The organism is Cupriavidus pauculus, assembly GCF_022179805.1.
GTDB classification, from domain to species: Bacteria; Pseudomonadota; Gammaproteobacteria; order Burkholderiales; family Burkholderiaceae; genus Cupriavidus; species Cupriavidus pauculus_E.
In genome coordinates, this window is sequence record NZ_BPUO01000003.1 from 226245 (window position 1) to 282262 (window position 56018).

A 56018-nucleotide genomic window follows, 5' to 3' on the forward strand; every position below is an offset into this window, starting at 1 on the left:
GCCACAAAGTCGGCGCCGCTGGTAAAGGTATCGACCGTGATGCCGGCGGCACGCAGCAGTCTCGTCGTGGATCGCGCCACCGAGGCATCATCGTCGACCACCACCACGAATTTTCCGGTAGCACCCATTTGCAGGAACGCGCAGCCAAATCGTAAGCAGGTATGTGCTTAGGCTACGAGACGCACGGGGCCGGCGATATTGGCCCATGGTCCATCCGGACGCCGGGGTGCGACGGCGCCGATGCGCGCGGCGGCTCAGGCGGCCGGGTCCGCCACCATACCCATGCGGTCCGCGATGCGGACCAGCGCCGGCAGGGAGTCCACTTCCAGCTTCTGCATCACGTGGGCGCGATGTACCTTGATGGTCTTTTCCACGGTGCCCAGCCGGTTGGCCACCTGCTTGTTGCGGCAGCCCGTGACGATCCAGCCCAGCACCTCGCGCTCGCGCGGTGTCAGCCGGTCTACCTTCTTCTGCAGGTCGCGCAGCTCGCGCGCCTCCGCATGCTGGCGCTGCGCGCTTTCGCATGCCTTGTCCACCGCGCCCAGCAGTTGCACATCGGACACCGGCTTTTGCAGGAAGTCGCTCGCGCCCGCCTGCATCGTCTGCACTGCGCTGGCGACGTCGGCATGGCCGGTCAGGATGATGACTGGAATTCGGCTGCACAGCGCCTGCTGCAGGTCGATGCCGCTCAGGTCCGGCAACTGCAGGTCCAGCAGCATGCAGCATGGCGCGCTGTCGAGGTCGGCATGTTCCAGGAACTCGCCAGCGGAAGGAAAGCCCGTGGACGCGTAGCCGTGCGCACCCAGCACGCGGCCCAGCGCGCGGCGCACGCTGTCGTCGTCGTCGACGATATATACGATGGACCTGGTCGCAGGCATGGCTACCTCCGGGAGGATGCGGTGCGAAGCCGGGCCGCCAGCGCGACCGGCGCGGGGTGGTGCGCGCTGGCCGTGGCCGTGTCTTCGATGCGCAGCAGGCATTCGAACGTCATGCCTTGGTCGCTGTTGTGAATGGCGCGCAGGCGTCCGCCATTGCGTTCCATGAGCGCGCGGCTGAACGACAGACCCAGGCCCATGCCTTTCGGCTTTGACGAATAGAACGGCCGGAAGATCTTGTCGACATCGGCCTCCGCCACGCCGCAGCCGTTGTCGCGCACGCACAGCCGCAGCATGCCGTCGCGCGCGAACACCGATACCAGCACGTCGCGCGGATGATCCGGCGGCAGGCTCTCCATGGCGTCCAGCGCATTGACCAGCAGGTTGAGCAGCACGAGCTGGATTTCCATCGGGTCGCCCATGGCACGTGGCAGGCTGCGATCCGCGGCGCCTTGCACGGTCACGCCTCGCGCGCGCGCCTCATTGTGCACCAGTTCCAGCGCCCGCGCGATGACGTCGCCCATGTGGAATGGCACTAGGCGTGGTGCCTCGCCACGGATCAGCGCCCGCACGCCCCTGACGATGTCGCTCGCGCGCGAGGCATCGCTGACGATGTCATCGAGGATTTCGCGGATCTCCTCCTGCGCCGATGCCCCCGACATCAGGTATTCGCGCGCCGCCTGTGCATTGCTGGTAATGGCGGTAAGCGGCTGGTTCAGTTCGTGCGCCAGCGATCCGGCCAGTTCGACCATGCCAGGGCGGCTGGCGATATCGGATAGCGGACTGCCGTCCACGACGCGCAGCGCGTCGCTGTGGCGCGCACGCAACGCGCGCCGCACGGGCAGCGCACCCAGCGCCAGGGCGACGGACGCGCCCACGAGCAACAACGGGACCCATCTCATGGTGGCAAGTGCAAGCGGTCAGATATCGAGCTTGCTGACTTTCGTACCTTCCAGCGACAGGTTGGCCATCAGACCCGCGTTGGTCAGCACGAAGCCGATGATCGGCGCGCGCGCCGTGTTGGTGTCGACCTGGCCGTTGGCACCGATTGTGGCCAGCGCCACCGATCCGTCCACGCCGGCCGTCCAGCCCTTGCTGGCCTGGAATTTCTGCAGCGCGGCGTCGGTCATGAACATCATGATCAGCGCCTTGGACTGCGCGCCTGCCAGCAGGCCGAACGACGCCGACGTGGTGCGGTAGTAGCCCACCGAGGCATTGTTCACGCGCAGCGCGCCCTCGCCGTACTCGGCGCCCACGATAAAGCCGCCCGCGAGGATCTTGGGAAACACCAAAATGCCTTTGGCCTGCTGCGCCAGGCCTCGCGCGGAGCTGGCCGAGGCAAACAGCTTGGTCATGGTGCCGTCCACGCCGGCATCGATTTCGCGGCGTTTGGCCGCCGCGTCGCTGCCCGACATGTTGGTGGTGCATCCAAACAATGCTGGCGCCAGTGCCAATGAAGGCAGGCTCACGAACAGCCGTCGATTCATAGTGATCTCCCTCTGGAAACGGGAGGACGCCAGGGGCGAACGGACGACCGCGCGCAAGGCAGGAAGGCCGCCGCCGCGCCTGATACTTGCTGCATCCCTGTACGACCTACCCCTTGGCAATGCCGTCGAGCGCTATCGCTTTTTCTGGTTTGGATGAATGTGCCATATCAAGTTAGGTCGGCGACTTACCTATTGCAATCTTTACTTGGGCAGCGCGTGAATATTTAATAATTACTGAAGAAAATTCTCATTCACATTGATGGCTGTCTTATTGGATTACTTAATTGGCCAAGCGCACCGGGCGTTACTTGCGCACGGTGAATCGATTGCCTGTACAAGGGAAACTAGCGGGTCCCGGCGGTCATCGGCTGCAGTAATTCCGGTGCAACCTTGCTCCATCCGGAGCCCGGATCGAAGGTATCGATCGTAGCGGCGCGCCTGGCCGTATCGCGTCCCAGGTCGCGTTCGTAGACCTGGCCGTCGTGGCTGACCAGGAAGCTCTTGATGCCGGTATCGCCATAGCGTGCGGGCCATGCCAGCACGGCAAAGCCGCCGAACAGCTTGCCATTGACCAGATACGTATATTTTCCGCCGGGCGCGCTGGCGCCCTGCCCGTTCAGCAGCTTGTAGCGATAGCCGTTATATCCGTTCTCGGCGCTGTGATGGCTCGCCACGGCGTCGATGAACGCCGGCCCCAGCGGGCTTTCCGGCTGGCCGGGTGTGGTGGGCCAGTAGAGCCCGTCCTGCCTGCCAGGCGAACTGACCAGCTTGCGCGCATACACCAGCAGGCCATTGCCCTCGTGGTTGCCCATCGCGTAGTCGTGCTGCGCATCGTAGATGGCCAGCATGGTCTGGATGGTCGACAACTCGTTACGGCCGATGCGCCGCAGCCTGATTTCGTCGATGCCTTGCCGCGTGTCGAATTGCCAGCGGCCATTGCGCTGCACCAGCGGTATCGGCAGCGTCCAGCCATCGTTGCCAACGGCCACGCGCGCCAGGCCGTCGGCGCCGCCGACAATGCGATGCGACTGGTTCCATGCCGCCAGGAAGCGGTACCTGAGGTCGGCGCCCACGGGCGGGATCATGCGCCGCTGCTCGGCACCAAGCAGCGTCGTCAAGGCCGCGTCGTCACTGGTGGCCACCGCGTTGCCGAACGCATTCATGGCGGCCTCGGGCGTGTCGAACGCCTTCTGTGCCTGCGCGGCCGTCATCAAACCCAGCGCCATGCCCAGCGCCAGGACTCTGCCAATGATGTGCACGATGCGCGCGCTCCAGGTAGTCATCGTCCTCTCCCGCTAGCGGCGTCCGCCACGCCCACCGCCCCCGCCGAAGCCTCCACCGCCACGGCCGCCACCCCCCGAGAAGCCACCGCCGCCGCGTCCGCCTCCGCCCCCCTGGAATCCGCCGCCGCCACCGCCACCGCCACGATGGGCGGCCGACTGTCCGCCGCCAAAGCCACCGCCCGCGCTGGCATGGCCACGGTCGAAATCGCGCTGCGACGCCGCGCCGCCACCGCCCACGCCCTGGAACGCGTTGTCGCGCCCGCCGCCGCCCATGCCCGTGTGCTCGGCCCGGCCACCGCCGCGGTCGCTCATGCCACCCCGGTCACCGGCCCGGTCCCCCGCGCGGTCGCCAGCTCTGTCACCAGTCCGATCCCCAGCCCGGTCGCCGCTCCGATCGCCCATGCGGTCGCCCGCGCGGTCGGTGCCGCGATTTCCAGCGCGGTCACCTCCCCGGTCTCCTGCTCCCTCACGCCCCCTGAAGTCGTTGCGGCGATCCGCGCCGCCCACGTTGTTGCCGAATTTCTCGCGCGTGGCGTTGTCACGATAGGCCACCCCCTTGCGATGGCTGGCATCGTGCTTCCACTTGCCGCCGCCCTCCACCTTCGTGCGGTCGAAGTTGCGGTCGATATTGGTAGCCCGGTTCACGTTGATGTTCACGTCGCCGCCTCCCCAGTTGCAGTTGCCGAAGATGGCGCCCGCCGCCGCCAGGCCTACGCCCCACGCAAAGCCGGTGGCCAGCGCGGCGCCCGGATAGTAGGCCGGATACGGCGGCCAGTAGTACGGCGGATAGGCCGGATAGCCCCAACTGCCATACACCACCGTCGGGTTGTACGCGGGCACGTAGATGGTCTGTGGATTGGCCGGCTCGATGATGATGGTCTGCTGCGTGGTCGCGCCTTGCGGCGCCGGCTGGACCGTCACGTTCTGCTGCTCGTTGGACTTCAGGTTGCCGGATTGCTGCGCCTTGGCGCGCAGCCGCTGCACCGCCGCCAGCACGTCCTTTTCCTGGGCCAGGAACGCATCGCCCAGCTTCTGCGTCCAGTCGAGCTTGTCGTTCATCGGCTCCAGCGCCTGCGGAAACGCCACCAGCGACTTCACGCTGACATCCCACGGCTGGTCCTGCACCGCCTTGATCGCGGCGTCGCCCTTGACGTTTGGATTGGCCTTGACCCAGCGTGCCGCCTGCACGACTTCCAGCGGATAGGTGGACGCCATCAGCACCTGCGACAGCACCGAATCCGGATACAGCGCGATGGGCGCCACCAGCGCCTCGATCTCCTCGGGCTTGAATGTAGGCTTCTGCGCCGGCTCGGACTGCGCCATGGCGTGGCCCATGAACGCCAGCAGGCATCCCAGCAGCCAGAGCCCGATGCCGCGCATCCGGCACGTTTGTCGCACCTGTCGCATGCTGCCGCCCCCTTCCGTCGAAATGTGCTGGCCCGCACCCGTTCCACCTTTCAGCAGAACATATAGATGGCGGGCGCACGCTCGGCAATGTGACCTTGGTCCAATGCGGCCCGGCGCAGTACGGCTTTGGTCCAATTCGCATCCGCCCCGCGCTCACGTAGGCTTGCCAGCATTGCCGAACGCCGCCGGGCCATCCCGGCCGACCGCATGGGCCGCATGACGTTTCCAGGATCCGGGTTCGTCCGCCGGGGGTGCCTGGCCGTGCTGCTGCCATCGCTGCTGTGGTGGGGCGGCACGGCGCCGGCCCGCGCGCAGCAAACCCCCGACCTCAAGCTGTTCGGCCCGGCGGTGCAGCGCCAGGCCAACGCCGTGCTGACGCTGATGAGCTTTTCGGTGGTGCCCGACCTGGCGTCGAGTTCACTGTCGATCACCGACGCGCAGACCGCCAATCCGGGCGTGATCATGTCGCAACTGGGCGGCGGCTTCACCCTGAGCAAGTCGGTGCCCATCTATATGGAAGGGTCCATCGCCTACAGCCGCTACGACCCCACTTTCGTGGCATCGGACGGCATCGAGTCGCGCGAACTGCCCACGCGCTGGAACACTGTCGCCGGCACCGTCGGCATCGGCTGGGACTTTCCGCTGACGGAGGACCGCGAACTGGTGTTCCGCCCCATCCTCAACGCGTCTCTGGGCAATGTGTCCAGCGACCTGCGGCTGGCGCAGGGGTTCGTGAACCGCAAAACCGACCGCGACATCAACTTTCTCGACGGCGGATCGCTGAACGCCTACGGGCTGGGCGGGTCGGTGATGCTGGACTGGGAACACTACCGGCCCGAACACGACATCGACCTGGAACTGCGCTACACCCACATCGAACTGCAGAGCTTCGGCGGCTCGTCGTCCGCGGTGCAGGGCCACGCCACGGCGCAGACTGCCAGCCTGTACGCGCGATGGCGCGCGCCCACCGGCTATTTCGCGCTGGACCGCCCGGTCCGCTACGTGCTGGAGCTGTCGCACTCGCACTACTTCGGCGCGCAGGCCGGCGCGCTCGGGTTCAACTACCTGACCACGCTGGGATTGGGGCTGGAGCTGGACACCAGCGCTCACGACGTGTTTGTCACCCGCGTGCGCGCCGTGGTGCGCTATGTGTTCGGCAACAACGTGTCGGGCATCTCGCTGGGGCTCGCCGCCAGCTTCTGATTCTGACGCCGCGCAGCGTGGTACGTTGCATCCGCGCCGCATTTTACGCGCGAGGATTTCGCAGTTTTCTGAATTCTCTGGCGCGCGCCTGTCTTCAATTGACCGGCCATGGCGAATGCCTTTACGGTTGCCCGGTTGTTGATGAGATCATTGCGCGTGGGACAGGCCTCGTATCCGCACCCGTCCCGCAGCCAGCCACCGCGCTTCCGCGCGCCAGCAAGCCCTCCGCGGCACCCCTACTCCGCCCCCCTTCGACCGCACCCGCGCGTCTGTCCTGTGACAGGCGCAACGGATGTTCGCATCCGTTCCGATAGTTGTCGTCAGAAAGCTGGAGTTCAGTTGTGCAGCAGAAAATCCTTTCGTCATCGATCCGTGTATTGGTGTCCGGCGCGGCAGGCACCGGTACGATCCTCACGATCTCGGCGCTTCCTTTTGTCGCCCACGCACAGCCCGTCAAGGTGCTGCCTGCGGTCACCGTCACCGACAAGGGGTTCGAGAACACCAACGCCGCGCCCACCGGCATCGCGCGCCTGCCCGATACCGTGAAGGAAACGCCGAAGACCATCTTCGTCATTCCACGCGAGTTTCTCGACGCCCGGCGTGACGCACGTGCTGACGCTGCTGCAGGCCGAACTCGAAGCAGCCATGGCGCTGCTGGGGTGTCCCACGCTTGCGGCGCTGGACAGCACCACGATCTACCGGCCGTAGCGGCGGCGGTGCACTCGGCCGCGCGTCGTCAGGCGCCGTCGGGAGCGCGCAGGGGCAGCGTCACGGTCACCGTGGTCTGCCCGTCGCCCGAGGTGGCCGCGATGGTGCCGCCATGCAACTCGACAATCGACCGGCAGATGGCCAGCCCGATACCCATGCCGTCGTCCTTGGTGCTGAAGAACGGCTCGAAGATCCGGGCAAGCTGGTCTGGCGCAATGCCGCGCCCGTTGTCGATGACATCGATGATGGCCGTATCGTCGGCGCCACGCCGCGTGCGCAGCACCACTTCGGCGCTGCCGGGGGGGCCCTCGCTCCGGGCTTCGACGGCGTTGAGCAGCAGGTTGAGCATGACCTGCTGGATCTGCACGTGATCTCCGTACACCGGCGACAGCGTGGCATCGAGATCGAGTTGCAGGTTCACGCTGGCGACGTTGACCTTGCAGTCGGCCAGGGGCAGCACCTCTTGCAAGGCCTGATCGAGCGCGAACGGCTGCGGCGGCAGCGGCTCGCGGCGCATCATCGCGCGCAAGCTGGCGATCACGCGCTCGGCGCGCTCGGACTGCTCCTGGATACGGCGGAGGCCTTCGGTGACTTCGTCGGCGACGGGCGAGTCGCGGTTCATCCAGCGCGAGATGGCGCCCGCCTCGATCCGGATGGCGGTCAGCGGCTGGCGGATTTCGTGGGCAATGGATGCAGCAAGCGTGCCCAGCGTGGCCACGCGCGCCAGATGCACCATCTGTTCCTGCAGGCACTGGGCGATGGTCGTGGCGGTGCGGCAGGGGCCAGCATCGGGACCGGCGCCGCTCAGGTTTTCCTCGATGCGCCGCTCGATGGCCAGCGCAACGTCCCGCACCATCCGGATAGCGTCCTGCTGGAATGGCGCGTCCGAGGGCGGATCGGTTTGCGATGTCACGGGGGGACGTCTCCGGGAGGTGATCGAGAAACACCGAAAGCGGCGATGCACCAGAAGCTGTTGGCTTCCATGGCACGCCGTACGGCAGTCAGGGCCAATCTACGCGATGCCAGCGCCGTTGCCTTGTCGATTTGTGCCGCGCCTGGCAGGCCTGTGCGCAAACTTGCCGCACTATGTGTACCCGGCAACGCTTCAGGCTACGCAGCGCCGGCGCCAAGCGCCAGGGGCCACGCCCATATGCCGCGAGAACGCCCGCGTGAAATGGCTCTGGTCGGCAAACCCGCAGGCCACGGCCACCTCAGCCAGGGGCATGGCGGCATTGGTCAGCAGCACGCAGGCGCGTTCCAGCCGTTGTGCCAGCAGCCACTGGTAGGGTGTCTGTCCGGTGGTGTCGCGGAATGCACGCGTGAAATGACTGCGCGACAGCGCGCAGGCATCGGCCACCTCGGTAATCGACACATTGCCGTCGATGCGCGCGGCCAGCAGTTCCTTGGCCCTGGCCACACAGCGCGGGGACAGCAACCGGTTGATCTTGGTCGACTGCACCGCCTCGTCACCATATTGGCCTACCAGATGCGTGCCGATGGTCATGGCGAGCTGGTCGACGAACAGCCGGCAGGCCTGCTCGGGACGGCATAGCGCCGGCACCAGTGCCTGGGCCAGCAGCGCCAGCACCGGATCTGCCTGGCCTGCGGTCTCGCGCAACCCCCGCAGGCGGATCCGCCCCATCTCGGCGCTGGTGCGCTCGATGAAGCTGCGCGGCAACTCCATCAGGATGAAATCGAAACGGGTCTGGTAGTCGGCCTTGTAGTCCTCGGCCAAGCTGCGGACGTAGAGGTCGCCAGCCGCGAAGTCATGCGTGCCAGCACGCTGGCCGCGAATGATGCGGCGCCGGTGGCCGGCTTCCAGCGCAATGCCGGCCACGAAGCCACGCTCGGCCGCCGGCATGGAAATCTGGCCCGACTGGTGGCGTGAACTCTTGCGATGGAAATGAATGTCAGCGCCCACCAGCGCCTGGTCGGCGTGCAACTTGTCCGAGGAACAGCCGAACGTATCGACCAGACCTTTCGGTACCTTCGGGGCGGAGGTGGCTGGGGTTGTCGACATGGTGAAAGTCCGCGAAGCATCGCGAGGATTCACGATGATGCTGCATGATTCTTACCAGATCCTTGCAGAAGCGGGCGGGCGCAGCATAGCATGCCCAATGTGGCCGAAGCATCGCGGCGGCGTCGGCAATCGCACACAACCTCAGGCCAGCCCTTCATGAAACCGTACGTGCAAGTCGAGGATCGCCATGCGTTCGATGCCATCGTCGACGCGCGCTCTCCCGCCGAGTTCGAGATTGACCATATTCCGGGCGCCATCAACTGCCCGGTGCTCGACAACGAGGAACGGCGCATCGTCGGCACGCTGTACAAGCAAGCTGGCGCCTTCGAGGCCCGCCGCTTGGGCGGCGCCATGGTGGCCGCCAACCTTGCGCGCCATCTGCGCGGGGCGTTCGCCGAGCATCCGCAGGGCTGGCGGCCGCTGATCTATTGCTGGCGCGGCGGGCTGCGCAGTGGTGCCATGACCACCTGGATGCGGATGGTGGGCTGGGACGCCCAGCAGCTTGCCGGCGGCTACAAGTCGTGGCGCCGCCATGTCATCGCCACGCTCGAATCCCGCTCCCCCCAACTGCCCCTGGTGGTGATCTGCGGTGCCACCGGCAGCGGCAAGACGCGCGTGCTCCACGCCCTGGCCGCGCACGGCGAGCAGGTGCTGGATATCGAGGGCCTAGCCCGGCACAAGGGTTCGCTGCTGGGCGCGCTGCCCGGTATTGCGCAGCCATCGCAGACCGGCCTGGAGACGGCGCTGGCCGATGTGATCGATCACATCGACCCGTCGCGCCCGTTGTTCGTGGAAGGCGAAAGCGCGCGCATCGGGCAACTGAACCTGCCGGTGCCGCTGGTCGCGCGCATGCGCGACAGCCTGTGTGTGGAAATCGAGGTACCGATGCCGGCGCGGCTGGCCTTCCTGCTGCGCGACTACGCGTACCTGGGCGACCGTCCCGAATGGCTGGCCGACCAGCTTGGCCGGCTCAAGGAATTACACGGCAAGACGACCATCGACGCCTGGCAAGCCATGGCCAGGACGCGCGACCTGCCGGCGCTGTTCGCCGAACTGGCGGGGCGCCATTACGACCCGTCCTATGCGCGTTCCCAGCGCAAGCATTTCCATCGGTGGGAAGACCGGATGATCGTGCCCGCCAACTGCCTGTCGACCGAATCCATCGACGCGCTGGCCGTCGAGATCGCCGGGCAGGTCAAGGCACGCTCGCCGGGATAGCCTGCTGCGCCGCCCAATTCGTCACCTCATGGGCCGACCCAGAGAACGCCGAAGCTTGTAGACCCTACAAGCATTCGGAAAATCCTACGGGGGCAACCCTCGGGTCGCCCGCCCCGGCTCGTTATGAGCCCGGCAACCCCATTGGCAGGAAACTTGCGGAGCGCCGTGCATGTGAAACGCGCACACCTCCCTCCATGGCTCCGGACGACACCCTCGCAGCGCTGATTGGCCGCCATGCCAGCGATGGCGGCGGCATCCCGTTGCCCGGTCACGGCCACACACTGGCGCGCTGGCGGCTGTTCGCCAGGATCGCCGCCAGGCACGGTGCCGTGGCCATCAAGCTGTTCGAGGCGCATGCGGACGCACTGGCCATCCTGGCCGAAGTCAGCCAGGCTCGGCCGGCGTCCGATACCCAGTGGGCCGTGTGGGCCGCCGAGCCGCCGGATGCCCGTGTGCACGTTCGCCCCACTTCTGGCGCCGCCACACTTGCCCACACCCGTGCGCTGGCCGTACGCACCGGCATCGCCAACGGGCGCCCGGCACGGCTCAATGGCCGCAAGGCATGGTGTTCGGGTGCGCTACAGGTGTCCCACGCGCTAGTGACCTGCCACGACGACGACAGCGGCACGCTGATGGCGGCCATCGACTTGCGCGGCCACGGTGCCACCGTGACAACCGAAGGCTGGCACGCCGTGGGCATGGGCCAGACCTGTAGCGGCGATGTATTGCTGGAGGATTGTCCCGCGCTGCTGATCGGCGGCGATCGCGCCTACCTGGACCGGCCGGGCTTCTGGCACGGCGGCGCCGGCATTGCCGCGTGCTGGTATGGCGCCGTGCTGCCATTCGAACAGGCGGTGCGCCAGGCTGTGCGCCGCCACGGCGACGCCCACGCGGCGGCCCACCTCGGCGCCATCGACGGCGACCTGCGCGGCGCACTGGCCCTGTTGCGCGAGACTGCCGCCTGGATCGACGCCCGGCCCGACGCCGATGCCTACGTGCCGGCCATGCGCCTGCGCGGCGCCGTCGAGGCTGCCGTGCTGCGCGTGATGCAGCGCGCCGGCAATGTGCTGGGCGCCGGGCCGCTTTGCCGCAATGCCCGGCTGGCAGCGCTGTTTGCCGACCTGCCGGTGTTCCTGCGTCAAAGCCATGCCGAGTGCGACCTCGCGAAGCTGGGCAGCGTGCTGAGCCAGGACGAGGACGCGGCCGACAGCGGATACCAGCCATGAGCCGCCCCGACTTCACCGAGGTATTCACGGAAATATTCGATCAGGACGACCCGTGGGGCTTGGAGTCGCTCTGGTACGAGGCCCGCAAGCGCGACCTGCTGGTCGCGGCGCTGCCTGAAGCTCGCTATGCAAGGGCCCTGGAAGCGGGCTGCGCCACCGGCATGCTGACCGAGCGGCTTGCCGCGCGCTGCGATGCCCTGCTGGCGGTCGACGTCATGCCGCGCGCCATCGAGCGCACGCGCGCCCGGCTGCAGGGCACGGCGAACGTGCAGGCCAGCGTGGCGCAGCTGCCCGCGGACTGGCCCGCCGGTCGCTTTGACCTGATCGTCCTGAGCGAGCTTGGCTACTACTTTGACCCGGCCGACTGGCAGCGCACCGCCGAACTGGCGGCCGCCGCGCTGACACCGACGGGCACCCTGGTCGCCTGCCACTATCAGCGCCAGTTTGCCGATCGCCGGATGTGCACCGAGGACGTGCACGCCGCCGTGGCAGGCCAGCCGGGACTGCATCACCACGTCCATCACCTGGAGCCCGACTTCCTGCTGGAGGTCTGGTCGCGCAATCCGCAACCGCTGCGCCTGCGGGAGCCCATCCTGTGATCGGCGTCGTCGTACCCGTCCATAACGAGGAGGCTTGCCTGGAAGCCTGCCTGCTGGCGCTGCGCACCGCCGCGCTGCATCCCGGCCTGAACCGCGAGCCCGTGATGTTGGTGGTGGTGCTGGATGACTGCAGCGACCACTCGCTGGCGATTGCCAGCCGCCACGGGCCAACCCACGTCACGTGTCTGACCATCGCGGCGCGCAACGTCGGCATGGCCCGGCATACCGGGGCCGAGCACCTGCTGGCACGCGATGCGCGCTGGCTGGCGTTCACCGATGCCGACAGCCGCGTGGCGCCGGACTGGCTGGTGGCGCAGCTTGCGCTGTGCGCCGACGCGGTCTGCGGGCTCGTCGATGTCGACGACTGGAGCGGCCACCCCGCGCACGTGGCCGCGCACTTCGCCGCGCAGTATCGCCACGTGGAGGATCATCGCCACATCCACGGCGCCAACCTCGGCGTCTGCTCGCGCGCCTATCGCCGGGCCGGCGGCTTTCCGCCGGACGCCAGCTGCGAAGACGTGGCGCTCGTGCAACGCCTGATCGCGCTCAATGCCGAGATTGCCTGGAGCACGCTGCCCCGGGTGGTCACCAGCGCGCGCACCCGCGGCCGCGCACCGGCCGGATTTGCCGACCATCTGGCCGCACTGGCGGCGCTGGCCACCCTAGAGACTGTTTGCGGCGGCCCCGACCGCCCCATTTCCGTTGATATCGATGCCACTCCTGCAGATTCCAGAACCGCTGACCGTTATCTCGCCGCATCTTGACGACGCCGTCTTCAGTTGCGGCGCGCTGCTCGCCGCCGCGCAGGGCGCGGTGGTGCTGACGGTACTTGCCGGCATACCGGATGCCGCCTTGCCGCTACCGGACTGGGACCGCGCAGCCGGCTTCACCAGCACCTCGCAGGCCGTGGTGATGCGGCGCCGGGAAGACGCGCGCAGCCTGGGACGACTCGGTGCGCGGCCGGAATGGCTCGGTTTCCTGGACGGGCAATATCGCACGCCGCATGCGGCCGAGGACATCATGAGGGGGCTGGCGGCGTCGCCCGCGCTGCAACGCGGCGGCACCGTGGTGGCACCGATGGGCCTGTTCCACAGCGACCATGAGCTGGTCGCCCGGGCCTGCCTGCTACTGCGCGGCACCATCGGCGCCATGCGGACCGCGCAAGCCGTACAGGCCACACACGCGGCGGACGACGGCATGCCGACACCGCCCGTGCAGTGGCTGTTCTATGAAGACGCGATACACCGCCGCATGGCGGGCGTGGTGCAGGACCGCTTGATGGAATGGTGGCAAGCGGGCCTGATCGCGACACCGGTGCACGTTCCGCTCGCGCGCTGGCAAGGCATCAAGATGGAAGCCGTGGAAGCCTACGAGAGCCAGCTTCCGCTGTTCAGTGCCGGGCAACTGGCCGACATCGGCGCGCCGGAACGATACTGGTCGGTCGATATGGCGCCAGCGAACGCGCCGGCACCGGCTGCCTGACAGGACGCTCCGCAAGCGGGGCGCGTTGGCACTGCCCGCGCCGATCACTATGCTGTAAGGGAGTCGCAGCCAGATTCACGAATGACACCGGCGACCGCGTCCCCCGCGACGTGCTCGGCAACGGCAGACGGTGAGGGCAGCCGCTCAAACCGATACGGTGATTGTGATGGAAGCTGCGCGCGCATGGCTCCGGCCCGTTCTCTCTGGCGTTGCGCTCTGGGTTGCGAGCGCGTTTTCCGTAGCCGCCCCGCCTAATCCATCGCCACCTCCCACTCCCGCCGCCAAGACTGCGCCGGCCTCCGCAGCGCGGCAGCTCGACCTTACGAACAAGCCATGGCGCGGCGACTTCGACGCCATGGTGGATCGGCGCGTGATTCGTGTGCTCGTGCCCTATAGCCGCACGCTGTACTTCAACGATCGCGGCCACGAACGCGGGCTGACCTCCGACTTCGTGCGCGACTTCGAACGCTTCATCAACAAGACCTACGCCAGCCGCCTGGGCAAGCGTCCGCTGACGGTGATCATGATTCCCACGCCGCGCGACCGGCTTCTGCCGGCGCTGTCCGACGGACTCGGCGACATTGCCGCCGGCAACCTGACCGTGACCGACGACCGGCTGAAGCAGGCCGACTTCGTCGTCGCGACCGCGCTCAAGCCGATCCGCGAACTCGTGCTGACCGGCCCGAAATCACCGGCACTGTCCGTGCTGGACGACCTGAGCGGCAAGACGGTCCATGTGCGGCGCCACAGCAGCTACTTCGAAAGCCTCAACGGCCTCAACGCCCGCTTCCGCCAGGCCGGCAAGCCGCCCATGCAGCTCGTAACGCTGCCCGAGGCGCTTGAGGATGAGGATGCGATGGAAATGCTCAATGTCGGCCTGCTGCAGATCCTGGTGGTCGACGACTGGAAGGCCCGCATGTGGGCCCAGATCCTGCCGCAGCTAAAGGTCCACGAAGGCATCGCGGTACGCGAAGGCGGCAAGGTCGGTTGGGCCATCCGCAAGCAGAGCCCGCAGTTGCAGGCGGCGGTGGAAAATTTCTACGACAACTTCATCCGCAAGCAGAGCATTGCCGAGATTCGCCTAAAGCAGTACATGGCCAGCATCAAGCAGATCCACAACAATGCCGAGAGCGACGAACTGAAGCGATTCAAGCTGACCGTGAGCATTTTCGAGACCTACGGCAAGCAATACAACTTCGATCCGCTGATGCTGGCGGCGCAGGGGTTCCAGGAGTCGCAGCTCAGGCAGGATGCCAAGAGCCGCGTGGGTGCCATCGGCATCATGCAGTTAATGCCCGCCACCGGAAAGGAACTCGGCGTTGGCGACATCAAGGTCACGCCGTCGAACATCCATGCCGGCGCGAAGTACCTGGACCAGTTGATGACGCGATACTTCCAGGACGCGAAATTCTCGGAGATGAACCGGCCGCTGTTCGCGTTCGCCAGCTACAACGCCGGCCCCGGCAAGATCGCGAAGATGCGCACGCTGGCCGCGGAGCGCGGTCTCAACCCCGACGTCTGGTTCAACAACGTCGAGGTGGTGGTGGCCGAGAACGTGGGCATCGAAACCACCACCTATGTCCGCAATATCTACAAGTACTACGCGTCGTACCGGCTGCTGAAGGACGCCGAGGAACAACGGACCCGCGCCGTCCAGCAGATGGGACGCTGACCGGCTACCCGCGATCGCGCAACACCGTGCGGAAGCCGATGTGCGAAGCCGGCAGATCCGCTTCCTGCTGCTCGCGCGACGACGCGCGGTAGCGCACGCAATAGTCTGACGAACACAGGAACGAGCCACCCTTGATGACCATCGGCGTATTGCCGGCCGCACCGTGCGGCCGGCTGGCGGGCGCGATGGCGGCGGTGTCGCCGTTCGAATGCCCCTGGTGCTCGCCGGTGTACACGTCGCGCGTCCATTCCCATGCGTTGCCGATCATGTCGAACAGCCGGTAGTCACTGGCGGCATAGCACCCGACCGGCGACCGCCCCACATGGCCGTCCTCGCGGGTGTTCATCAGCGGGAACGCGCCCTGCCAGTAGTTGGCGGAAGGCTTGCCCGCCGTATCGCGCGGCGCGGTATCGAGCGATGCGTCCTCGTGGCCGGCCTTGCCCGCGTATTCCCACTCGGCCTCGGTCGGCAGGTCGCGCCCGAGCCACTGCGCGTAGGCCAGCGCATCGCGCTGGGTGACCAGCGTCACCGGGTGATTGTCGCGGCCACGCAGGTCGCTGGCCGGGCCGTCCGGATGGCGCCATGATGCGTCCTTGACCCACGTCCACCACGCCAGCGGCCGAGCACCAAGTTCGGCCTGGGTCGGCGAATGGAATACCGCAGCGCCGTGCTGGCGTTCGGCATCGGTGACATAGCCGGTGGCTTTCACGAACGCGTCAAATTGCGCATTGGTGACTTCAGTCTGGTCGATCCAGAAGCCGGCCACCTGCGTGCGGCCCGATCCGGCGGGGCGTTCGTCCTGATAGCCATGGCGGCTGCCCAACAGGAAGTCGCCGCCGCTCAGGTGCACCATGCCGGCCCTGGCGTCGCTGCCCCAGCCTTGCGGCAGGCCGCTGTAGCGCTCGCACTGCCGCTCCGTGCCCAGCGCGGCGAATGCCCTGCCGGCGTTGACTCCATCGAGGCCACCGGGGCGCGTGATGGCTTGTGCGTTGTACAGCGTGGCCAACGCCGCGCCACAGGCCACCGCGATCACGACGACCTTGGCTGCCTTTGCGAGCGGGCGCTTCGTGGCAAGAATCGACATGATGCGCATCGCCAATCAGTAGTAGCCCTTGGGACGCGCCGGCTCCACGCCGCCCACGCTGCTCATGTATGCCTTCCACTGCGCGACGAGGTCATCGAGTACGGTGACGTTGCTGGCCGACACATCGTGGTTCTCGCTGCGGTCGGTGGCCAGGTCGAACAGCTCCCAGTGGCCATCGGCGGGGCCGAACTGCGCGGGCTCGGTCCACAGCGCCTTCCATCGGCCATCGGCGCTGCGGATCTGCGCACGGCCATACGATTCCTCGCCGAACGCCGTAGCGCGCACCTCGCCCGTCGCCTCGCCGCGCAGCACCGGCAGCAGCGAATTCCCGGTGATGGGCCACACATTGCGGCCGTTGTAGACCACCTTGCCCTTGTTCCGGTCCACGCCCGTCGCGCCGTCGACATTGGCGGGCGCCGCCGTGGACGGCAGCGCCACGCCGGCCACCGCCAGGAACGTCGCGGTGTTGTCGGTCACGTGCGTGAATGCACGCAGCGTGGCTTGCTGGGCGGTCTGGCCGGGCAGCTTCACGATGGCCGGCGTGGAGATGCCGCCTTCGCCCATGAAGCCCTTGGTCTGGCGGAACGGCGTGGCGCTCACTTCGGCCCAGCGCAGCCCGTACTGCAGCCGTCGAGCAGCCTGCAGGCCGTTGTCAGTGCCCAGCGTCGAATAGACCGGGTCGGTTGCGTTGGCGGTGTCGGTGACCAGCGGATCGGCCGTGGTGATCGGCCACGCCTCGGCGCCGTTGTCCGACTGGAACATGATGAACGTGTTGTCGTATTCGCCGATGTCCTTCAGGTGCTGCACCAGCAGGCCGATGTTGTAGTCGAGGTTCTCGACCATGCCCGCATAGATTTCCATATAGCGCGCCTGTGCCTTGCGCTCGTCGGCAGTCAGGCTGGCCCACGTCTTGTCGACCAGGCCCGGACCATAGTCGGTATAGCCCTGCGCGGGACCGTTCAACGCGTTGATGTATTTGGCGCCCGCCGTGCCATTGTTGGCTGTGCCGGCCGGCGCGGCCAGCGCTTCGGGCAGCCCGGCATACGGATTGAAGTCGGCCGGGATGATGCCCAGCGTCTTCTGGCGCGCGATACGTGCGTTGCGGATGGCGTCATAGCCCGCGTCATAGCGGCCCTTGTACTTGCTCAGCCAGGGCTCCGGCACCTGCAGCGGCCAGTGCGGCGACGTGTAGGCCGCGTAGGCAAAGAACGGCTTGCCGTCGGCCTTGTTGGCGTCGATGTACTCGATCAGCTTCTGCGTGTAGAAATTGGTCGAATAGAACACGGCCGGCGAACCGCCCGTGCCGCCTGGCTGACCCGGCTGGCCCGGCTGCACGTACTGGCCGTTCTCGGTGTAGTTCTTCGAGCCGGCGGCCTCGTGCGCGAAATGGTTCGATGCCGCGCCGCCCAGCAGCGCGTAGCTGCGCTCGAAGCCCCACTGGTCCGGCGTCTTGCCGCTGGTGGCGGCGCCGCCGACGATGCTCGATCCCAGATGCCATTTACCGGCCATGTACGTGTGATACCCGGCGTCCTGCAGCAACTGGGCCACCGACAGCGCGCTGTCGTTCAAGTATCCCTCGTAGCCCGGCAGGCCCCTGCGTTCGTCATTGGGCGCACCCATCGTGCCTTCACCCACCAGATGGTGGTCGGTGCCGGAAATCAGCATCGAGCGCGTAATGGCGCAGACCGTGCCAGTGTGATGGTTCGTCAGGATGCGGCCCGATGCAACCAGCGCATCCAGGTTGGGCGTATCGATTTCGCCGCCGAACGCCTTGATATCCGAATAGCCGAGGTCGTCGGCCATGATGTACAGGATGTTGGGCCGCTTCTGCGCCGGCACGGTACCGGGCGAGATCACTCCGCCGCCATTGGACGCCACCGGCGCGCTGCCATCCGAGCCGCAGGCGACCAGGGACACGACGGCGGCGGCCGAGGCTGCTGCCAGCAAGCCCAGGCGCAGGCCGCGAGCGGTACTGTTGCGAGAGGGGTGGGACGGAGCAGCGTGATGGTTCTTCATTGTTATAGGTCGCGACCGTGGAAAAGAGGGCCATGCTAGGGGCCCGTGCGACTTATGCGAAACAATGAATCCGCATGCGCTTCTGCGGAAAAATTCGTTGCAAAAACGGTGGAACGGCCAGATGGACATCGGTAGGGGCGCTCGCAATGTACAGATGTCGACGCCAAACACCGCGCATTCCCCAGCTTGGTCGTCGTCATACCCCTGCATAGAATCGACGGGCCGTTCCTTCCGGCGCGGCGCGACCATAACCGATGCGGGGAGACACTGCGATGCAAAAACAGGTAGGGGATGCCACGGCCGAAGCGGCCGTCAGCGCGGGACGACGACAGGTGCTGGCCTGTGCGCTGGGCCTGGCCGCCGGGCTGCCCACCATGGCCGGCGCGGCGGAACCTGCCGCCGGGGGCGCCCGGACCGCCGTGCCCGATGCAACCCGTGGGCGCATCGATGTTCACGCTCACTACATCCCCGACCGGTACCGCACCGCGCTGGAGGCCGCCGGCCAAAGCAAGCCGTCCGGCATGCCTGCCATTCCGAAATGGAGCGCTGCACAGCACGTCGGCATGATGGATCACCTGGGCATTGCCACGGCGATGCTGTCGATCTCCGCCCCTGGCCTGCATTTCGGCGATGATGCCGCCGCGCGCAAGCTCGCGCGCTATTGCAACGAAGAAGGCGCCCGCGCCGTGGCCAGTCATACGGGACGCTTCGGCCTGTTTGCCGCGCTGCCGCTGCCCGATGTGCCGGGCACGCTGGCCGAACTGCGGTACGCGTTCGATACGCTGCACGCCGACGGCGTGGTGATGGAATCCAACTACCACGGCATCTATCTTGGCGACCCTCGCTTCGATCCCGTCATGGCGGAGCTGAACCGGCGCCGCGCGGTGATCTTCATCCATCCTACCGATCCGCACTGCGCCTGCTGCCAGGGGACGGATGCCGCCTCGCTGCCGCCGCTCGGTTATCCGTATCCGATGATCGAGTTCATCTTCGACACTACGCGCGCGGTCTTCAACCTGATCCTTTCGGGCACGCTGGCACGGTATCCCGACATCCGCATCATCGTGCCCCATGCTGGCGCCGCCGTGCCGGTACTGGCCGCGCGCGTGGCCGCCATCAGCGGCATGCTGAAACTGAGCCGCGAACGCGTCGACATGGATGCCGCGCTCCAGAAGCTCTACTACGACCTGGCTGGCGTACCCGAACCCATTGCGCTGGGTGCGCTGCTCCAGGCAGCCGACCCGGTGCGCATTCTCTACGGCAGCGACTATCCATTCACGCCCGAACCGGTGGCCGCCGAACTAGCCGCCGTGCTCGACCGCTCGGCGCAGATCCCGCCCGCCATGCGCCGTGCCTTCATGCGCGACAACGCGCTGGCGCTGTTCCCCCGCCTCTTGCAAGCCTGACGTAGCACAGCCATGAATGAAAACGGACGCCACCAGGGCGTCCGTTCTTGTTTGTAGTTCGGCGTCCGGGCCGTTCAGAACGCCACCTGCTCCTTGCCCTTTAGCCCCAGCATAGCGCGCGCCTCGTCGGGCGTGGCCACTGCATAGCCAAGCTGCTCGATGGTCGTGCGGATGCCGGCCACCTGCTCGGCATTGCTCGTCGCCAGCTTGCCGCGCGACAGCCAGAGGTTGTCTTCCAGGCCCACCCGCACGTTACCGCCCATAAGCAGCCCTTGCGTCACCACGCGTGACTGCTGCGCGCCCGCACCCAGGACCGACCACACATAGTCCTTGCCGAACAGGCGGTCGGCCGTACGCTTCATATGGGCGATGTCCTCCGGATGCGCGCCGATGCCGCCCCGGATGCCGAACACGGACTGGATGAACAGCGGCGCCTTCAGCAGGCCCCTGTCCAGAAAATGCGCGGCCGTGTACAGGTGCCCAATGTCATAGCACTCGATCTCGAAGCGCGTGCCATTGGCATTGCACGCTTCCAGGATATGGGCGATATCGCGGAACGTGTTGCGGAAAATCCGGTCCTCGCTCGCGGCCAGGTACGGTTGCTCCCAGTCGTGCCGGAATTCCTTGTAGCGTCCGAGCATCTCGTACAGGCCGAAATTCATCGAGCCCATGTTCAGCGACGCCACTTCGGGCTTGAAGCGCGCCACGGGCGCCAGGCGTTCCTCGATGGACATGGTGGGCGCGCCGCCGGTGGTCAGGTTCACTACCACGTCCGAGGCATCGGCAATCGCGCCAAGGAATTCGCCGAACAGCGCGGCGTCCTGGCTTGGGATGCCGGTCTGCGGATCGCGGGCGTGCAGGTGGACGATGGCCGCGCCGGCCTGGGCCGCACCAATCGCGGACGCGGCGATCTGCGATGGCGTGACTGGCAGGTAGGGCGACATCGACGGCGTGTGAATGGACCCGGTGATGGCGCAGGTAATGATGACCTTGCTGGAAGATGTCGACATGGTTCGTATATGGGTGGATCGCGGGATGGGATGGGCAGACGCTCAGGCCTCGGTGTTCTGCACGAACCACTGCGGCACTTCCGGGCCCCACTGGTGCATCGAGTTCTCGGGCGCGTGATCGCCCGCCGGCCACGTGGTGCCTGCCGAGATGAAATCCATGTCGCACGAGAACTCGCAAAACGATCCCCATGGGTCGCGCACATAGTGGAAGTAGTTCGAGCCCAGCACATGGCGGCCGGTGCCCCAGCCCTGCGTGAAGCCAGCAGCGGCCATCTGCGCGGCGCCCTGCCCCACTTCGTCAACACTACCGACGTCCCACGACGCGTGGTGCCAGCCCTTTGCCGCACTGGCCGCGAACGCCACCAGATGATGGTCGCTGCCATGCGGCGCATGCGTGAACGCCACCAGGTCACCGGATCGATCCGACAGGCGCAGGCCCAGTGCTCGGCCATAGAAGTCGAGTGCTCGCGACACGTCGGGCGTGAACAGCGCCACATGCGACAGCCTGCGCGGCCGCACCTGCTGCACCTCGTCGCGGAACAGCGCCCCGCGCGCATCGGCGCCTATGTGCACATGCGTCACGTCCGGCTTGGTGGACGGGCTGGTCTTGGGGCCGATCCGCACCTGGATCAGGTTTCCATCGGGATCGTGGTACCACAGCCCATGACCCGACGCATATGGCGCGTTCTCCGCAGGCACGGCGCCAGCGGCGTCGAGCTGCGCGCGGATCGTCTCGAAATCCTGCTCGTAGCAATGAAAGCTCAGGTAAGCCAGGTGCCGATGCTCTCCTGGCAAGATGCGCGCCCAGACCTGCTCGTCGGACGTCATGACATCGAGGCGGTCGCCGTGGTCCACCACGTTCAGGCCGAACGCCAGGTGGAAGTGGCGCGCGTCCTCAAGGCTGGGCACGACAAGTGCATAGTGGCCGATGGAATGGACGGCGGCGCGTGGATTGGTATCGCTCATGATGGTCTCCGCTGGATCGGCTGTGGTTACCGTTGGCTCTCGTCCGCAATCGGATTGCGCAACGTGGCGAAGCCCGTCAGGCTGACTTCGCAGACGTCGCCCGCCCGCATCACCAGCTTCGGTTCGCGCGCCCAGCCCACCCCGCTCGGCGTGCCCGTTACGATCACGTCCCCCGCTTCGAGCGTGATGGCCTCGCTGAGCGTGGAAATCAGCGTCGCCACGTCGAAGATCAGCGTATCGGTACTGGCCGATTGCACAACCTCGCCGTTCAGACGCGTTTCCAGCGTCAGCCCCCGGGCGCCAGCCGGCACCTCGCTGGCCGTGACCAGTTCCGGGCCGAACGCACCGGTCTGATCGAAGTTCTTGCCCATCGTCCACTGCGGGGCAACGAACTGGTATTCACGCACAGAGCCGTCGTTGAACAGCGCATAGCCGGCCACATGGTCCAGCGCCTTGTCCTTGGCGATATGGCGGCCGCCCGATTTCAGGATCACCGCGAACTCGCCCTCGAAATCGAGCGAATCCGAAACGCGCGGGCGCACGATGGGCCGGCCGTGGCCGGTCAGGCTGGTGTCGTAGCGCGGGAAGACGGTCGGGTATTTCGGCTGTTCGAGCTTGCTTTCGCGCGTGTGATCAGCGTAGTTCAGGCCGATGCATAGCAGCTTGGGCGGCTGCTGCAGCACAGGCAGGAACGTGACGTCGGCATCGGTGACCATTACGCCGCCGTCGACAGTGCCAGCCCAGGCCTCCAGGTCATTGCCGTTGGCCAGCAACGTTTCGAGCGGCATGTCGCCCAGCACACGAATCCGGTCGCCTTCGCGCACGCCGGTCTGGGTCTTGCCATCGAGAATGAATCGCAGGTATCGCATGAAGTGTCTCGCTTGATAGATTGTTGTGGGGTCAGCCGGCGCCAGCCAGCCAGGCATCGTCGCTGTCGAGCAGCGGCTGTACGGTTTCGGGCCGGTCGGTGCCGGGCAGGTCCAGGCGGGGTTGCTGTCCGATCTCGGCCAGCAGGTAGGACAGGAATCGGTAAGTCGCGCGGAAGTCGGCAAGCCGCGCGACATCGAGCGCCACGCGCTCGGACGGATTGACCACGACAAGCCCGTCGCGCAGATAGACGATGCCCATGCGGGCGATGCGCCAGGCGCCGGCGCGGCGCACCATGCGCTCGTGCAGCCGGGCATGCGTGGTCACTTCCACCTCCACGCCCTGCAGACGCGTGCGCGCTACCACCGCACAAGGCGTGTGGGCCAGCGCGCGGTCGCCGTTCAGCGTCACCAGCGTGGGCCCCATCTGGTGGGCCGAATGGTGGCCGGCCTCATACATGCGGCGCGATGCGGCCACGAAATCGGGTCCGCTGCCCTGGAACCACGACACGCCCACCTCGGCATCGAGGTGATACGTATTGAACATACGCGCCCATTGCGCCTGGTCGCGTGCCGCGCGCTCCGTCTGGACGATCTCGGCAATCTCGGCCTTGTCGAGCATTTCGAGCATGGCCTGCAGTCTTTCTTGCATGGTGTCTCCATTCATTAACGCGCTTCGCTGGGCGCTGCCACAGCCTGGGCGTGCGGTTGCGCCACGCCCAGGTACATACGCATCCGGCGCACCCGGAATGCCAACCACGCGGTGACCAGGCCCGTTGCCAGGACCAGGTACATTGCCGAATCGGGGCCGTAGGCGCGCACCATCCAGGCCAGCGCCAGCGGTGTCAGCCCCGCGAACAGTGCGGCCCCGATGTTGTAGGGCACGGCATAGCCGCTCTGCCGCACATGCGTGGGGAATAGCGCAGACAGCAGGCCGGGGACCAACGCGATGACCGAACCGAGCGCCACGCCGGGCAGCATGAACAGCAGCGCCAGCGACCCCTGCTCTGCCAGCACATCGGGCAGCCACCGGAAGAAGCACACCGATGCGACCAGCATGGCGATGGCGCCGATGCCCAGCGAACGTGCCCAACCCATCGCATCGCTGAGGCAGCCCCAGAACGGCATCGACACGCACAAGGCGAACGATCCCCACATGTTCGCTTGCAGCGCCGCCTGGCGTGGCACGCCGTAGTGCGTGGCCAGCAGCGTCGGCATGTACTGGAAGAACACCGTCGTGCCGATGGCCATCGTGAAACCCAGCCCCAGGCCAAAGACGCAGGCGTCCGCGTGATTGCGCAGCACGATCCGCAGCGGCGTCTCGCTCGCAAGCTGGCGCGACTGCTGGATACCCGCGTACAGCGGCGACTCCTCAAGCTGGCGCCGCAGCCATGCAGCGGTCAGGCCGAATGCACCGCCGACCAGGAATGGCAGGCGCCACGCCAGCGACGGCATGCCGGTACGGCTGGCGATGTACGCCGACAATGCCGCCGCGCCGGTGCCCAGCAGCAGGCCGGCCAGCACGATGCCGTGCATCGTCCCGCTGGTCGTCCCCAGCCGCGAAGGCGGTGCATGCTCGGACACGAACACCGCAGCGCCCGGAAACTCGCCGCCCACCGCGCAGCCCTGCAGCGCACGTAGCACCAGCAGCGCGATCGGCGCGAGGATGCCGGCCTGCTCGTATGTGGGCAGCACGCCGATCAGGAACGTTGGCACCGCCATCAGCACCAGCAGGAAGATGAACATCTTCTTGCGGCCCAGCATGTCCGCAAAATGCGCCAGCACGATGCCGGCGATGGGCCGCACGAGGTAGCCGATGGCAAAGATGCCAAGCGTCTGCATCTGGCTGACCCACGGCGAAACGCCGGGCGGGAAGAATGCTTCGCTGATCGCCGCCGCGACGAATAGGAAGATCACGAAGTCGTAGTACTCGAGCATGGCACCCAGCGCGGCCAGGCCGAGCGTGCGTGCCGCCTTTCGATTGAGCATGCTTGTCTCCTCGATATGTCGTTGTGTTGCCTGCGCCACCGTCTGGCGCGGTGGTCGGTCGCAGGACTCAGGCGTGGCAGGAAGGCGGTGCGGCAAGGCGCCCGTAGCGGCCGCCGTAGAACAGCAGCGGCGCCACGGCGTCGCGCTCCTCCAGCGCCAGCACCTGCGCGACATACAGCTTGTGGTCGCCGGCCGGATGGATATCCACGGTTCGGACGATCAGATGCGCCAGGCTTTCCGGCAGGAACGGCGTGCCGGAGCCATGCGTGTGCATGGCGCCAAGTCCCTCGCAGGTCTTGCCCCCAAAGTGGGCACTCAGGTCTTCCTGGTGATCGCACAGGAAGTTGATGGCGAAGCCATCGCCGATGCCGACCGATGCACTGAAGCGCGACGCGTTGCGCGCCGACACCAGCACCAGTTGCGGTTCCAGCGAAACGGACATGAACGCGTTGGCCGTCATGCCGGCCGGCGCGCCGTCGCGCAGCCAGGTGACGACCGTCACACCAGTGGCGAACTTGCCCATGATCCGGCGAAAGCGTGCCGGGTCGGTCAGTGGAGTGGTGGTCATGATCGATGCCTCCCGCTTACACCAGCGGCGTGTTCGGCGCCTGGCCGCACAGCATGCGGCCGTACAGCTCGAGGTTGGTCGCGGTGCAGACGATGCCGTGCAGGTTGGCCACGCGTGCGTCGCGCCATACGCGGTTGAACGGATTGCGGGCACCGGCCAGTGATCCTCCCGACGCGCTGGCCAGCAGGTCCACAGCTTCCCAGATGGTCTTGCTCGCATAGCCCGTGTCGCGGCGGATGCGCGCGCGGGTCAGGGCATCGGGCATGGTGCCGGCCTTTGCGTACGCGTCGATCTCATCGACACAACGCTCGACGACCAGCCGGGCCGCGTCGATCATCGCCGACGCCTCGCCGACTTGCAGGTGGGTAATCGCCGCCTCCGACTGCTTTTCGTACCACGTGTACTGGATGCCCCGACCGGGCAGCTTGTCCAGGAACATCTCCTGCGCGGCACGCGCGATGCCCAATGCCGGGAACACCAGGATGATGGCGGCCACCGGCATGAACGCCATGCGGTACAGCGACTCGTCGTCGCTAAAGTGGGACATGTAGTCGCCAGCCAGGATCGACGACAGCGCGGCCACACGCGAGTCCGGCACGAACTTGTTGCGTACGCGCACCGTGGTGCTGCCGCTGCCGCGCAGCGCAATCGTGTCCCAGTCATCGAGGAATTCGAGATCGGACGTCGGGATCAGTGCCATGCCCTGGTCCACCGCCGCGCCGGACTCATCCACCAGCGGAATGCCCAGTAGGTCCCATTGCGCGTGATACACGCCGCTGTTGAAACCCCACATGCCTTCTTCGATCAGGTAGCCACCTTCCACGCGCTTGACCACGGCCTTGCGCGGCGACAGCACGCCTGCGGTGCGCACCTTGGCACGGCCCGAGAAGACCTCGTCACGCGCCGGTTGCGGCAGGCAGCTTGCCGCCATCCAGTTGCAGACGTTGATCAGCGCGCACGCCCATGCGGCGGAGCCATCGCCCCGGCCAATCTCGCTGACCACTTCCATGTAGGTGCGAAGAGACACCTGCATTCCGCCGGCCGACTTCGGCACCATCATGTCCAGGATGCCGGCGCCATCGAGTTCGGCCACCGTGGACTCCGGCAGACGCGCCAGCGCATCCACCTCCGCGGTGCGGGCACGCAGCGCCGGCACCATCGCCGTTGCCCGGCGCAGCAGTTCCGCATGCACTGTGTCATCGGTATCGTTGATACGAATGTTGGTAACGGATGCCAGCGTCATAAGGGTCTCCTGTTTTTTCAGTTCGATGCGCCGGGATGGCTGCAAGAATGACGTTTTCGTTATTGTAAGAACGGCATCGAATCAGGCAAGATAGGGTTTTCGGCCGACTCGGCATGAACATCCGTCACTGCAACGCGCATCGAGACTGACCATGGCCCCGCTCACATTCGTCCCCACCGAACGCGAAGACCACCGCACCGTTGCCGCGCGAAAGAAGCGCGAGCTGATGCGCACGCGCATCCTGCGCGCGATCATGGAGCTGTACTCCGATCGTTCGAAGATCTCCACGTCGATCGAGGACGTGGCACGCGCGGCGGAGATTTCACGCGGCACGTTCTACAAGCACTTCACGTCGCTGGACGAGGCGCTGATTGCCGTGGCACGCGAGGTGACCGACCAGATGACGATCGACATGCTGCCGATCTACGACGCGGTGCAGGACCCCGTGCATCGCGTCAGCACCGGGTTGCGGCTGTTCCTGACGCGCGCGCTGACCGACCATCGCTGGGCCGCCTTTGTGCTGCGCGCTGAGCTGATGGCGCAGGAGTCGACGCTGATGACCTACATGATGAGAGACCTGCGCGCCGGCGCACTCGACGGCGTGATGGAATTCGACAACCTGCAGGCCGCCGCCGACTCCGTGATGGGCGCGACGATCGAGGGCATCCGCACGCTATTGCTAAAGCGTACGAAAGATCCGAAGCAGTACATCGACAGCGCCATCCGCATCACATTGCGCAGTCTTGCCGTGGAAAAGCGACGCGCGCAGAAGGCCACCGACACCTCGCGCGAGCTTGTCGACGCGCTGCCAGAAAGCGTGCGCAAGACGTGGCGCGCACAGGGCTGAACGCCAAAATTCGGCGCATTGCGCGCCGTTTCATTCTAGGAATCGCGCAGGTTTTCACCAGGTAGGGAATGTTCGCGGCTCAGCGTACACAGATGTCACCGTGACGATTGTGTACGCTCAACGCGGCGCATTCCCTATCTTGCCGATGGCCCCTCGTCTCACAAGAATGGACACGCAATCGGTTCCCGCCAGACAGCGACGGGAACGCGACAGAGGGCTGCCCGCAGAGCAGCTCCGCAAGGCGTGAACCAGAAACGAGGAGACAAGCATGAGAAGAACCATCGCCGTGGCCACCCTGTCGCTGGCCGGCAGCGGCGCGGCCTGCGCGCAATCGAACGTGATCCTGTACGGCGTGGCGGACATGGGCATCGAGTACGTGACCAACGTCGGCAACGTGCCAACCGCCGCCAACGGCTTCAACCCCGGACCCGCGCATGACGTGGCGCGGCTCACGTCCGGCCATCGCGCCGGATCGCGCTGGGGCCTACGCGGCAACGAAGACCTGGGCGCGGGCTGGAGTTCGGTGTTCACGTTGGAGAGCGGCTTCAACCTGGACACCGGTACGCAGCAGCAGGCACGACTATTCGGCCGGCAGGCCTACGTCGGGTTGAAGAACGCGGCCTATGGGCAGTTCACGTTCGGCCGGCAGTACACCTCGATCTTCGAGGGGCTAGCCAACTTCTCGCCCACCGCGTACGGCGGCTACGAGCCCGCCGTGCTGCAGTCCGGCGCGGCTTTCCGCGAGGACAACATGATCAAGTACACCGGACGCTTCGGCGCGATGACCGCATTGGCGCACTACTCGTTCGGCACCGGCATGGCGCTGCCGCAGGTGGTCGGCGCCGGCGTGGCCGTGGGCGGCAACGGCGAAGTGCCCGGCAGCGCGCGGCGCGACAGCGCATACGGCGCGGCGCTGAGCTACAACGGCGGCACGCTGGGCCTGGTAGCGGCATACGACCAGGTCAATCCGACAATCGGCAGCAGCAGCGGCACGTTCCGCAAGGCGGCGGTGGGCGGCAGCGTCACGCAGGGACCATTCATGCTGATGGGCGGGTACCGCTGGGGCCAGAGCAAGGGTCCGGCCGGCAACACGATCCAGCGTGACGACTACTACTGGATCGGCGCGAACTACCAGTTCCAGCGCGCGTTCTCGGTGACGCTGGAGTACACCTACGACAACCTCAGGAACGTGTTCGGCAATACCAGCGTGCCGAATCCGTGGCAGGTCATGCTGCTGGCCAGCTACAACCTGTCCAAGCGTACAGAGCTGTACCTGTCGACGGCCTACTCGAAGAACGCCGGCCTGATGATGGACTCGGGACTGACCACCTATGCCAACACGCTGGCGCTGGGCAACAGCCTCGTGCTCGGCAATGGCAAGAACTCGATGGTCGGCACGACCATCGGCATGCGGCATATCTTCTGAGCAAGAAGAAGGCGCCTGGGGCATCGCCACGATACCCCAGGCACGCTGCCCTGCTTCAGCGCGCGCTCCGGCGCAGGCTCTGTCCCGGCCGCGTGCCCGTGGCCGCGCCGTCTTGCCAGACCACCTGTCCGTTCACGAAGACATGCCCGATGCCGGCCGACGGTTGCTGCGGGTCCAGGTAGGTCGCCACATCCTTGACGGTCTTCGGATCGAACACGGTGATATCGGCGGCATAGCCCTCGCGGATTTCGCCACGCCCGGCCAACCCGAACGCGTTGGCCGTCATGCCCGTCATCTTGTGGACCGTTTCCTCCAGCGTCAGCAGGCCCAGGTCGCGGCTGTAATGCCCGAGCAACCGCGTGAACGTGCCCCAAAGGCGCGGATGCGGATAGTCGTCGGACGGAATGCCGTCCGAGCCGATCATCGTGTCGCGATAGGCCAGCACCCGCTGCACGTCCCCTTCGTCCATGAAGAAGTACATGCCCATGCCCGGCATCACGCGGTCCAGTGCTTCGGCGCGCGAGCACTGCCATTCCTGCGCCAGGTCCGACAGCTTGCGGCCCGCGCTCTTTGGCTCGGAACGCGAATAGGTGATCAGGATCTCGTCGCTGATGGCCAGCCGTTCCTTGCGCAGCAGCGACGACGACGCCGTGTACGGATAGCAGTCCAGGCAGATCTTCTGGGCGCGACCCAGTGCGTCAATGCGTGCCAGCGTCTCGCGTGTGCGTCCGAAGTTGGGCTTGCCGATGACCTTGTGGTGCGAGATCACAAGCCTGACGTCGAGCGCGCGCGCAATCTGCGCCGATTCCTCGATGGCGTCGAGCACGCCATCGCCCTCGGTACGCATATGCGTGGCGTAGACGCCGCCGTACTGCTTCAGGTCGCGGCCCACGCCGATGATTTCCTCGATCGGCGCGGAGGCGGCGGGCGGGTAGAACGTGCCCGTGGACATACCGATCGCGCCCTGTTCCAGCGCGGCGTTGACGGCCTGGCGCATCGCCTCCACTTCATCCGGCGTGGCGGGACGGTCAAGGTCGGCCTGGTGCACGGCGCGCAGCGCGGTATGGCCAACCAGCGATGCCACGTTGACTGCGGCGGGCGTGGCGTCGAGCGCATCGAGGTACTGGCCGAACGCCGCGAAGCGCAATTGCGGATCCACGGTGCGCAACGGCAACGGCGGGTCGCCACCGCTCTGCCGGTACGGCGCCAGGCTGATGCCGCAGTTGCCGTTGACCACAGTGGTCACACCCTGCGAAATCTTCGGCGTCATGCCGGGCGTCTGCAGCACGGCGCGGTCATCGTGGGCGTGGCTGTCGATAAAGCCGGGCGCCACAACCTTGCCGGTGACATCCAGCTCTTGATGGGCACGCTGGCCCGTGGCATCGCCAATGAACGCGATCTGGCCGCCCTGTATCGCTACATCGACGCGGTAGCGTGCCGCACCGGTGCCGTCGATCACATCGCCGCCCCGCAGAATCACATCGAACATGGTGGAGTTCCTTTCAATCAAGCTTGATATCGGCCTTGCGGATCAGGTCGCCCCACTTGCGGCTTTCCTTGGCAATCATCTGGCCGAATGCCTCGGGCGAGCCGCCCACCACCACCGATCCGTTCTGCTCTGCATCCTTGCGCGTGGCGGGCAACTGCAGGTAGGCATTGATCTCGCGGTTCAGCCGCTCCACCACGGGCCGTGGTGTGCCGGCGGGCGCAACGATGCCGCCCCAGGCGTTGACCTCAAACCCGGGCACGCCCGATTCCTCCATCGTCGGCACGTTCGGCAGCACCGGCACCCGCGCCTTGCTGGTCACAGCGATGGCGCGCAGCTTGTTGCCCTGTACGGCGGCGATGATTGACGGCACGTTGTCGAACATGAAATCGACCTGGCCGCTGATGACGTCGATCTGCGCCTGCGGCGCGCCCCGGTACGGGATATGGCGGAATTCGATATGCGCCTGGTCCTTGAGCATCTCGCCGCTCAGGTGGCTGGTGGTGCCATTGCCGCCCGAGCCCATCGTCAGCTTGGCCGGATTCTTCTGCGCGTAGCCCACCAGTTCGTTGAGCGTGTGCACCGGCAATTTCGGGTTCACGGCCAGGATGTTCGGCACGGTCGTGGTGGCGCAGACCGGCACGAGGTCCTTGTCGGGATCGTAGCCGGGGCGCGCCAGCAGGCTGCGGTTGATCGCCATGGTCACGATATTGCCGAAGCCGATCGTGTAGCCATCCGGCCGGCTGCGCACCAGCATCTGCATGGCGATACTGCCGGCGGCGCCCGGGCGGTTGTCCACCACCACCGACGTCCCCAGCTTGTCGCCCAGGTATTGCGCCAGCTTGCGGCTCGACTGGTCGGGCGTGCTCCCCGCTGCGGCAGGCACGATCAGTGTGATGGGCTTGCCGGCGGGCCAGTCCGCGGCCTGCGCGGTGGCGGCGGCGCCAGTCGCCAGCATCAGCGCCGCGAGGGCTCCGGCTTTAAGAATTTCAATGGCTTTGCGTCTCGTGGGTATCGTCATCGGTAACCTCGCGGTGGGCGTGCAATCTTTGTGGGAACGCGCTATGTTGCCCCCATGGGCACGCTGGTGTATATCGAAGTTTCGGCAAGCCTCCATTCCTTTTTTTGATGACATGAAGCATCCGGCCAAGCGTCACATTCCGTCCGTGGTGAACCTCAATACGTTCGAAACCATCGCGCGGCGCGGCAGCGTCACGGCGGCGGCCGACGAACTGGGCCTGAGCCAGGGCGCGGTCAGCAAGCAGCTTCTGGATCTGGAGAGCTTTCTGGGCACGACGCTGTTCGAGCGCAACAACGCGCGGCTGGCATTGAGCGACGAGGGCGCTGCCTACCTGGCGCGCATCCGGCCGCTGCTCGATCAGCTGGAAGCCGCGACCGTGGCGACCTCGGGCGCCGCACAGCGCATGCGTGAAGTGCGTTTCTCGGTGCCCAACACGTTTGGCCTGCTGTGGGTCATGCCCCGCCTGTCCGGCTTTGCGGCAGCGCATCCCCAGATTCGCATCCATATGGCCAATCACATTGGAATCATCTCGCTACGCGACGCGGGGCTGGACGCGGCCGTGGTGTTTGCGGAGGACGGTCTCGACGACGACAGCGCGGAATTGCTGCACAGCGTGCGCACCCTGCCCGTGGCGTCGCGCGACCTTGTGCCTGGACGGCTGCCGCTGTCGGCCGCGCGCATCGCGGCCCTGCCCTTGCTGCATCACACCACCGCACCGACCTCCTGGGCCAGCTACCTGCGCGACCTCGACGCCAGAATTGAACTGCCGCTGCCGGGCGGCACGCAGTACAACCTCGTCACCTTTGCGCTCAAGGCCGCCGAGGCAGGGCTGGGCGCGGCGCTGGTGCCCGACTATGCCTGCGCCGACAGCCTGCGAGACGGCCGCGTGGTGCAACTGAATCGGCCGTCGCTGCCGTCGCGACGCGGCTACTACCTGATATGCCGGCGCGAGCGCATCGATGCCCCGGCTGTGCGCGCGTTGTGCGACTGGCTGAGGGCGCGCCGCACGGAACCGGCCGATGCCAGCGTGCCCGCCTGATGCGCCAGCGTTGGAGTATCGTCCTGGCAGGAAGCCAAATCTGAGGGGCGCATATGGGTGTACAGCTCAACCACACCATCGTCTGGTGCCGCGACAAGCAGAAGTCGGCGAGCTTTCTCGTGGAGATCCTGGGACTTTCACCACCCATTCCCTTCGGGCAGATGCTGGTCGTGCCGCTCGACAACGCCGCCTCGCTGGATTTCTATGAAAGCGAGGGCGCGATCTCCATGCAGCACTACGCCTTCCTGGTCAGCGAGCCGGAATTCGACAGCGCTTTCGCACGGGTTCGCGAGCGCGGGCTGCAGTTCTGGGCGGACCCCAGCAAGCAGCGCGCCGGGGAAACCTACGAGCACAACGGCGGCCGGGGATTCTATTTCGATGATCCCGATGGACATTTTCTGGAAATCATGACGCGGCCGTACAAGATCGACGGCTGATCGGTCGAAGTCCGCATCAGCCAGCGTCGCGCACCGGGGCCGGCCATCGGCACACGTCCAACCGGTCCACGGCCATCGCCTGTCGCGGCCCCAGGCGCAGGTCGCCCAGCGAAATAAGCTGGAGCCCGCCGGCCGACGCCGGAAACGCCACGCCATCCTGCTCCACCAGCAGCAGCGCACCCTGCCCGCCCGGCGTGTTGTAGAGCTCGTGCCAGGTGAACAGGCACGTATAGGCATCGCGCGCGCCAACCGCAAGCACCATCTGCTTGCATTGCGAGCGCGGCAGTGCCCCGAGCCCGGACGCTTCAAGCAGGGCCGTCAACGGCACGCCGCGCGCGTGGCCCACTTCGCGAATGTGACGGCCCGAATAGCAGGCGATCGACAGCGCATCTGCCACCACGCCCGCCATCTGCTCCAGTTCGGCCCGCGCAAACACGCGCGGCGCCGGACCGAGGCCGCGCAACGTGACGCTGTCCGAGTAATGTCGCGGACCGACGGACAGGTTGGCGGCATCAGGCAAGTCAGTAGCAGGCATGGGGGACATCTCGATTTCCTTTTGTTGTGGCGCGGTGGCGGTACCAGGTGTCCGTCTTGCCTTTTGCGCCTCGAACTGGCATCGTTAACCGTTATATACAACGTAATATAACGCTTTGGGATTGCCATGGCTGTGGCGTGATAACCGGTATGCGGTTGCACCTGCGGCCGGCGGGCGCCACCCCGGGCGCACAGGAGAAGGGAGCCGGTTTATGCAATGGCATCTGAAATGGCGCCGCGCCGCCGCGCGCACGTGCTGGTTGGCACTGCTGCCCCTGGCAGTCAGTTGCGGCGGCGGTGACGACGAGGCACAGGCGGCCACCACCCCACCCGCCACCCAACCTCCCGCCGCCACGGCCACATTGGCGCTTGCCGGCGACGTCACCACGCCGTCGACGCTGACGCTGGCGCAACTCCAGGCGCTGCCAGCCACCACGCAGACGGTGGCATTCGGCAGCGGCAGCGGCCCCCAGACACACACCTATACCGGCACCAGTGCGTGGACCTTGCTGAACCAGGCAGGCATCACGGTCAATGCGGCGGTGCACAACGACCTGCTCGGCAAGTACGTCGTGGCCACCGGCAGCGACGGCTATCGCGCGGTCTTCGCGATGGGCGAGCTTGCGCCCGACTTCGGCAACCGTGGCAACCAGGTGGTCTATGCCGAAACGGTCAACGGCACCAGCGCGGCACTGCCCACCGACGGCCCGCTGCGCATCACCGCGCCGGGTGACGTCAAGGGCGGCCGTTATGTGTCGGGCCTGGTCCGGCTCGAAGTGCGCGCAGCGGCGGCCACGGCCACCGGTACGGGCGGTGGTGTCAGCACAAGCTTCCGCTTGTCCGGCGCAGTCGCGCGGCCGGCTACCTTCGACCTGACGGCGTTGCAGGCACTGCCGGCGGTCAGCCGGACGGTTGGCGCCAATACCTACACGGGCGTGAGCCTCTGGGATCTGGTCAATGCGGCCGGCATCCAGACCAATACGGCGGTGAAGAACGACCTGCTCGGCTTCTATCTGGTGGCCACGGGCAGCGACGGTTACCGCGTCGTGATATCGCTGGCCGAGATCTCGCCCGACTTCGGCAACCAGCCCGACATGGTCGCGTTTGCCATGAACGGCAGCCCCCTGACTACCACCGGCTTTGCCCGGCTCGTCGTGCCCGGCGACACCAAGGCCGGCAGGTATGTGTCGAACCTCGTGGCGCTGGAGGTGGTGTCGGCCGCCCGGTAGTTCAGCGCCCCCTGATGGCTGGTATCAGGCGCCCCGGCTTGCCAGTGTCACGCAAAGGCGGCAGACTCCCCCCATAGCCAACGCTTTGGAAAGAGGAGAACAATATGCAAACCAGCGCACGCAACCAGTTTTCGGGTGTGGTGGCCCAGGCCACGGCCGGTGCCGTCAACGACGAAATCGTGATCAATATCGATGGCGGCCAGCAGATCGTGGCCACCGTCACGCATGACAGCGCGGCACGCCTCGGCCTGAAGGCCGGCACCAAGGCCACCGCGCTGGTCAAGGCCACCTCGGTCATCGTGATGGTTGACGCCGATGCCAGCAAGGTGTCGGCGCGCAATTTCGTGCAGGGCAAGGTCACCGAGCTGACCAAGGGCGCCGTGAACGCCGACCTGACGATCACGGGCGACAACGGCGTGGCCGTCTCGGCCATCATCACCAACACCAGCGTTGACCGCCTGGGTCTGGCAGTGGGCAAGCCGGCCGCCGCAATGTTCAAGGCATCGAGCGTAATCGTCGGCGTCTGAACACCAGCCGCCTCGCCGCTACCAGGGCAACGCTTCCTGCAGCGGCATCGGCCTGAGCGCGGTTTCCGGCCAATATCCGGGAATCGCGCCGATCTGCCGCGCGACCGCGCGCGACTTGAGCAGTTCGAGCAATGTTTCCACCCATGGCGCGCCCATGTCGCTGCTGCGCAGCGCTAGGTAATACGCCTCGCGCGTCAGCGGCACAAAATGCAGGCCGAGTGCGTCGGCCGTCGATCTGAGACCAAATCCCACGTCAGCCTGCCCTTGCCGGATGGCCTCGCCCACGAGCCGGTTGCCGATGGCGTAGCGGTCATATCCCGTGATGCGCTCGGCATGAACGCCTTCGGCGGCCACCACCTGATCAAACAGGGCACGCGTGGCCGACCCTCTTTCCCGATTGATAAACCGGATTGCCGGTGACGCCAGATCCGCCACGCCGTGGATGGTATCGGCCATGCCCGGCGCCATCATCAGGCCCTGGTCGCGCCACGCCACGCGAATCAGCCGCACATCGGCCGGCTTCAGCAGCGGCTTGAACGCGGCATGCAGGCGCGTGCCGGGCTGATGCACGGGCGAGACATGAAAGCCCGCCAGCTCGGCCTGCCGCTCGTGCAGGCAGATCAGGCCATCGACCGCGCCGCAGAACACGGCATCGAGCGATAGCTCCGGATTCTCACGCGCCAACGACTGTTTCATGACGTCGATGGCGGCATCAGGCCGCCCCGAGAATCGCACCTGCACGCGCGACGTCAGCGTTTCGCCCAGATAGCGGTGGAATTCCGTGGCGGCGGACTCCAGCACCGGCTCCACCGCCTCGCGCACCCGGCTTTCGGCCACCAGCAGGCTCTGGCCGAACCGCGTCAGCTCGGCACCCTTGCCGCGCTGCATCGTGACGATGCTGCGGTCGAACATCTTCTCCCAATGGCGGATCGTGCCCCATGCGTACCGATAGGACAGGCCCACGCGCAAGGCGGCCTGCTGCAATGACCCGCTGTCGCGGATCGCACAAAGCAGGCCGAACACATTGCCGGCCGGCTGCGGGGTATCGCCGATGTCGATGGACGGTGACAGATCGAAGCGGAACTTCATGGCCGGCGGAGAAAAAGGGGACAGTTTCCGAAATATACCACTGGATATAACGGAAAGACATGACAAGCGCCGGGGTGCGCAACAGATACAGTCACTCGGACCTAAAGTGCGGGGTTCAGCGCCGCCCCCATGCAGTAGACTTCGGCATGGCCAAGAAACCCGACTCCCAGCCTCACGCCAAAGTGAGATTCCGCATGCGCATCAACGTTGCCGACGTCGTCGCGATCGGCCCGGGCAAGGTGTCATTGCTGGAGGCCATCCGCGACGAGGGCTCGATCTCGGCGGCCGCGCGCAGCATGCAGATGTCCTACCGGCGCGCCTGGCTGCTCGTGCAGGAAATCAACAACGGGATGCGGTCGCCGGCAGTCATATCGGCACACGGCGGAGAAGATCGCGGCGGCACCACCCTGACGCCGGAAGGCGAGGCCGTCGTCGCCCTGTACCGGCAAATCGAAACCGTCGCCGCCCAGGCCTGCGCGAAGGAAATCGACGCGCTTGTGGGATTGCTGGCCTAGCGGCGATCCGGCAGCAGGCCGCTACGCGCCCGTGCCAACCTCCCCCGTCAGCCGCCGTACGGCTTCATCGGTATCCCACAATGCGTTGGCGATGAAGCGGAAGTTGACCAGCGCGGCGTAATAGCCGTCGCCTTCCGGCAGCTTCGGCCCCGCCACGGCATCACGCACGACTGCTACCTCGAAACCTTGCTCCAGCAGGTCGCGCAGATGCGACTCGACACACAGGTTGGCGGCCATGCCGGCAAGGATCACCTGGTCGACGCGCTGCTTGCGCAGTTGCAACACCAGGTCATTGGCCTGCGGGCCATACAGCTTGTGCGTGGAACAGATGATGGTCTTGCCGTCCTCAATGTACGGCTTGAACTCCGGCATGAAGTCCGCGCCCGAGTCGCGGAATCCGTCCAGGTTCAGCGCACCGGGGCGGTCGAACATGCCCACTGCGTGCTGGAACATTTCAGCGGGGCCCGCCACCTTCCACGCGTGATCGTGCGGATAGTAGTAGTGCGGAGAGATGGCGACCGTGATGCCGGCCTGCCTGGCGGCCTCGAACAGCCGCACCAGGTTGGGCACGAGGTTCTGCTCCGTCACGCTTTCTCCCACGACGCCCCAGCTACGGCCCTGGGGACTCATGAAATCGATCTGCGGGTCGATCACGACCAACGCGGTGCGCGGCAAGTCCAGGGTGATGCTGGCCCTCGGCAGGCCCGGTTCCACCGGATCAGCATAGTGAGCAGGATAGTTGCACATGGGAGTTACCTCTTGCGGTTAGTGAGCGCTTAGGGTGTCGCGCATAAATATACGACCAGTCGTCTTGTTAAAAGACCAAAAAAATTTAGTAGAGCAACCGCTTGAGCGTGACCTGCTGGAAGCGTCGGCACGCGTCGGCATTGCGCTCGATCTTGCTGCGCAGGACGGCGCCTTCCCAAGCCTCGATGATGACGGGCGCGAGCTGCGCGGCATCGCAATCGGCCGCCAGTTCCTGGCGCATCTTGGCTTCGTCGAGACAGGCCGTGAGCATGCCTTCCCAGCGCGCCAGGATGCCCTTCAGTGCCGTGCGGACCTCGCCGCTGGTGTTAGACAATTCGAGGGAAAGGTTGCCCACAAGGCATCCGAGCTTGAATTCCTGTGCGGCCTGATCCTCGATGAGCAGTTCGAACAGCTTTTCGATCCGGGCCAGCGGCTTGATGCGCGCGTCGAACATCACGGCACCGTGGCGTTGCTCGATCGACTCCCAGTAGGCTTCGACCACTTCGGCGGCAAACGCCTCCTTGCTGGCGAAGTAGCTATAGAACGATCCCTTGGGTACGGCTGCCGCCGCCACGATGTCCTGCACGCCGGCCCCATTGAAACCGGCGCTGTGGATCACATTCCCGCCCTCGACGAGGAGTCGGTTGCGGATTTCGGGGTTGGCGGGCCGTGGCATGTCGAAGTAATCAGTCGAAGAATGGAACGAACAATAGACGACTGGTTGGTTATCTGTCAAGCGGCGGATGAACGCCGTCCGCCCGCCGCCACGAAGCGTCAGAACTTGTGCCGCACGCCCACCGACACCCCCAGCATCGACGAGTTGCCATTGCCCAGTGCATAGCTGTTGCCCAGTGAGAGGCTATTGGCATAGGCAATCAACGCGGAGTCGAACATCAGCCCCGAGTTCTTGGCGTAGGCAGCGGAGAGGTACACGTCCGTGCGCTTGGACAAGTTGTAATCGGCAATCAGGTTGACCTGCCAGGGATTGGCTACGCTGGTATTGCCGAACACGTTGCGCACCTTGTCATAGTCGTATTCCAGCGTAAGGCTGAACGCGGGCGTGACCTGATAGATGCCGCCGACCCAGAAGAAGTCATCGCGCCCGATCGTCGCGCCCGCCGGCGTTTTGTTCTGCCCCCAGCGATAGCCGCCCATGATCCGCCCCCACGGCAGGCTGTAGCTGAGCGCCGCCGTGGCTTTCTTGAAGCTGCCGCTGCTGGCGCTGGTCGTCGTGCCAATCGAGGGATTGAACTGGTCGTAGGCGATGGCTGCCCACAGTGATCCGCCGGTATAAGTCAGCGATGCGCCGTAGGCACTATCCCTTTTCGCCTGGCCGGGTACTTCGCCATTGCCACCAATCGCCAGTCCCGTGGGCACGGTCTGCGGCAAGGCCAAACCCGTGCCAAACGAATAGTGCACGACGCCGGTGAACGACCCGGCGTTCAAGGTGTACTTGATCGTGTTGTCTTCCCGGAAATTGGCGCCCGTGAACAGCGTGATGGGCTCGTACTGCGTAGCGAAGTACGCCGGCACGAAGTTGACGATGCTGTCGAACAACGAGGTGTACTGGCGTCCCAGGCTGATCTGGCCATAGGTCGCGTTCTTGACACCGACGAACGCCTGCCGGCCGAACAACCGGTTCGATTGCTGCATCGTGCCGTTGTCACCGCTGAAGCCGTTTTCAAGCACGAACACCGCCTGCGTGCCGCCGCCCAGATCCTCCACGCCACGGATGCCCCAGCGTGATCCGGACAAACCGCCCGAATTCAAGCGAACAACGTCGTGCCCGGGTCCCCGGTTGAACCCATTGGCCGCGGTCGGCACCGCGCCGACGTGGTTGGCGTACTCGATGCTTGCGTCGATCACGCCGTAGAGCGTGACGCTCGATTGGGCCAATGCCGAACCCGAGCACACGGCCAGGGCAACTGCTGCAAAACGATTCAATTTCACCACCGTCTCCTTTTTTGTCGTGATACATCTGGCTTGCGAGAATCGTCGGCGTCGTCGTCAGGACGAGCGCGGGCCGCACGCCGGCAGGCGTGCAGATGCCGTAGGGGGAGTTGGGGGAAGCTAGGGAGCGGCTGGGGCGGTACCCGCCGCAAGCGGAATCCACTGGAGATCGCGACCGACGATCACCTTCCCCGAGAAGCCCTGGCTGGCCGCCGCCCATCGACGGGGGTCGCCGTCGGCGGGGGCCAGATGCGACAGGACCAGAGTCTTGACGTGGGCCGCTTCAGCAACGGCACCAACATCCGTCGCCGCCGTATGCGCATGCACCAGATGGTGCGCCTTGGCTTCCTGCGCGGCGTTCCGGGGCTTGGGGTACAGCGCGTCCACCCAGGCGGTATCGATGACTTCATGCACCAGCACATCGGCACCTTGCGCCAGCCGGATCAGATTGCGGTCCGGGCTGGTATCGCCCGAGAAGACAACGGAGCCACTGGCGGTATCGAACCGGAAAGCAAATGCCGGATAAACGGGAGCATGGTTCACCAGCGTTGCCGTCACCCTGACGTTCTCGTCCCGGTAGATTTCGAACGGCGCCATCGTCGGCGCGGGATCGCGGTCCGGGTCAACGTCAAGGCCGGCGGGCAGCGTGATGTCCATCACGTCGACGCGGCTATGAGGATTCGGCTTGCGGCTATCGAGGATGTTGTCGTTGATGTCCGCCGCAAACGCGCGGTACAGCGCCTCGGTCATGGCGACGGTGCCCGGCATCGGCTGCTCGGGCGCCACGACGTCGGCCATTCCGTCATGACCGCCACTCGCAGGTGGCAGCTTGCCGCGCGAGCCTGGCCCGATAACCTTGAGTTTCTGGCGCCGCTCGGCCAGGCCGTCCGATGCGCCGAACAACACCAGCGACGGATAGTCGACGATGTGGTCCGCGTGCATATGCGTGATGAACGCCGCCCGCAACGTTTCAAGGCCCCGCCCCGGCGGCGGCGCGCCCAGACCCGCCTGGAAATAGCGCCGCAGCCAGCCTGCGCCGAAATCGACCAGATAGACCTGGCTGTTGACCACCACGGCCGAGGATATGCCGGCGGACTGCGTGCCGCGCCATGACGTCCGGCCGCCGGCCGTGCCCAGCAGCACGACGCTGGCGCCACGTTGCGTCAATGAGTGGGAGAGCGGCTGTCCGCCCGGCTCCGCGCGAGACGGCGAAGCCAGCAGTGCAAGCGCCGCGCATGCCCCGGCAAGAAGCAGACGAATGCGGTTCGCCGGGCCGGCCGCTGCCGGCGTAGAAAGATCACGCATGGGTTCTCCGAAGGGTCATTCCGGCTTCACGCCGGCGTCCGAAATCACCTTCTCCCAGCGGAGCTTCTCGGCTTCGATGAACTTCGCACCGTCCGGCCGCGACATCGGCATCGGATAGGTGCCCAGGTCCTTGAGCCGGTCGACAAACGGCTGCTGCGTCAATGACTGGTTGACGGCGGCGTTGACGCGATCCAGCACCGGTACCGGCGTGCCCTTGGGCGCGAAGATCGTGAACCACCCCTTGGCGACAAGACCGGGCGCCACATCCTTGGCCAGCGGAATGCCCTCCAGGCCAGGCAGGTTCGTATCGGCTGTCACGGCCAGCGCCTTCAGGCGACCGCCACGCACCAGCGGCACCAGCGGCGCGATGCCATCGACATAGATCGGGATATCGCCCTTCACCACGGCCTGGATCGCCTGCGTCGTTCCGCTGAAACTTACCTGCCGGAACTTGGCCTTCTGCAACTGCCCCATCATCTCCGCCGTCAGGTGCGGCACCGAGCCACGGGTCGGGCTGCCGATCACCACATCGTCAGGGTGTGCCTTGGCGTCCTTGATGACGTCGCCGAGGTTCTTGTACGGCGTGGCGGGACCTGCCACGAACATCATCGGCGTGTACGCCAGCGTCGCGGCCACTTCGGTGTCGCGCTGGATATCGAATTTGGCCTCCTTGTACATCACGGGCGTCGTGACAGCCGCCGCTGCGTGAAACAGCACAAGCGTGTAGCCATCGGCCGGCGCCTGCTTGAGCGCGCTCATCGCCACGATGCCGTTCCCGCCAGGCTTGTTCTCCACGATCACCTGCTGCTTCCAGGTGTTGGTGAGCCGTTCGGCAACCTGCCGGGCGATGATGTCCGGCGCACTGCCCGCGATCGACGGCACCAGAATCCGGACCAGCTTGTCGGGGTACGTGCTGGCAAGGGCCGGGACGGCCATGGCTAGCAGCGTCAGTGCGAGAAAGGGGCGTTTCATATTGTCTCCACGTCTGGCGTACCGGTGACTCCATCGTCGCGGCACTTATTTGATATACAGTCAAATAAGGATTGTAGTTTTATTGACTGCATCTCAAATAAGGACATACCACTAGCAGCGTGGCCGTGCGGTATCGGGACGACGATGGTCCCGCCGATTACGCGGAACGTGCGCTTTTCTTCTTTACGGGTTTTGCGTCGCGCTGCCAGCCTTCGATGCCATCGAGCGTGAAGCGCAGACCTTCCTCGAAGGCGGTATCCGAGGACAGATGCGAGAACGCCTGGCTAACGAAGCGTGCACCAGGATACTGTTCGGCCGATACCGACTCCAGCTTGTTCTGGATAAAGGCCTGGTGATAGGCCGGCAGTTGGCGCGAGGCTTCGGCCATGCTCGCCGCGACGAGATATTGCGCCAGCAAGTGGTAGCCCAACGCGACCTGTTCGGAAGAGAAGCCGCCCTGCATGATGGCCGACGTCATGCGGTTGAAGAACTCCAGGCCATAGTCGGTTTCACCGGGCTGCACGTCCTGAAACAGGCGATACCGGTTGTGCGAGGCCACGTAGTTGCTGACACCGGGATTTTCCACCGCCACCTGGAAGCTGAGCCGCGCGATGCGCTCCACATCCGCGCGCCAGTCTCCGGTCAGCGGTGGGATGCGCAGCGTACGCTGGCGGTAGTAGTCGTTCAGGACACCCGACACGAGTTGATCGCGACCGCCCAGGTAATAGTGGATCAGCCCCGGTGCCACGCCAAAGTCCTTGGCAAGCTGGACCATCGAGATCTGGTCCAGCGGCATGGTTTTTGTCAGGTTGATCGCATGCTGCAGGATCGTCGTGCGGCTGAGCATGGGCTCGGCGCCAATCGGAGATTCCGTCTTGGGCGGCCGGCCACGGCGGCGCGGCACCGGATTGGGTGTGGGCTGGACGGCAACCTTTGCAGCAGGCGACTTGCGGGCAGCAGGCATGGGCGTTGGAATGGGCCGACTCGAAATTGGTAGTGTGACAATTCTATCCCCGATCGCGCCCGATGCCACGCGCCGGCATGCCTTAAGCGGACGCCGCCGCCGTCACGCGCTGCCCTTCCACGGCTTCCCTGTAGCGTCCGAGCGACAGGACCAGCACGGCGGCGGCCAGCAACATGCAGGGCAGCACCAGCAACGGCACATCGTAGCTGCCATGCCGGTCGAACCAGGCGCCCAGCCCGATCGGGCCAATCACCGCACCCAGACCGTAACCGGAGAACGCAATGCCGAACAGCGAGCCGAACGAGGCGAGGCCGAAATAAGACCGCACCAGATAGGAAATCAGGTCGCCTTCCGCCCCGATTGTCAGGCCAATCAGCGTGGTGGCCACCAGCAACGCGCCGTAGTCATGCGTCCCGCGCAGCAGGAATACGCCGATGGCGCCGCCGACGAAAAATACGCTGGCCACCAGCGGCGCATGGATCTTGTCGATCAGCAGCCCGGTAAGCAGCCGTCCGACCAGCAGCCCGACACCGACCATCGACGCACTGCGCGCGGCCATGGCTGCATCGAAGCCACGATCGGCAAACAGCGAGGGCAGATGCGGCCCCAGCGACAAGGTAGCCGCCGAGCTGAGCACGAACACCACCCAGATCGCCCAGAGCCGATAGCTGCGCAGCGCTACCGGCAGCGCCACGCCTTCCGGCGCCTGCCGGGCGCGACGGGTGCCGGCAAAGCGCTCCCGCAGCAGCGCACAGGCCACCAGCGAGAGCACGACGGAACCGGCACCGAGGCCGACGTAAGCCATGCGCCAGCTAAACGTCGTGACAAGGAATTGCGCCGTGATTGGCAAGATGACGGTGCCCGCGCCAAGGCCGCACATGGCGATACCCAGCGCCAGGCCCAGCCGACGATCGAACCACTGCGGCAGCACCGCAAGGTAGCCCAGCACCGAGGTGGCCGCGCCAGACACGCCAACCACGACCGACAACGCCACCCACATCAGCATGCTGCCGTTCTGCAGTGACATCGCGGCCGTGGCCAGTCCGAAGACGATTGCCGAACACACAATGACGCGGCGGATGCCGAACCGGTCCATCATCGCGCCCACGATGGGACTGACAATGGCGAGCCCGAACATCGACGCCGCATACGACAGCGACGCCTGCGAGCGCCCCCAGCCGAACTCCGCGGCCAGCGGCCTGACGAAAACGCCAGCCGTGGCATTGAACAAGGGGGCGTATCCAGCCAGCATGCCGAGGGCGGCGCCGAGGATCACGCTTGCATAAATCCAGCCGGATGCGCGGGGGGCGTCTTGCATATCGGGGTCTCCGTGGTCGTGGCGCCGCCTTTCGTGGGCGGCTGCCTTGTGGATGGGCGGAAGCTCAGCGCAGCCCGGTCTGGCTGCCCAGGTAGGCGCCGGCACCCGGCGCCGTGGCTTCCAGCCCGAGCCGGCGCAGCATCTGCCGCACGGTGCAGGCCGCCGTCGATGTCACCGGAATGCCCAGCGCTTGCTGTGCGGGCTCGATGGCCGCCAGCGACGGCATCTGCACACAGGCGGACAAGACCACGGTGTCGACGCCGCGCGTGTCCAGGCGCTTGACGTCCTGAAGCAACTGCAGCGGGTCGCGCTCACCGACTTCCAGGTTGTCGAGGATCGAGAAATTGATCACGTCCTTGACCTCGATCCCCTCGTGCTCGATGTACTCGACCACGGTCCGGGTCAGCGCATCGCTGTAGGGCGCCATCAGCGAGATGCGCCGCGCGCCGAAGTCCTTCAATTCCTCCACCAACGCACCCGCCGACGTCATGATCTGCGGACGGTACGGTGCATCGCCAAGGGCGGCACCGAGATCCTCGATGACCTGGCGGTGATACCCCTTGCCCATGCACATGGTGGCTACCAGGCACGCCGTGCTCATGACGTCCACGCGCGCATCGGCCAGTTCCAGCGCGCAGCGGCCCATGTCACGGTTCATCCGCTCCAGCTCCTCGGCCACCACGCGATGCATGCGCACGCGACTCGCGTGGAAACTGAATTGCTCGGGCAGCACCTGCATGCGCGACTGGAAGATGGCGGGGACTTCGCGCTCCATCGTGATATTGGAGCTGGGCACGATCTGCCCGATTCGATACTTCGACATGGATTAATTCCGGAAAACAGTTCAGGGGGCTGGCGACAGGAAGCGGTTCAGCACCGCGCGCAGCGAGTCGGGAATGGGCGTGCCTTCGCGGCGGTCCAGCCGCACGCAGATCGGCGAGAACATCGCGTCGAAGACCGGCGTGCCATCGGGCCGGCGAGCACGGCAGCGGATGTCGAACGATCGGGTACGGATGGCCTCGACGCTGCAGGTAATATCGATGACATCGTCAGGCCAGAGCGTGCCGATGAATTCGAAGCGCATGGCCTTGCATGGCGTGCCGACGCCGTGGGCCTCGCCCAACCTGCCCTCGCCGCCCGCCATGTGCGCGGTGTAGAGGCCGACCGCGCCAAGCAGGTAGTCGGTGAAGCGACCCGTGTAGACCACGCCGGCCGGATCGCAATCGCCCCAGCGCACCGTCCGCCTGACGACGAACGGGCTATCGCTGAGCACATACTCTGTGGCACGCATCATGACTGGCCAGCGGCCGCCACGGACGCGACACCGCCGGCGGCCAGTTCGGCCATCAGCGCGGGAAACTGCGCGCGCAGGCGCTCGGCGTCAACGCGACCAGTACGCGTCATGAAGCGGAACACAAACTCGTGAGGCGTCGGCAGATCCATCCATTCCCGGATGCGCTCGTACCAGTTGTAGGACGCCTCCGAGGCACTGATCAGTTTGGCCTTCTCCGGCTTGCGCACGGCCTCGTACTGCTCCAGCGCGGCCGGCACGTCACCGGGGTGAGCGACGATGGCATCGGCCAGGGCCATGGCGTCCTCCATGGCGATCCGGGTACCCGAGCCGATCGAGAAATGTGCGCTGGTCAGCGCATCGCCAATCAGCACCTGCTTGCCCACATGCCAGTTGGCATTGAGGATCACCGGAAACTGGCGCCAGATCGAGTTGTTCGACACCAGCCCGTGACCGGCCAGTTCCGGGGCGAAGACGGTTTCGAACAGGGCCTGCCGCGCTTCCGCGCTCATTTCCTCCATGCCGAAGTCCACCCAGGTCTGGTGATCGCACTCGGCCACGAACGTGCTCATCGAATCCGAGTATGGGTAGTAATGAGCCACGAAGTAGCCACCCTCGTGCTTGCGGAAGACCAGCGCCGGGCTGGTGAAAGGCTTGGCCACGCCGAACCACGCGAAGTGGTTCGTCAGCATGCGCCGCGTCGTGCCGAAGGCCTCTTCGTTGGCCGCGCGCAACTGCGAGCCGATGCCGTCGGCACCGACGACGATGTCGGCATCGAGCGCATCGAAATCGGCAATGCGCTGGTTGTAGGCGACTCGCACGCCGAGTTCCTTCGCACGCGTCTGCAGCACCGACAGCAGGCTGATGCGCGGAATGGCGCCGCCGCCGGCGCCCGGCTTCTTCATGACGATGGGATGCTCGTGGCTGACGATCGAATGCTGGTCGTTGAAGCGCATGGCCTGCGCCAGGCGGTCCACCACGACCGGCGACGCCGAGCGCAGGTTCGACATGCCGGTATCGGCCAGCACCACGCCGAAGCCGAACGTCGCGTCTTCGGGATTCTGTTCGAAGACGTCGATGTCGACATCCGCCATGCGCTCCTTCAGCAGGATCGACAGGAACAGACCCGAAGGTCCGCCGCCAATGATCGCGACCTTCATTGCGCGTCTCCCGGTGCCACCACCAGCGCATCCATGTCGAACTGCCGGATGTTGCCCGCCAGGCCACCCGTCAACGCGCCGTACCAGACCGCAGGCTTGAAACCCAGTTCCTTGCGGCGGAATTGCAGCGTCGGGTTGCCGTCGATGCGCACATAGCCATTGCCGACTGCCGTGGTCTGGTAGCCATCGGTCTTGCGAGCCACATCGATCAGCGGTGCGAACTCGGGCACGTCGAGCACGTAGACCGACGCCTTGCCGCTGCTCGGCACGGCCTGCTCGATGCGCTCGGCCTTGCGCTGCCAGACCGACTCGATGGAGGCAAATTCCGCACCCTTGTCGCGGGCGCGTTCGAGTTCGATGGCCGAGTCGATCGTGAACGCGGCATCCTGCATGTCGGCATCGCTGAACGGGCGCACCTGCCACGTGATCTCGATCGGGTAGCCATTCGGATCGTTGAAGTAGATTGACTCGATGACCTCATGGCGGATCTGATAGCGCAGCGGAATGCCAACGGCCTCCACGCGCTGGCGCCATTGCAGCAGCTCTGCCTCGTCGCGCACGCGCCATGCAGTGTGGGTGGCACGATCCTGGTAGTGCTCGCGCACGGTCAGCCACTCCGGCCGCTCGGTGCCGATGTAGTAGAAGAACGCGATGGTGCTGCCGTTGCCGCTCTCGAAGAAGAAGTGCAGGAAGTCCGCGTGGTTGTCAGGCCCCCAACCCTTTGCCGAGATGGCGTGTACCAGCGGCAGGCCCAGCAGGTCGCGGTAGAAGTGCACGGTTTCCGCAAGCTTCCAGGTGGGACGGGCGGTATGATGCACGCCATGCAGTGCGACGACGGGTACGTTGGCTTGAGCGCCTTGCGTGGAATGGTTCATGTCTCTTCCTTCTTCACTTTGCTTGGGTGTCGGTGACCGTGCCTGCCTCGGTGCGCAGCATCTGGACGATGCGGTCACGCAGCAGAACCTTGCTGAGCTTTCCCGATGCCGTCAGCGGGAACTCGGGGATGACCTCCAGCCGCTCGGGCCACTTGAACTTGGCCAGGCCGGCTTGCTCCAGGTACTGCGTGAGCTCAGGCAGGGTCAGGCTCGCGGCCGTTGCCACCGGCTTGAGCAGCACGAACGCACAGACGCGTTCGCCGTAGACCTTGTCGGGCATGCCGACCACCGCCGATGCCAGGATCGCGGGATGCTGGTTGATGACGTTCTCCAGCTCTTCGGCATTGATCTTTTCGCCGCCACGATCCACCACGTCCTTGATGCGGCCACGGAAGAAGAAGTAGCGCTTGCCGTCGACGACCTGCGCGGACATCAGGTCGCCGGATCGATAGAAGCCGTCGGCAGTGAAGCGGGTAACGTCTTCCTTCTCGGACTTGTAGTAGCCACGGATCGTGTACGGCCCACGGAACAACGCTTCGCCCATCTCGCCATCGGCCACGGGGTCTTCGGTGCCGGGATGCACGATGCGCACTTCGTCGGCATCGGACACGGGATAGCCAATCGATTGCTCGCGGATCTCCGCCGGGTCTTCCGGGCGCGTGAACATAATGACGCCCTCGGTCATGCCGAAGATGTGGTGGGTCGGCGAGCCCGTCAGACGCGTCAGGTTGACGGCATTCTTGGGCGCGATGAAATTGCGCCGTGCCTTGACCGCCGGGGTGCTGCGCAACAACACCGGCGCGATGCGGTTCAGGATCGGGCCGGCCACGCCGAACCAGGTCGGCTCGTGGTCGCGCACGATTGCCTGCAGCGTGTCCTCGCCGATATCCGGGGCCACCGTCACCTTGGCACCGCTCAACAGGAACGGCCCGAAGAAGCAGCCCATGTTGAGGTTGTGCATGTACGGCGTCGGGAAGAACAGCACGTCGTCGGAGGAATACCCGTTGCACGCGGCAACCGCGCGCATGTTGTACAGGTACTCGTTCTGAAAACGCGGGATGATCTTCGGCACGCCCGTGGTGCCGCCCGACAACTGGAACACCGCCGCCTGAAACGGCTCGTGGTTGACTTCGTCCAGCAACTGCCGGGCACGCGCCAGCGGCATGTCGCGGATCAGGTCGGCCAGCAGCACGGCGCGGCCACGGCGCTCGCCGCGCGCCTGCAGGATGAACTGCAGGCTCGGCACTTCCGCCTGCATCTCCTCGGCAAACGCCACGTCATCGAACTTGGAATCGTCGCCCTGCACGAAATGCAGGCGTGCCTCGCACAGGTTTCCAAGGTAGCCCACCTCCAGCTTGCGGAACGCCTGCAGCGAACACAGCGGGATGATGCCCGCCTTCAGGCAGCCGAAGAACGCGAACAGCAGCTCGTTGCTGTTGCCGCACTGGAACACGGCACGGTCGAGCGGGCGCAGGCCCAGCGCCAGCAGCGCGGCCCCCAGGCGGTCGGTCTGTTCGTCCAGCTCACGATAGGTGAAGTCGCCCTCCGGGCCCACCAGCGCCAGTCGGTCATGGTGGTCGCCGAACGATTGGCGGAAGGCACCGACGAGCGTTTCGCCGGACAGGTAGCCCTCGCCCACATAGCGGCGAAGGCGATCTTCATCGGGATAGCGCACGCCGTCGAGCAACACGGAAGGGCGTACGTGGGTGGGTTGCAGCATCTTTGTCTACCTCTTTATTGGTATGGATGGCCGGCGCTGCCGCTCAGACCATCGATTCACGCAGCCATTCGACGATATGACGGCCCGCAATGCGCTGTCCAGGCTCCTCATCGCGGCTCAGCGCCATCCCGTGATGGTTGCCGCGCACGCGAATGTGCCGCTTCTGCTGCGCCGGGATCTGGTCGTAGATGGCCCGGATATCCTGCGGGAACGTGCATTGATCGCCGGTGTATTCGAGCAGCAGCGTGGGCTGGTGCAACGCGCCGAGCGTCTTGTCCAGTGCAGCGTTCGATGACAAGCCCGACCACGTGGAGAGCCAGGATTCCGGTGTGACGACGCGCCCGAATCCCACGCTGCCCCAGTTGGACACAAACGGGTCCTTGCCCCACAGCGAACCCGTCTTGCGGTCGGACGGGTCCAGCGAGATGTCCCAGGAGCGCAGGTCGGCGTCGGTACGCCAGACCTCGAAGATCGGCGCATGGGCCGCCAGCCGGCGGTCGGCATCGGTGGCCGAACCGGCCTTCAACTGCTGCCGCGCTTCGTGCTTGGCGCGCAGCATGGCGCGTGCCCGGGCGTCGATGCGCGCAACGCGCTCGGTCTGCGCGGCGCGGTATCGTTCGATGAACTCGGGCGCATAGTGTCCCTTGCCGGTTTCCGCGTCGAAGCCGTTGGCCTTCGAGAACGGATCGAGCGCCTGGTCAGTCTGCATGGGGTCGTCTTCATCCGTGACGGACGGGTCGATGCCGCTCATCAGGAGCTTGCCCTGCCCGGGGTGGGGCGAAACCAGGATGAACGCGTCGACTTCCGGCATGTGCAGCTCGCCCAGGTTGGTCGGACGGCCGCCCGGCGTACGGGCAACGCGCATTTCGCGCGGCGTCAGCGACTGCTGGTTGTAGAACATGTACAGGCCCGCGCCGCCCGAGTTGCCGAGCAGCACGATCTTTTCATAGCCGAGATCGCGCAGATGCGTCATGCCCGCCGCGACATCGAACAGCGCCAGTTCGTGCTCCAGGCGCAGGTCATTGCCGATCGAGCGCGGGCCCTGCACCCAGCAGGCACATCCGGCATCGAGCACGAAGGGCACCAGGTAGTGGGTGATCGCCATCTCGCGCGGATGCATCAGCGATACGACCGTCTTCTCCTTGCCGGTGACGCTGAACAGGAAGCCGAGCGTGCGCTGTCCATCGGCCGTGCCCAAGGCATAGGGCACCATCTGATACGGGCGATCCATCAGGCGGGCATCCCATGAGGCGCCTCGCATCCCTGCCGTTACTTGCGGCTTCTCTTGTTCAGTCACGCTGTCTCCTTCGTAAATGCGACCGTCTCAATAATCTAGTATTTATTTGATATGCTGTCAAATAATTCCGGAAGGTTGTCGGGTGGGGCGACATCGGGAAAAAAAGGTGTGCCACGGACGCGGCACACCCGCAAGACGCGACCCAGCCGGCGCGTCCAGTCGACAACGATCAGAAGTTGTGCCGCAGGCCGATGACGGCGCCGAACTGATTGGCGCCGGCGATCACGGAGCCGTCATACCCGTTGGCACTCAGCGCCGAACCACCCTTGTTCAAGGTGTACGAGGCCGACAGGTAGGCGTCGGTGCGTTTCGAGAACCGGTAGTCGGCGGACATCACCAGCGACATCGGATCCTTTGCCGATGTACGGTCGTTGGTCTTGTACACCGCGCCGGTCAGCGCAAAGGCCTGGCTGAAGTTGTAGGTGGCACCGGTCCAGAACAGGTCCGTCCGGGACATCGACGCCAGGATCTGACTGACCAGCCGCCGATAGCCAAAGTAGGCCGATACCGGGCCGAAGTCTGCCGCGGCCGAAGCAACGTAGCGGCGCTCGGTCCGCGCGGCCGTGGCGGCGGACGTGCCATTGAGCTGGTCGAACACACCGGCCACGCGGAACTTGCCCATGTCGTAGGAAAATCCCGCACTCATTTCGCGGCCCACCCGGCTGTTGCCCGGCACTTCACTGCCATTGGCAATCGTCGAGTCCACGCCAAAGCTGTAGAGCGCCGCAGCGGTCAGGCCGCCGAACTTGCCGGTGTACTTCACGGCGTTATCGGTGCGTCCCGCCAGCCACGTGTCATGCGAGTACGACGAATACTTGGGCGCGAAGAACATCGGGTCGAAGCCGATGATCAGGTCGAACGTGAGGTTGTGATGGCGCCCCATCGTGACCTGGCCGTATGGCGTGTCCAGGCCGACGTAGGCACGGCGCCCGAACAGACGCCCGCCCTGCGCGGCCATGCCGGAATCGAGCACCATGCCCCCTTCCAGCAGGAACACGCCTTTCAGCCCGCCGCCCAGGTCTTCCACGCCTCGCAAGCCCCAGCGGCTGCCAGCGATGTTGCCCGACGTCATGCGCACCAGGCTGGACGGCTGCTTGGCGGCATTCGGTACATGGTTTAGGTATTCGATCCCCGCATCCGCCACGCCGTACAGCGTGACGGACGACTGGGCGTGCGCGGTCGCGCCGGTGGCTAACAGCGCACCGGCGATGGCCAGGCTTCGTTTCATTGCTCCTCCGTTATGTGTCTTCGATCGCGGCCTGAAACAGCCTGCGATGTGCTGTCCTTGCGCGGCGGGCATGGGGGCATGCGCTACGGCACCACGTAAATTGACATCCACACAATTAAAGGTACGGAGTTTTTGACACCCAGTCAAATAATGGTTTTCCCCAGCTTTGCGGAGATGGCGCCGAGCGGCCTGTCCCGCCCGGGCCCCGCCAATGCAAAAAGGTTGGGAAGCCACCCGGTTTCGAGCCGGGGGCTTTCCCAACCTTTAGCGAACTGGCGGATGCGGAGCGTCGCTCCGCTCAGACCGTGTGCAGCGTTACGCCCGACCCTTCCACGGCACCAGCTTGCGTTCAAGCCAGCGCATGGCCACATCGAACCCCAGCGCCATGGCGCCGATGACGAGGATGCCCATGATGACGACGTCGGTCACCATGAACTTCGACGCGCTCAGGACCATGAAGCCAAGCCCCGCGGTTGCCGCGACCATTTCGGCGGCCACCAGCGTGGTCCAGCCGAATCCGATGGCGATCCGCATGCCGGTGAGAATGTCCGGCAGCGCGGCGGGCGCAATCACATGCCACAGCACCTGCGAGCGCGTTGCGCCCATCGAGTATGCGGCGTGGATCTGCTCGATCGCTACCGAGCGCACCCCGGCACGCGCGCTCAACGCCAGCGGCGCGAACATCGCCAGGTAGATCAGCACCACCTTCGAGCCTTCGCCAATGCCCAGCCAGATGACCACCAGCGGCAGGTAGGCCAGCGGCGGCAGCGGACGGTAGAACTCCACCAGCGGATCGAGCAGCCCGCGTGCCACGCGGTTCACGCCCATCAGCACGCCGGCGGGCACCGCCGTGAGCACGGCCAGCACAAAGGCGCCGAAGACGCGCATCGCGCTCCATCCCACATGTGTCAGCAGCGTGGCGTCGGCAAAGCCTTCCGTCAGCACCTCGATGAACTGGACCCAGACGGCCTGCGGCGCGCCACCTGCAGCGACGCTACCCCGCCTACAACCCCATACAGTTCGTTGTGTGGTCCAGCCTCGCACCGGTACTGCCGTTCCTGCTGCTGACGTGGTGGACCTGCTCAACGCCCTGCTGGACGGCGCGCAACTGCCCACCGAGCCGATGCCCTCGTCACGTGAACTCAGCAAGCTGCTGAAGGTTTCACGCAACACCGTGGTGCTGGTGTACGAGCAACTGGTGCAGGACGGTTTCCTGACGCCCGCCAGCCGGCGCGGCTACTTCGTCAACGAAGCCTTCGTGCGCCAGCAATTGCGCATACGCATCAAGCCTGTGCCTGATTCCCTGTTCGAGGGCGCGGCGGTGTCCCTTGACTGGGGCAAGCGACTGCACCTGCGCCCGTCTGCACAGCAGGTCATCGTCAAGCCGCAGAACTGGCGCGAGTTCCGCTACCCGTTCATCTACGGACAGGTGGAGTACGACGAAACGACGGCCGCGCGCTGGCGCAACTGCAACCGGCTTGCCACGCTGCGCGCCCACATGTCGCGATGGGTCGACGACCAGGTCACGCTCGACGACCCCCTGCTCGTCGAGCAGATCACGATGGCGCCCCCGCCCAGCAGCGATGGGTCGATGCTTCGCTGGCCGCGTGGTCCGGCGCCGCATATCTTGGCTGGTTTGCCACCGTCATGGCATACGGCCTATGGACCAGCCTGCTCAAGCGCCACCCTGCCAATCAGGTGGCACCGTTCGGGCTGCTGGTGCCGGTCGTGGGCCTGCTGGCCGGCGCAGCCATCCTGAAGGAATCGCTCTCCACATGGCAGTCCATCGGCATTGCATGGATCGCCGCCGCGCTGCTCTTCATCCTCGTGGTATCGCGCAGGCAGGCTTGACGTGTCACTGCCTCAGGAACCGCCAAACCAGTTGTACCCCTGGTCCACCCAATAGCCGCCCGGGAAGGTGTTGGTCACGAACAGCTCCATGATGTGCTTGGGGTTCTTGTAGCCGAGCTTGGTCGGCATCCGCAGCTTCATCGGAAAGCCGTATTTGGGCGGCAGGCGTTCGCCGTCGTACGTGAACGTCAGCAAGGTCTGCGGGTGCAGCGCCGTGGCAATGTCGATGCTCTCGTAGTAGTCGTCGGCACACCGGAACCCCACATACTTTGCCGTGGTGTCCGCGCCGATGCGCTGCAGGAAGCCGGCAAACGGCGTGCCGCCCCAGCGTCCGATCGCACTCCAGCCTTCCACGCAGATATGCCGCGTGATCTGCTCGGCCTTGGGCAAGGCATACAGCTCGTCGAGGGACCAGCTTTTCTTGTTGCCAACCAGCCCGCCAACCTGGAGCCGGAAGTCGTCGCCGTTCACCACGGTGACTTCCTCGATCCCATAGAACGCATTGAACGGGAACTGGCGCGTGATGTCGGCTTCGGCATAGGTCGGCGCGAGGCGGTTCGGGTCGAACAGCCATGCCTGCACGCGATCGTTCATGCGCGACACGCGCGAGAGGAACGTCTCGACCGACGCGTCGTCGGTCAGGCTGCAGCCGGTGAGCATGGTCAGGCCGCCAAGCGTGAGGATGCGCTTGCCGAACAGGCGCCGTGACGGTAATTCGAGTTCACGGCGCACATCGATCGCCACCGACTTGAGGTCGACAGTGGGTCTGGAAGATTTGGGATTCACGACGGATGCTCCAGGTTGTTTCAGCGTCCGCGGATCATCGTCAGCAGACTACGCGGCACCAGCGCCACCATCACCACATGCAGCACGATAAAGGCGGCGAGCAAGGCCATGGCGCAGAAATGGACCACGCGGGCGAAGTCATAGCCTCCCATCATGTCGCGCAGCAACGGAAACTGCACGGGCTTCCAGATGGCAATGCCGGACAGCACCAGCACGAGCAGCACCGCCATCACCCCCAAGTAGGCGAGCTTCTGCACCGCGTTGTAGTGGCTGAGGTCCGCATGCGACAGGCGTCCGCGCAAGGCGGCGACCAGATCGTCCAGCACCGCGCGCGGCCCCAGCGGAAAGAACTTACGTGCCAGGCGACCCGTGACGAGATTCATCGCCAGGTAGAAGATGCCGTTGAAGAACAGCAGCCACATGGCCGCGAAGTGCCATTGCAGCGCGCCGCCCAGCCATCCGCCCAGCGTGATGTCGCCCGGAAAGCGGAACGGCGGAAACACCGGCGATGCGTTATAGATGCGCCAGCCGGACAGCATCATCACCAGGGCCGCCAGTGCGTTGAGCCAGTGCGAGATGCGCACCCAGCCAGGCTGGATCTTGCGTGGGGCGACGCGGGCGTCCGCAGCGTCATATGAGTGAGCCATGTCGCGCTCCTTCAATAGACCAGGCACCGTTGGCGGTCAGGCGCCAACGGTGCCTGGTCGAGGTTGCTGGTCCAGCCTTACTTGCTCATGCCGCCGGACATGGCATCGCCGTCCTTGCCCATCTTGTCGTGAGACTTCGACTTGGCCATCTTGTCCTTGGACATCGCGTCCTTCGACATATTGTCCTTCGCCATGCCGTCCTTGGACATCGAATCCTTCGACATGTGGTCCTTGGACATCGCATCCTTGGACATGGCGTCCTTCGACATGCTGTCCTTCGACATCGCGTCCTTGGACATCGAACCACCGGTCTGTGCGAATGCGGCGGTACCGCCCATCAGGAACATTGCGGAAACCACGGCGACTAGGGTTTTGTTCATCTCGACTCCTTATTGCTTTGCCTTGAACCGGGAGCGTCCCGGTTGCCGAAACTTCGCGCCGCGCCGTGACCGGCGGGCACCAGATTCACACGGGATGTGTGCGTCTGGTGAGAAATTCGCCGCACTGGCCTGGCCGGTTACAGCACCGCGAGAATTTTTTCGGGCGCGTCGACGGCAAAGCGCCTTGCAACACACACGATCGCAGTCCCAGCGTAGAATTCGCGCAAATCAACGTGGTCGGTGTAACCAACGCGCCCGGTGGAACGAACTGACGAACAGGATGTACTGAAAAAGCGGGAGTCCCGGTTGCTCGACCTGTTTACGGGCGGGCTGGCGGGCAACCAGGGAGCGTATGCGCAATTCCTGACCGAACTGGCCACCATGCTGCGCGGCTATTTCCGCAACCGGCTGCCGCAGCAGGCGGGCGACGTCGAGGACCTGACCCAGGAAGTGCTGCTGGCCGTGCACAACGCGCGCCACACCTATCTGCCCGGGCAGCCCCTGACGGCATGGGTCCATGCGATTGCCCGGTACAAGCTTGCCGATCATTTCCGGGCACACGGGCGGCACGATGCACTGAACGATCCGCTGGATGCGGCCGAGGATATGGCGGCGGCGTCCGACCTGGAACCGGCGCAGGCCAGGCGCGACCTGAACCTGCTGCTGGACCAGCTACCGGACCGACAGCGCCTGCCGATCGTCCACGTCAAGCTGGAGGGACTATCGGTCAGCGAGACCGCGCAGATGACCGGGATGTCGGAATCGGCGGTAAAGGTGGGCGTGCATCGCGGGCTGAAGGCGCTCGCGGCAATGATCCGAGGAACACGATGAAAACGGACGACCTGATTTCCATGCTTGCCACCGGCGTCACGCCAGTGGAACGGTACGCCGTCCGCCGGCGTTTTGGCGTCGCCATCGCGGCGGGGCTGGTGGCCGCCATCGTGCTGCTGGCCGCCACGCTGCATTTCCGCGCCGACCTGGCCAAAGTCGCCGTCACTCCGCTGTTCTGGGCCAAGGTGGCGCTACCGCTGTCGTTGCTGCTGGGGTCA

Annotated in this window: 57 protein-coding genes and 2 pseudogenes (2 of these 59 cut by a window edge); 20 read left to right on the forward strand and 39 right to left on the reverse strand. The window is 65.6% G+C overall.

The features are described from left to right. The 6 genes from MFF62_RS07200 to MFF62_RS07225 all read right to left on the reverse strand — a co-directional run. Window positions 1-128, reverse strand: the 5' portion of a protein-coding gene (locus MFF62_RS07200) for a response regulator transcription factor (RefSeq protein WP_238261637.1). It extends 244 nt beyond the left edge of the window; 128 of the gene's 372 nt are visible here — the first part of the coding sequence; the start codon lies at window positions 126-128; its stop codon lies beyond the left edge, outside the window. 126 nt (window positions 129-254) lie between these two features. Continuing rightward, window positions 255-878 (reverse strand): response regulator transcription factor, encoded by a 624-nt coding sequence (locus MFF62_RS07205; protein WP_238261639.1) that lies wholly within the window; start codon window positions 876-878, stop codon window positions 255-257. Between the two features lie 2 nt (window positions 879-880). After that, window positions 881-1777 (reverse strand): sensor histidine kinase, encoded by an 897-nt coding sequence (locus MFF62_RS07210; RefSeq protein ID WP_238261641.1) that lies wholly within the window; start codon window positions 1775-1777, stop codon window positions 881-883. An 18-nt stretch (window positions 1778-1795) separates the two neighbouring features. After that, the gene (locus tag MFF62_RS07215) at window positions 1796-2362 is read right to left on the reverse strand and encodes a BPSL1445 family SYLF domain-containing lipoprotein (protein WP_238261643.1); all 567 of its coding nucleotides are present in this window, start codon (window positions 2360-2362) and stop codon (window positions 1796-1798) included. A 344-nt stretch (window positions 2363-2706) separates the two neighbouring features. Beyond that, window positions 2707-3645, reverse strand: coding sequence for a DUF2950 domain-containing protein (locus tag MFF62_RS07220; RefSeq protein ID WP_238261645.1), 939 nt, complete (start codon window positions 3643-3645; stop codon window positions 2707-2709). A gap of 12 nt (window positions 3646-3657) precedes the next feature. Continuing rightward, window positions 3658-5052: a DUF3300 domain-containing protein gene (locus tag MFF62_RS07225; RefSeq protein ID WP_404990687.1), complete on the reverse strand. Its 1395-nt coding sequence runs from the start codon at window positions 5050-5052 to the stop codon at window positions 3658-3660. 216 nt (window positions 5053-5268) lie between these two features. Here MFF62_RS07225 and MFF62_RS07230 point away from each other — a divergent pair, with 216 nt between their 5' ends. Together MFF62_RS07230 and MFF62_RS07235 are read left to right on the forward strand one after the other, a co-directional pair. Then, a complete protein-coding gene (locus tag MFF62_RS07230) occupies window positions 5269-6255 on the forward strand; it encodes a hypothetical protein (RefSeq protein ID WP_238261646.1) in 987 nt (328 codons plus the stop codon). 600 nt (window positions 6256-6855) lie between these two features. After that, window positions 6856-6963 (forward strand): alpha-hydroxy-acid oxidizing protein, encoded by a 108-nt coding sequence (locus MFF62_RS07235; RefSeq protein ID WP_238261648.1) that lies wholly within the window; start codon window positions 6856-6858, stop codon window positions 6961-6963. A 28-nt stretch (window positions 6964-6991) separates the two neighbouring features. On the opposite strand, the gene MFF62_RS07240 is transcribed toward MFF62_RS07235, so the two are convergent. Both MFF62_RS07240 and MFF62_RS07245 read right to left on the reverse strand, forming a co-directional pair. Continuing rightward, the gene (locus MFF62_RS07240) at window positions 6992-7876 is read right to left on the reverse strand and encodes a sensor histidine kinase (RefSeq protein ID WP_238261650.1); all 885 of its coding nucleotides are present in this window, start codon (window positions 7874-7876) and stop codon (window positions 6992-6994) included. Window positions 7877-8068: 192 nt separating this feature from the next. Next, window positions 8069-8983 (reverse strand): AraC family transcriptional regulator, encoded by a 915-nt coding sequence (locus MFF62_RS07245; RefSeq protein ID WP_238261651.1) that lies wholly within the window; start codon window positions 8981-8983, stop codon window positions 8069-8071. A gap of 156 nt (window positions 8984-9139) precedes the next feature. On the opposite strand from MFF62_RS07245, the gene mnmH reads away from it, so the two are divergent. The 6 genes from mnmH (at window position 9140) to MFF62_RS07275 (ending at window position 15180) form a co-directional block, all read left to right on the forward strand. Beyond that, complete coding sequence (mnmH, locus tag MFF62_RS07250; protein WP_238261652.1) at window positions 9140-10201, forward strand: tRNA 2-selenouridine(34) synthase MnmH; 1062 nt, start codon at window positions 9140-9142, stop codon at window positions 10199-10201. 194 nt (window positions 10202-10395) lie between these two features. Continuing rightward, complete coding sequence (locus MFF62_RS07255) at window positions 10396-11427, forward strand: acyl-CoA dehydrogenase (RefSeq protein ID WP_238261654.1); 1032 nt, start codon at window positions 10396-10398, stop codon at window positions 11425-11427. Beyond that, window positions 11424-12026 carry an SAM-dependent methyltransferase gene (locus tag MFF62_RS07260; RefSeq protein WP_238261658.1) on the forward strand — a complete coding sequence of 201 codons (603 nt, stop codon included), beginning with the start codon at window positions 11424-11426 and terminating at the stop codon, window positions 12024-12026. The genes MFF62_RS07255 and MFF62_RS07260 overlap by 4 nt, the downstream gene beginning before the upstream one ends. Then, window positions 12023-12790, forward strand: a complete 768-nt coding sequence (locus MFF62_RS07265; protein ID WP_238261660.1) for a glycosyltransferase family 2 protein — start codon at window positions 12023-12025, stop codon at window positions 12788-12790. Before MFF62_RS07260 ends, MFF62_RS07265 begins: the two co-directional genes overlap by 4 nt. Beyond that, complete coding sequence (locus MFF62_RS07270) at window positions 12738-13508, forward strand: PIG-L deacetylase family protein (protein ID WP_238261662.1); 771 nt, start codon at window positions 12738-12740, stop codon at window positions 13506-13508. Before MFF62_RS07265 ends, MFF62_RS07270 begins: the two co-directional genes overlap by 53 nt. 166 nt (window positions 13509-13674) lie before the next feature. Then, entirely contained in the window at window positions 13675-15180 is a 1506-nt protein-coding gene (locus tag MFF62_RS07275; protein ID WP_238261664.1) for an MltF family protein, read from the forward strand. A 4-nt stretch (window positions 15181-15184) separates the two neighbouring features. Here the strand turns inward: MFF62_RS07275 and MFF62_RS07280 are convergent, their stop codons facing one another. Further along, window positions 15185-16264: a formylglycine-generating enzyme family protein gene (locus MFF62_RS07280; RefSeq protein WP_238261666.1), complete on the reverse strand. Its 1080-nt coding sequence runs from the start codon at window positions 16262-16264 to the stop codon at window positions 15185-15187. A 15-nt stretch (window positions 16265-16279) separates the two neighbouring features. Next, window positions 16280-18280 (reverse strand): arylsulfatase, encoded by a 2001-nt coding sequence (locus tag MFF62_RS07285; RefSeq protein ID WP_238261668.1) that lies wholly within the window; start codon window positions 18278-18280, stop codon window positions 16280-16282. A gap of 272 nt (window positions 18281-18552) precedes the next feature. Between MFF62_RS07285 and MFF62_RS07290 the strand changes: the two genes are divergently transcribed. Then, a complete protein-coding gene (locus MFF62_RS07290) occupies window positions 18553-19686 on the forward strand; it encodes an amidohydrolase family protein (RefSeq protein WP_238261670.1) in 1134 nt (377 codons plus the stop codon). A gap of 74 nt (window positions 19687-19760) precedes the next feature. Here the strand turns inward: MFF62_RS07290 and kce are convergent, their stop codons facing one another. From kce to MFF62_RS07325, 7 genes are all read right to left on the reverse strand, one after another. Further along, window positions 19761-20696, reverse strand: coding sequence for a 3,5-dioxohexanoate:acetyl-CoA acetone transferase (gene kce, locus MFF62_RS07295; RefSeq protein ID WP_238261672.1), 936 nt, complete (start codon window positions 20694-20696; stop codon window positions 19761-19763). A 42-nt stretch (window positions 20697-20738) separates the two neighbouring features. After that, entirely contained in the window at window positions 20739-21662 is a 924-nt protein-coding gene (locus tag MFF62_RS07300) for a VOC family protein (protein WP_238261674.1), read from the reverse strand. 26 nt (window positions 21663-21688) lie between these two features. Next, window positions 21689-22531 (reverse strand): fumarylacetoacetate hydrolase family protein, encoded by an 843-nt coding sequence (locus tag MFF62_RS07305; protein ID WP_238261675.1) that lies wholly within the window; start codon window positions 22529-22531, stop codon window positions 21689-21691. 31 nt (window positions 22532-22562) lie between these two features. Beyond that, the gene (locus tag MFF62_RS07310; protein ID WP_238261677.1) at window positions 22563-23180 is read right to left on the reverse strand and encodes a nuclear transport factor 2 family protein; all 618 of its coding nucleotides are present in this window, start codon (window positions 23178-23180) and stop codon (window positions 22563-22565) included. Window positions 23181-23194: 14 nt separating this feature from the next. Continuing rightward, window positions 23195-24517: an MFS transporter gene (locus MFF62_RS07315; protein ID WP_238261679.1), complete on the reverse strand. Its 1323-nt coding sequence runs from the start codon at window positions 24515-24517 to the stop codon at window positions 23195-23197. A gap of 67 nt (window positions 24518-24584) precedes the next feature. After that, window positions 24585-25085, reverse strand: a complete 501-nt coding sequence (locus MFF62_RS07320) for a flavin reductase family protein (protein WP_283205319.1) — start codon at window positions 25083-25085, stop codon at window positions 24585-24587. A 16-nt stretch (window positions 25086-25101) separates the two neighbouring features. Beyond that, window positions 25102-26328: an acyl-CoA dehydrogenase family protein gene (locus tag MFF62_RS07325; protein ID WP_238261681.1), complete on the reverse strand. Its 1227-nt coding sequence runs from the start codon at window positions 26326-26328 to the stop codon at window positions 25102-25104. Window positions 26329-26479: 151 nt separating this feature from the next. Here MFF62_RS07325 and MFF62_RS07330 point away from each other — a divergent pair, with 151 nt between their 5' ends. Together MFF62_RS07330 and MFF62_RS07335 are read left to right on the forward strand one after the other, a co-directional pair. Continuing rightward, window positions 26480-27175, forward strand: a complete 696-nt coding sequence (locus tag MFF62_RS07330; protein ID WP_238261683.1) for a TetR/AcrR family transcriptional regulator — start codon at window positions 26480-26482, stop codon at window positions 27173-27175. A gap of 268 nt (window positions 27176-27443) precedes the next feature. Further along, entirely contained in the window at window positions 27444-28601 is a 1158-nt protein-coding gene (locus MFF62_RS07335) for a porin (protein WP_238261685.1), read from the forward strand. A 55-nt stretch (window positions 28602-28656) separates the two neighbouring features. Here MFF62_RS07335 and MFF62_RS07340 read toward each other — a convergent pair whose 3' ends face one another. Together MFF62_RS07340 and MFF62_RS07345 are read right to left on the reverse strand one after the other, a co-directional pair. Further along, window positions 28657-30090, reverse strand: a complete 1434-nt coding sequence (locus MFF62_RS07340; RefSeq protein ID WP_238261687.1) for an N-acyl-D-amino-acid deacylase family protein — start codon at window positions 30088-30090, stop codon at window positions 28657-28659. A gap of 13 nt (window positions 30091-30103) precedes the next feature. Then, on the reverse strand, window positions 30104-31045 hold the full coding sequence (locus MFF62_RS07345; RefSeq protein ID WP_238261689.1) for a Bug family tripartite tricarboxylate transporter substrate binding protein: 942 nt from the start codon (window positions 31043-31045) through the stop codon (window positions 30104-30106). A gap of 175 nt (window positions 31046-31220) precedes the next feature. Here MFF62_RS07345 and MFF62_RS07350 point away from each other — a divergent pair, with 175 nt between their 5' ends. Together MFF62_RS07350 and MFF62_RS07355 are read left to right on the forward strand one after the other, a co-directional pair. Beyond that, a complete protein-coding gene (locus MFF62_RS07350; RefSeq protein WP_238261691.1) occupies window positions 31221-32147 on the forward strand; it encodes a LysR family transcriptional regulator in 927 nt (308 codons plus the stop codon). Window positions 32148-32200: 53 nt separating this feature from the next. After that, on the forward strand, window positions 32201-32584 hold the full coding sequence (locus MFF62_RS07355; protein WP_238261693.1) for a VOC family protein: 384 nt from the start codon (window positions 32201-32203) through the stop codon (window positions 32582-32584). 16 nt (window positions 32585-32600) lie between these two features. On the opposite strand, the gene MFF62_RS07360 is transcribed toward MFF62_RS07355, so the two are convergent. Further along, on the reverse strand, window positions 32601-33119 hold the full coding sequence (locus MFF62_RS07360) for a hypothetical protein (RefSeq protein ID WP_238261695.1): 519 nt from the start codon (window positions 33117-33119) through the stop codon (window positions 32601-32603). 211 nt (window positions 33120-33330) lie between these two features. Between MFF62_RS07360 and MFF62_RS07365 the strand changes: the two genes are divergently transcribed. Then, window positions 33331-34347, forward strand: coding sequence for a molybdopterin-dependent oxidoreductase (locus tag MFF62_RS07365; protein ID WP_238261697.1), 1017 nt, complete (start codon window positions 33331-33333; stop codon window positions 34345-34347). Window positions 34348-34451: 104 nt separating this feature from the next. Continuing rightward, window positions 34452-34874 (forward strand): TOBE domain-containing protein, encoded by a 423-nt coding sequence (locus MFF62_RS07370; protein WP_238261699.1) that lies wholly within the window; start codon window positions 34452-34454, stop codon window positions 34872-34874. Between the two features lie 18 nt (window positions 34875-34892). On the opposite strand, the gene MFF62_RS07375 is transcribed toward MFF62_RS07370, so the two are convergent. Further along, entirely contained in the window at window positions 34893-35963 is a 1071-nt protein-coding gene (locus MFF62_RS07375; protein WP_238261701.1) for a substrate-binding domain-containing protein, read from the reverse strand. A 194-nt stretch (window positions 35964-36157) separates the two neighbouring features. Between MFF62_RS07375 and MFF62_RS07380 the strand changes: the two genes are divergently transcribed. Beyond that, entirely contained in the window at window positions 36158-36478 is a 321-nt protein-coding gene (locus tag MFF62_RS07380) for a winged helix-turn-helix domain-containing protein (RefSeq protein ID WP_238261702.1), read from the forward strand. Window positions 36479-36499: 21 nt separating this feature from the next. On the opposite strand, the gene MFF62_RS07385 is transcribed toward MFF62_RS07380, so the two are convergent. The 15 genes and pseudogenes from MFF62_RS07385 to MFF62_RS07455 all read right to left on the reverse strand — a co-directional run. Further along, window positions 36500-37225 (reverse strand): cysteine hydrolase family protein, encoded by a 726-nt coding sequence (locus MFF62_RS07385; protein ID WP_238261704.1) that lies wholly within the window; start codon window positions 37223-37225, stop codon window positions 36500-36502. A gap of 85 nt (window positions 37226-37310) precedes the next feature. After that, window positions 37311-37901 carry a TetR/AcrR family transcriptional regulator gene (locus MFF62_RS07390; RefSeq protein ID WP_238261706.1) on the reverse strand — a complete coding sequence of 197 codons (591 nt, stop codon included), beginning with the start codon at window positions 37899-37901 and terminating at the stop codon, window positions 37311-37313. A 98-nt stretch (window positions 37902-37999) separates the two neighbouring features. Then, on the reverse strand, window positions 38000-39175 hold the full coding sequence (locus MFF62_RS07395; protein ID WP_238261707.1) for a porin: 1176 nt from the start codon (window positions 39173-39175) through the stop codon (window positions 38000-38002). Between the two features lie 120 nt (window positions 39176-39295). Beyond that, on the reverse strand, window positions 39296-40480 hold the full coding sequence (locus MFF62_RS07400; protein WP_238261709.1) for an MBL fold metallo-hydrolase: 1185 nt from the start codon (window positions 40478-40480) through the stop codon (window positions 39296-39298). 15 nt (window positions 40481-40495) lie between these two features. Continuing rightward, a complete protein-coding gene (locus MFF62_RS07405) occupies window positions 40496-41452 on the reverse strand; it encodes a Bug family tripartite tricarboxylate transporter substrate binding protein (protein WP_238261711.1) in 957 nt (318 codons plus the stop codon). 157 nt (window positions 41453-41609) lie between these two features. Next, on the reverse strand, window positions 41610-42416 hold the full coding sequence (locus MFF62_RS07410) for a TetR/AcrR family transcriptional regulator (RefSeq protein ID WP_238261713.1): 807 nt from the start codon (window positions 42414-42416) through the stop codon (window positions 41610-41612). An 82-nt stretch (window positions 42417-42498) separates the two neighbouring features. After that, on the reverse strand, window positions 42499-43734 hold the full coding sequence (locus MFF62_RS07415; RefSeq protein ID WP_238261715.1) for an MFS transporter: 1236 nt from the start codon (window positions 43732-43734) through the stop codon (window positions 42499-42501). A gap of 64 nt (window positions 43735-43798) precedes the next feature. After that, window positions 43799-44557 carry a maleate cis-trans isomerase family protein gene (locus tag MFF62_RS07420; RefSeq protein ID WP_238261717.1) on the reverse strand — a complete coding sequence of 253 codons (759 nt, stop codon included), beginning with the start codon at window positions 44555-44557 and terminating at the stop codon, window positions 43799-43801. 21 nt (window positions 44558-44578) lie between these two features. Next, window positions 44579-45028: an acyl-CoA thioesterase gene (locus tag MFF62_RS07425; protein WP_238261719.1), complete on the reverse strand. Its 450-nt coding sequence runs from the start codon at window positions 45026-45028 to the stop codon at window positions 44579-44581. Then, entirely contained in the window at window positions 45025-46185 is a 1161-nt protein-coding gene (locus MFF62_RS07430) for an FAD-dependent monooxygenase (RefSeq protein WP_238261720.1), read from the reverse strand. The genes MFF62_RS07425 and MFF62_RS07430 overlap by 4 nt, the downstream gene beginning before the upstream one ends. Further along, window positions 46182-47060 (reverse strand): VOC family protein, encoded by an 879-nt coding sequence (locus tag MFF62_RS07435; RefSeq protein WP_238261722.1) that lies wholly within the window; start codon window positions 47058-47060, stop codon window positions 46182-46184. Before MFF62_RS07435 ends, MFF62_RS07430 begins: the two co-directional genes overlap by 4 nt. A 13-nt stretch (window positions 47061-47073) precedes the next feature. Beyond that, window positions 47074-48780, reverse strand: a complete 1707-nt coding sequence (locus MFF62_RS07440) for an AMP-binding protein (RefSeq protein ID WP_238261724.1) — start codon at window positions 48778-48780, stop codon at window positions 47074-47076. A 43-nt stretch (window positions 48781-48823) separates the two neighbouring features. Next, entirely contained in the window at window positions 48824-50011 is a 1188-nt protein-coding gene (locus tag MFF62_RS07445) for an alpha/beta hydrolase (protein ID WP_404990703.1), read from the reverse strand. A 235-nt stretch (window positions 50012-50246) separates the two neighbouring features. After that, window positions 50247-51305, reverse strand: coding sequence for a porin (locus MFF62_RS07450; RefSeq protein ID WP_238261728.1), 1059 nt, complete (start codon window positions 51303-51305; stop codon window positions 50247-50249). 315 nt (window positions 51306-51620) lie between these two features. Next, a pseudogene (locus MFF62_RS07455) lies at window positions 51621-52283 on the reverse strand (ABC transporter permease subunit); the annotation flags it as partial. A gap of 145 nt (window positions 52284-52428) precedes the next feature. On the opposite strand from MFF62_RS07455, the pseudogene MFF62_RS30870 reads away from it, so the two are divergent. Both MFF62_RS30870 and MFF62_RS07465 read left to right on the forward strand, forming a co-directional pair. After that, window positions 52429-52491: pseudogene (locus MFF62_RS30870) on the forward strand (hypothetical protein); the annotation flags it as partial. Window positions 52492-52952: 461 nt separating this feature from the next. Next, complete coding sequence (locus MFF62_RS07465; RefSeq protein WP_238261729.1) at window positions 52953-53156, forward strand: EamA family transporter; 204 nt, start codon at window positions 52953-52955, stop codon at window positions 53154-53156. 12 nt (window positions 53157-53168) lie between these two features. On the opposite strand, the gene MFF62_RS07470 is transcribed toward MFF62_RS07465, so the two are convergent. From MFF62_RS07470 to MFF62_RS07480, 3 genes are all read right to left on the reverse strand, one after another. Continuing rightward, window positions 53169-53942: a molybdopterin-dependent oxidoreductase gene (locus MFF62_RS07470; protein WP_238261731.1), complete on the reverse strand. Its 774-nt coding sequence runs from the start codon at window positions 53940-53942 to the stop codon at window positions 53169-53171. Window positions 53943-53962: 20 nt separating this feature from the next. After that, window positions 53963-54589 carry a cytochrome b/b6 domain-containing protein gene (locus tag MFF62_RS07475; RefSeq protein ID WP_238261733.1) on the reverse strand — a complete coding sequence of 209 codons (627 nt, stop codon included), beginning with the start codon at window positions 54587-54589 and terminating at the stop codon, window positions 53963-53965. A 77-nt stretch (window positions 54590-54666) separates the two neighbouring features. Next, on the reverse strand, window positions 54667-54969 hold the full coding sequence (locus MFF62_RS07480; protein ID WP_238261735.1) for a pentapeptide MXKDX repeat protein: 303 nt from the start codon (window positions 54967-54969) through the stop codon (window positions 54667-54669). A 258-nt stretch (window positions 54970-55227) separates the two neighbouring features. On the opposite strand from MFF62_RS07480, the gene MFF62_RS07485 reads away from it, so the two are divergent. Together MFF62_RS07485 and MFF62_RS07490 are read left to right on the forward strand one after the other, a co-directional pair. Beyond that, the gene (locus MFF62_RS07485; protein WP_283205320.1) at window positions 55228-55800 is read left to right on the forward strand and encodes a sigma-70 family RNA polymerase sigma factor; all 573 of its coding nucleotides are present in this window, start codon (window positions 55228-55230) and stop codon (window positions 55798-55800) included. Further along, window positions 55797-56018 carry the 5' end (the start) of a DUF1109 domain-containing protein gene (locus MFF62_RS07490; protein ID WP_238261739.1) on the forward strand. It continues 420 nt past the right edge of the window, so 222 of the gene's 642 nt are visible here — the first part of the coding sequence; it begins with the start codon at window positions 55797-55799; its stop codon lies off the right edge, out of view. Before MFF62_RS07485 ends, MFF62_RS07490 begins: the two co-directional genes overlap by 4 nt.

Coding starts and splice junctions, on each gene's coding strand:
- MFF62_RS07430 (WP_238261720.1), bottom strand. CDS start 46,185: ATGAAGGTCGCGATCATTGGCGGCGGACCTTCGGGTCTGTTCCTGTCG.
- MFF62_RS07405 (WP_238261711.1), bottom strand. CDS start 41,452: ATGAAACGCCCCTTTCTCGCACTGACGCTGCTAGCCATGGCCGTCCCG.
- MFF62_RS07330 (WP_238261683.1), top strand. CDS start 26,480: ATGGCCCCGCTCACATTCGTCCCCACCGAACGCGAAGACCACCGCACC.
- MFF62_RS07475 (WP_238261733.1), bottom strand. CDS start 54,589: ATGGCTCACTCATATGACGCTGCGGACGCCCGCGTCGCCCCACGCAAG.
- MFF62_RS07245 (WP_238261651.1), bottom strand. CDS start 8,983: ATGTCGACAACCCCAGCCACCTCCGCCCCGAAGGTACCGAAAGGTCTG.
- MFF62_RS07375 (WP_238261701.1), bottom strand. CDS start 35,963: ATGAAGTTCCGCTTCGATCTGTCACCGTCCATCGACATCGGCGATACC.
- kce (WP_238261672.1), bottom strand. CDS start 20,696: ATGTCGACATCTTCCAGCAAGGTCATCATTACCTGCGCCATCACCGGG.
- MFF62_RS07365 (WP_238261697.1), top strand. CDS start 33,331: ATGCAATGGCATCTGAAATGGCGCCGCGCCGCCGCGCGCACGTGCTGG.
- MFF62_RS07205 (WP_238261639.1), bottom strand. CDS start 878: ATGCCTGCGACCAGGTCCATCGTATATATCGTCGACGACGACGACAGC.
- MFF62_RS07415 (WP_238261715.1), bottom strand. CDS start 43,734: ATGCAAGACGCCCCCCGCGCATCCGGCTGGATTTATGCAAGCGTGATC.
- MFF62_RS07320 (WP_283205319.1), bottom strand. CDS start 25,085: ATGACCACCACTCCACTGACCGACCCGGCACGCTTTCGCCGGATCATG.
- MFF62_RS07220 (WP_238261645.1), bottom strand. CDS start 3,645: ATGACTACCTGGAGCGCGCGCATCGTGCACATCATTGGCAGAGTCCTG.
- mnmH (WP_238261652.1), top strand. CDS start 9,140: ATGAAACCGTACGTGCAAGTCGAGGATCGCCATGCGTTCGATGCCATC.
- MFF62_RS07390 (WP_238261706.1), bottom strand. CDS start 37,901: ATGCCACGGCCCGCCAACCCCGAAATCCGCAACCGACTCCTCGTCGAG.
- MFF62_RS07435 (WP_238261722.1), bottom strand. CDS start 47,060: ATGAACCATTCCACGCAAGGCGCTCAAGCCAACGTACCCGTCGTCGCA.
- MFF62_RS07310 (WP_238261677.1), bottom strand. CDS start 23,180: ATGCAAGAAAGACTGCAGGCCATGCTCGAAATGCTCGACAAGGCCGAG.
- MFF62_RS07340 (WP_238261687.1), bottom strand. CDS start 30,090: ATGTTCGATGTGATTCTGCGGGGCGGCGATGTGATCGACGGCACCGGT.
- MFF62_RS07290 (WP_238261670.1), top strand. CDS start 18,553: ATGCAAAAACAGGTAGGGGATGCCACGGCCGAAGCGGCCGTCAGCGCG.
- MFF62_RS07410 (WP_238261713.1), bottom strand. CDS start 42,416: ATGCCTGCTGCCCGCAAGTCGCCTGCTGCAAAGGTTGCCGTCCAGCCC.
- MFF62_RS07420 (WP_238261717.1), bottom strand. CDS start 44,557: ATGTCGAAGTATCGAATCGGGCAGATCGTGCCCAGCTCCAATATCACG.
- MFF62_RS07335 (WP_238261685.1), top strand. CDS start 27,444: ATGAGAAGAACCATCGCCGTGGCCACCCTGTCGCTGGCCGGCAGCGGC.
- MFF62_RS07215 (WP_238261643.1), bottom strand. CDS start 2,362: ATGAATCGACGGCTGTTCGTGAGCCTGCCTTCATTGGCACTGGCGCCA.
- MFF62_RS07385 (WP_238261704.1), bottom strand. CDS start 37,225: ATGTGCAACTATCCTGCTCACTATGCTGATCCGGTGGAACCGGGCCTG.
- MFF62_RS07285 (WP_238261668.1), bottom strand. CDS start 18,280: ATGAAGAACCATCACGCTGCTCCGTCCCACCCCTCTCGCAACAGTACC.
- MFF62_RS07345 (WP_238261689.1), bottom strand. CDS start 31,045: ATGCTGGCGACTGGCGCCGCCGCCACCGCGCAGGCCGCGGACTGGCCC.
- MFF62_RS07300 (WP_238261674.1), bottom strand. CDS start 21,662: ATGAGCGATACCAATCCACGCGCCGCCGTCCATTCCATCGGCCACTAT.
- MFF62_RS07305 (WP_238261675.1), bottom strand. CDS start 22,531: ATGCGATACCTGCGATTCATTCTCGATGGCAAGACCCAGACCGGCGTG.
- MFF62_RS07355 (WP_238261693.1), top strand. CDS start 32,201: ATGGGTGTACAGCTCAACCACACCATCGTCTGGTGCCGCGACAAGCAG.
- MFF62_RS07280 (WP_238261666.1), bottom strand. CDS start 16,264: ATGTCGATTCTTGCCACGAAGCGCCCGCTCGCAAAGGCAGCCAAGGTC.
- MFF62_RS07440 (WP_238261724.1), bottom strand. CDS start 48,780: ATGCTGCAACCCACCCACGTACGCCCTTCCGTGTTGCTCGACGGCGTG.
- MFF62_RS07325 (WP_238261681.1), bottom strand. CDS start 26,328: ATGACGCTGGCATCCGTTACCAACATTCGTATCAACGATACCGATGAC.
- MFF62_RS07400 (WP_238261709.1), bottom strand. CDS start 40,480: ATGCGTGATCTTTCTACGCCGGCAGCGGCCGGCCCGGCGAACCGCATT.
- MFF62_RS07275 (WP_238261664.1), top strand. CDS start 13,675: ATGGAAGCTGCGCGCGCATGGCTCCGGCCCGTTCTCTCTGGCGTTGCG.
- MFF62_RS07450 (WP_238261728.1), bottom strand. CDS start 51,305: ATGAAACGAAGCCTGGCCATCGCCGGTGCGCTGTTAGCCACCGGCGCG.
- MFF62_RS07315 (WP_238261679.1), bottom strand. CDS start 24,517: ATGCTCAATCGAAAGGCGGCACGCACGCTCGGCCTGGCCGCGCTGGGT.
- MFF62_RS07225 (WP_404990687.1), bottom strand. CDS start 5,052: ATGCGACAGGTGCGACAAACGTGCCGGATGCGCGGCATCGGGCTCTGG.
- MFF62_RS07270 (WP_238261662.1), top strand. CDS start 12,738: ATGCCACTCCTGCAGATTCCAGAACCGCTGACCGTTATCTCGCCGCAT.
- MFF62_RS07480 (WP_238261735.1), bottom strand. CDS start 54,969: ATGAACAAAACCCTAGTCGCCGTGGTTTCCGCAATGTTCCTGATGGGC.
- MFF62_RS07465 (WP_238261729.1), top strand. CDS start 52,953: ATGGCATACGGCCTATGGACCAGCCTGCTCAAGCGCCACCCTGCCAAT.
- MFF62_RS07360 (WP_238261695.1), bottom strand. CDS start 33,119: ATGCCTGCTACTGACTTGCCTGATGCCGCCAACCTGTCCGTCGGTCCG.
- MFF62_RS07380 (WP_238261702.1), top strand. CDS start 36,158: ATGCGCATCAACGTTGCCGACGTCGTCGCGATCGGCCCGGGCAAGGTG.
- MFF62_RS07255 (WP_238261654.1), top strand. CDS start 10,396: ATGGCTCCGGACGACACCCTCGCAGCGCTGATTGGCCGCCATGCCAGC.
- MFF62_RS07230 (WP_238261646.1), top strand. CDS start 5,269: ATGACGTTTCCAGGATCCGGGTTCGTCCGCCGGGGGTGCCTGGCCGTG.
- MFF62_RS07350 (WP_238261691.1), top strand. CDS start 31,221: ATGAAGCATCCGGCCAAGCGTCACATTCCGTCCGTGGTGAACCTCAAT.
- MFF62_RS07210 (WP_238261641.1), bottom strand. CDS start 1,777: ATGAGATGGGTCCCGTTGTTGCTCGTGGGCGCGTCCGTCGCCCTGGCG.
- MFF62_RS07445 (WP_404990703.1), bottom strand. CDS start 50,011: ATGGATCGCCCGTATCAGATGGTGCCCTATGCCTTGGGCACGGCCGAT.
- MFF62_RS07425 (WP_238261719.1), bottom strand. CDS start 45,028: ATGATGCGTGCCACAGAGTATGTGCTCAGCGATAGCCCGTTCGTCGTC.
- MFF62_RS07370 (WP_238261699.1), top strand. CDS start 34,452: ATGCAAACCAGCGCACGCAACCAGTTTTCGGGTGTGGTGGCCCAGGCC.
- MFF62_RS07260 (WP_238261658.1), top strand. CDS start 11,424: ATGAGCCGCCCCGACTTCACCGAGGTATTCACGGAAATATTCGATCAG.